Annotated in this window: 54 protein-coding genes and 5 pseudogenes (2 of these 59 cut by a window edge); 25 read left to right on the top strand and 34 right to left on the bottom strand. The window is 57.9% G+C overall.

Annotated elements, in window-relative coordinates; genetic code table 11:
• Positions 1-1,080 carry the 5' portion of a 4-aminobutyrate--2-oxoglutarate transaminase gene (gene gabT, locus OH720_RS11230; RefSeq protein ID WP_272605652.1) on the bottom strand. 213 nt of this gene lie to the left of the window's left edge, so the window shows 1,080 of its 1,293 coding nt (coding positions 1-1,080); the start codon lies at positions 1,078-1,080; its stop codon lies off the left edge, out of view.
• 273 nt (positions 1,081-1,353) lie between these two features.
• Between gabT and OH720_RS11225 the strand changes: the two genes are divergently transcribed.
• Positions 1,354-2,280 carry a 2-hydroxyacid dehydrogenase gene (locus OH720_RS11225; protein WP_008055817.1) on the top strand — a complete coding sequence of 309 codons (927 nt, stop codon included), beginning with the start codon at positions 1,354-1,356 and terminating at the stop codon, positions 2,278-2,280.
• A gap of 336 nt (positions 2,281-2,616) precedes the next feature.
• On the opposite strand, the gene OH720_RS11220 is transcribed toward OH720_RS11225, so the two are convergent.
• The 11 genes from OH720_RS11220 to OH720_RS11170 all read right to left on the bottom strand — a co-directional run bounded on the left by OH720_RS11220 (position 2,617) and on the right by OH720_RS11170 (position 15,717).
• Complete coding sequence (locus OH720_RS11220) at positions 2,617-4,074, bottom strand: NAD-dependent succinate-semialdehyde dehydrogenase (protein ID WP_272605651.1); 1,458 nt, start codon at positions 4,072-4,074, stop codon at positions 2,617-2,619.
• Positions 4,075-4,311: 237 nt separating this feature from the next.
• Positions 4,312-5,469 carry an acetylornithine deacetylase gene (gene argE, locus OH720_RS11215; protein WP_272605650.1) on the bottom strand — a complete coding sequence of 386 codons (1,158 nt, stop codon included), beginning with the start codon at positions 5,467-5,469 and terminating at the stop codon, positions 4,312-4,314.
• Positions 5,466-6,620: an NAD(P)/FAD-dependent oxidoreductase gene (locus OH720_RS11210; RefSeq protein ID WP_272605649.1), complete on the bottom strand. Its 1,155-nt coding sequence runs from the start codon at positions 6,618-6,620 to the stop codon at positions 5,466-5,468. Before OH720_RS11210 ends, argE begins: the two co-directional genes overlap by 4 nt.
• Positions 6,617-8,008, bottom strand: a complete 1,392-nt coding sequence (locus tag OH720_RS11205; protein ID WP_272605648.1) for an FAD/NAD(P)-dependent oxidoreductase — start codon at positions 8,006-8,008, stop codon at positions 6,617-6,619. The genes OH720_RS11210 and OH720_RS11205 overlap by 4 nt, the downstream gene beginning before the upstream one ends.
• Positions 7,990-8,298, bottom strand: coding sequence for a (2Fe-2S)-binding protein (locus tag OH720_RS11200; RefSeq protein ID WP_272605647.1), 309 nt, complete (start codon positions 8,296-8,298; stop codon positions 7,990-7,992). The genes OH720_RS11205 and OH720_RS11200 overlap by 19 nt, the downstream gene beginning before the upstream one ends.
• Positions 8,295-10,136 carry an ABC transporter ATP-binding protein gene (locus OH720_RS11195; RefSeq protein ID WP_272605646.1) on the bottom strand — a complete coding sequence of 614 codons (1,842 nt, stop codon included), beginning with the start codon at positions 10,134-10,136 and terminating at the stop codon, positions 8,295-8,297. Before OH720_RS11195 ends, OH720_RS11200 begins: the two co-directional genes overlap by 4 nt.
• 1 nt (position 10,137) lies before the next feature.
• Positions 10,138-11,013 (bottom strand): ABC transporter permease, encoded by an 876-nt coding sequence (locus OH720_RS11190; RefSeq protein ID WP_008054858.1) that lies wholly within the window; start codon positions 11,011-11,013, stop codon positions 10,138-10,140.
• Positions 11,010-11,966: an ABC transporter permease gene (locus OH720_RS11185; RefSeq protein ID WP_008054857.1), complete on the bottom strand. Its 957-nt coding sequence runs from the start codon at positions 11,964-11,966 to the stop codon at positions 11,010-11,012. The genes OH720_RS11190 and OH720_RS11185 overlap by 4 nt, the downstream gene beginning before the upstream one ends.
• 44 nt (positions 11,967-12,010) lie before the next feature.
• Positions 12,011-13,648 carry an ABC transporter substrate-binding protein gene (locus OH720_RS11180; RefSeq protein ID WP_272605645.1) on the bottom strand — a complete coding sequence of 546 codons (1,638 nt, stop codon included), beginning with the start codon at positions 13,646-13,648 and terminating at the stop codon, positions 12,011-12,013.
• A 94-nt stretch (positions 13,649-13,742) separates the two neighbouring features.
• Positions 13,743-15,017, bottom strand: a complete 1,275-nt coding sequence (locus OH720_RS11175) for an NAD(P)/FAD-dependent oxidoreductase (RefSeq protein ID WP_272605644.1) — start codon at positions 15,015-15,017, stop codon at positions 13,743-13,745.
• Positions 15,018-15,048: 31 nt separating this feature from the next.
• Positions 15,049-15,717 carry a haloacid dehalogenase type II gene (locus OH720_RS11170; RefSeq protein ID WP_272605643.1) on the bottom strand — a complete coding sequence of 223 codons (669 nt, stop codon included), beginning with the start codon at positions 15,715-15,717 and terminating at the stop codon, positions 15,049-15,051.
• A gap of 593 nt (positions 15,718-16,310) precedes the next feature.
• On the opposite strand from OH720_RS11170, the gene OH720_RS11165 reads away from it, so the two are divergent.
• Complete coding sequence (locus tag OH720_RS11165) at positions 16,311-17,165, top strand: GNAT family N-acetyltransferase (RefSeq protein WP_272605642.1); 855 nt, start codon at positions 16,311-16,313, stop codon at positions 17,163-17,165.
• 61 nt (positions 17,166-17,226) lie between these two features.
• Complete coding sequence (locus OH720_RS11160) at positions 17,227-17,934, top strand: cupin domain-containing protein (protein WP_272605641.1); 708 nt, start codon at positions 17,227-17,229, stop codon at positions 17,932-17,934.
• A gap of 46 nt (positions 17,935-17,980) precedes the next feature.
• Here the strand turns inward: OH720_RS11160 and OH720_RS11155 are convergent.
• Positions 17,981-18,076: pseudogene (locus tag OH720_RS11155) on the bottom strand (LysR family transcriptional regulator); the annotation flags it as partial.
• Between the two features lie 532 nt (positions 18,077-18,608).
• Here OH720_RS11155 and OH720_RS11150 point away from each other — a divergent pair.
• Positions 18,609-18,776, top strand: a complete 168-nt coding sequence (locus OH720_RS11150) for a hypothetical protein (RefSeq protein WP_272605640.1) — start codon at positions 18,609-18,611, stop codon at positions 18,774-18,776.
• A 23-nt stretch (positions 18,777-18,799) separates the two neighbouring features.
• Positions 18,800-19,063, top strand: a complete 264-nt coding sequence (locus OH720_RS11145; RefSeq protein WP_272606549.1) for a hypothetical protein — start codon at positions 18,800-18,802, stop codon at positions 19,061-19,063.
• A 136-nt stretch (positions 19,064-19,199) separates the two neighbouring features.
• Here the strand turns inward: OH720_RS11145 and OH720_RS11140 are convergent, their stop codons facing one another.
• The 3 genes from OH720_RS11140 to OH720_RS11130 are packed head-to-tail and all read right to left on the bottom strand — an operon-like array spanning position 19,200 to position 24,915.
• Positions 19,200-20,615: an efflux transporter outer membrane subunit gene (locus OH720_RS11140; protein ID WP_272605639.1), complete on the bottom strand. Its 1,416-nt coding sequence runs from the start codon at positions 20,613-20,615 to the stop codon at positions 19,200-19,202.
• Positions 20,612-23,752, bottom strand: coding sequence for an efflux RND transporter permease subunit (locus OH720_RS11135; RefSeq protein WP_272605638.1), 3,141 nt, complete (start codon positions 23,750-23,752; stop codon positions 20,612-20,614). The genes OH720_RS11140 and OH720_RS11135 overlap by 4 nt, the downstream gene beginning before the upstream one ends.
• Positions 23,753-23,784: 32 nt before the next feature.
• Positions 23,785-24,915: an efflux RND transporter periplasmic adaptor subunit gene (locus OH720_RS11130; RefSeq protein WP_272605637.1), complete on the bottom strand. Its 1,131-nt coding sequence runs from the start codon at positions 24,913-24,915 to the stop codon at positions 23,785-23,787.
• 233 nt (positions 24,916-25,148) lie between these two features.
• On the opposite strand from OH720_RS11130, the gene OH720_RS11125 reads away from it, so the two are divergent.
• Positions 25,149-25,925, top strand: coding sequence for an IclR family transcriptional regulator (locus OH720_RS11125; protein ID WP_272605636.1), 777 nt, complete (start codon positions 25,149-25,151; stop codon positions 25,923-25,925).
• A 61-nt stretch (positions 25,926-25,986) separates the two neighbouring features.
• On the opposite strand, the gene OH720_RS11120 is transcribed toward OH720_RS11125, so the two are convergent.
• Positions 25,987-26,694: a GntR family transcriptional regulator gene (locus OH720_RS11120; RefSeq protein ID WP_272605635.1), complete on the bottom strand. Its 708-nt coding sequence runs from the start codon at positions 26,692-26,694 to the stop codon at positions 25,987-25,989.
• 176 nt (positions 26,695-26,870) lie between these two features.
• Here OH720_RS11120 and OH720_RS11115 point away from each other — a divergent pair, with 176 nt between their 5' ends.
• From OH720_RS11115 to OH720_RS11085, 8 genes and pseudogenes are all read left to right on the top strand, one after another.
• On the top strand, positions 26,871-27,704 hold the full coding sequence (locus OH720_RS11115; protein ID WP_272605634.1) for a fumarylacetoacetate hydrolase family protein: 834 nt from the start codon (positions 26,871-26,873) through the stop codon (positions 27,702-27,704).
• A gap of 80 nt (positions 27,705-27,784) precedes the next feature.
• Positions 27,785-28,705 (top strand): VOC family protein, encoded by a 921-nt coding sequence (locus OH720_RS11110; RefSeq protein ID WP_272605633.1) that lies wholly within the window; start codon positions 27,785-27,787, stop codon positions 28,703-28,705.
• A 112-nt stretch (positions 28,706-28,817) separates the two neighbouring features.
• A complete protein-coding gene (mhpA, locus tag OH720_RS11105) occupies positions 28,818-30,425 on the top strand; it encodes a bifunctional 3-(3-hydroxy-phenyl)propionate/3-hydroxycinnamic acid hydroxylase MhpA (RefSeq protein WP_272605632.1) in 1,608 nt (535 codons plus the stop codon).
• A 67-nt stretch (positions 30,426-30,492) separates the two neighbouring features.
• A complete protein-coding gene (locus tag OH720_RS11100; protein WP_272605631.1) occupies positions 30,493-31,854 on the top strand; it encodes an outer membrane beta-barrel protein in 1,362 nt (453 codons plus the stop codon).
• Positions 31,855-31,908: 54 nt separating this feature from the next.
• Entirely contained in the window at positions 31,909-33,165 is a 1,257-nt protein-coding gene (locus tag OH720_RS11095; protein WP_272605630.1) for an MFS transporter, read from the top strand.
• Positions 33,166-33,364: 199 nt separating this feature from the next.
• Positions 33,365-34,150: pseudogene (locus tag OH720_RS31840) on the top strand (MCP four helix bundle domain-containing protein); the annotation flags it as partial.
• A 39-nt stretch (positions 34,151-34,189) separates the two neighbouring features.
• Positions 34,190-35,053, top strand: a complete 864-nt coding sequence (locus tag OH720_RS31835; RefSeq protein ID WP_442967311.1) for a methyl-accepting chemotaxis protein — start codon at positions 34,190-34,192, stop codon at positions 35,051-35,053.
• Between the two features lie 30 nt (positions 35,054-35,083).
• Positions 35,084-35,857 (top strand): ABC transporter ATP-binding protein, encoded by a 774-nt coding sequence (locus tag OH720_RS11085; RefSeq protein ID WP_272605628.1) that lies wholly within the window; start codon positions 35,084-35,086, stop codon positions 35,855-35,857.
• A gap of 50 nt (positions 35,858-35,907) precedes the next feature.
• Here OH720_RS11085 and OH720_RS11080 read toward each other — a convergent pair whose 3' ends face one another.
• The gene (locus OH720_RS11080) at positions 35,908-36,609 is read right to left on the bottom strand and encodes a TetR/AcrR family transcriptional regulator (RefSeq protein ID WP_272605627.1); all 702 of its coding nucleotides are present in this window, start codon (positions 36,607-36,609) and stop codon (positions 35,908-35,910) included.
• Between the two features lie 159 nt (positions 36,610-36,768).
• On the opposite strand from OH720_RS11080, the gene OH720_RS11075 reads away from it, so the two are divergent.
• Complete coding sequence (locus tag OH720_RS11075; protein WP_272605626.1) at positions 36,769-37,986, top strand: acyl-CoA dehydrogenase family protein; 1,218 nt, start codon at positions 36,769-36,771, stop codon at positions 37,984-37,986.
• Positions 37,987-38,044: 58 nt separating this feature from the next.
• Positions 38,045-38,527 carry a flavin reductase family protein gene (locus OH720_RS11070; protein ID WP_272605625.1) on the top strand — a complete coding sequence of 161 codons (483 nt, stop codon included), beginning with the start codon at positions 38,045-38,047 and terminating at the stop codon, positions 38,525-38,527.
• 25 nt (positions 38,528-38,552) lie between these two features.
• Here the strand turns inward: OH720_RS11070 and OH720_RS11065 are convergent, their stop codons facing one another.
• Positions 38,553-39,455, bottom strand: coding sequence for a LysR substrate-binding domain-containing protein (locus tag OH720_RS11065; protein WP_272605624.1), 903 nt, complete (start codon positions 39,453-39,455; stop codon positions 38,553-38,555).
• 114 nt (positions 39,456-39,569) lie between these two features.
• Here OH720_RS11065 and OH720_RS11060 point away from each other — a divergent pair, with 114 nt between their 5' ends.
• The 3 genes from OH720_RS11060 (at position 39,570) to OH720_RS11050 (ending at position 43,014) form a co-directional block, all read left to right on the top strand.
• Positions 39,570-40,145: a nuclear transport factor 2 family protein gene (locus tag OH720_RS11060; RefSeq protein WP_272605623.1), complete on the top strand. Its 576-nt coding sequence runs from the start codon at positions 39,570-39,572 to the stop codon at positions 40,143-40,145.
• 112 nt (positions 40,146-40,257) lie between these two features.
• On the top strand, positions 40,258-41,592 hold the full coding sequence (locus OH720_RS11055) for an MFS transporter (RefSeq protein ID WP_272605622.1): 1,335 nt from the start codon (positions 40,258-40,260) through the stop codon (positions 41,590-41,592).
• Between the two features lie 60 nt (positions 41,593-41,652).
• Positions 41,653-43,014: an outer membrane beta-barrel protein gene (locus tag OH720_RS11050; protein WP_272605621.1), complete on the top strand. Its 1,362-nt coding sequence runs from the start codon at positions 41,653-41,655 to the stop codon at positions 43,012-43,014.
• Positions 43,015-43,356: 342 nt separating this feature from the next.
• Here OH720_RS11050 and OH720_RS11045 read toward each other — a convergent pair whose 3' ends face one another.
• Positions 43,357-43,836: a hypothetical protein gene (locus OH720_RS11045; protein WP_272605620.1), complete on the bottom strand. Its 480-nt coding sequence runs from the start codon at positions 43,834-43,836 to the stop codon at positions 43,357-43,359.
• 837 nt (positions 43,837-44,673) lie between these two features.
• On the opposite strand from OH720_RS11045, the gene OH720_RS11040 reads away from it, so the two are divergent.
• Positions 44,674-45,069 (top strand): hypothetical protein, encoded by a 396-nt coding sequence (locus tag OH720_RS11040; RefSeq protein ID WP_272605619.1) that lies wholly within the window; start codon positions 44,674-44,676, stop codon positions 45,067-45,069.
• Between the two features lie 19 nt (positions 45,070-45,088).
• Here the strand turns inward: OH720_RS11040 and OH720_RS11035 are convergent, their stop codons facing one another.
• The 7 genes and pseudogenes from OH720_RS11035 to OH720_RS11005 all read right to left on the bottom strand — a co-directional run.
• Positions 45,089-45,514: a cell wall hydrolase gene (locus tag OH720_RS11035; RefSeq protein ID WP_272605618.1), complete on the bottom strand. Its 426-nt coding sequence runs from the start codon at positions 45,512-45,514 to the stop codon at positions 45,089-45,091.
• A 58-nt stretch (positions 45,515-45,572) separates the two neighbouring features.
• Positions 45,573-46,610: an acyltransferase family protein gene (locus OH720_RS11030; protein ID WP_272605617.1), complete on the bottom strand. Its 1,038-nt coding sequence runs from the start codon at positions 46,608-46,610 to the stop codon at positions 45,573-45,575.
• Between the two features lie 102 nt (positions 46,611-46,712).
• On the bottom strand, positions 46,713-46,967 hold the full coding sequence (locus OH720_RS11025; RefSeq protein WP_336299065.1) for a tail fiber assembly protein: 255 nt from the start codon (positions 46,965-46,967) through the stop codon (positions 46,713-46,715).
• A gap of 552 nt (positions 46,968-47,519) precedes the next feature.
• A complete protein-coding gene (locus OH720_RS11020; RefSeq protein WP_272605615.1) occupies positions 47,520-47,852 on the bottom strand; it encodes a hypothetical protein in 333 nt (110 codons plus the stop codon).
• A 313-nt stretch (positions 47,853-48,165) separates the two neighbouring features.
• Positions 48,166-48,825, bottom strand: coding sequence for a hypothetical protein (locus OH720_RS11015; protein ID WP_272605614.1), 660 nt, complete (start codon positions 48,823-48,825; stop codon positions 48,166-48,168).
• Entirely contained in the window at positions 48,822-49,130 is a 309-nt protein-coding gene (locus OH720_RS11010) for a hypothetical protein (RefSeq protein WP_272605613.1), read from the bottom strand. Before OH720_RS11010 ends, OH720_RS11015 begins: the two co-directional genes overlap by 4 nt.
• A gap of 60 nt (positions 49,131-49,190) precedes the next feature.
• Positions 49,191-49,671: pseudogene (locus OH720_RS11005) on the bottom strand (DUF1983 domain-containing protein); the annotation flags it as partial.
• A gap of 7 nt (positions 49,672-49,678) precedes the next feature.
• Between OH720_RS11005 and OH720_RS11000 the strand changes: the two are divergent.
• Positions 49,679-49,849 (top strand): annotated as a pseudogene (locus OH720_RS11000) (integrase); the annotation flags it as partial.
• A 304-nt stretch (positions 49,850-50,153) separates the two neighbouring features.
• Here OH720_RS11000 and OH720_RS10995 read toward each other — a convergent pair.
• Complete coding sequence (locus OH720_RS10995; protein ID WP_272605612.1) at positions 50,154-50,423, bottom strand: hypothetical protein; 270 nt, start codon at positions 50,421-50,423, stop codon at positions 50,154-50,156.
• Positions 50,424-50,931: 508 nt separating this feature from the next.
• On the opposite strand from OH720_RS10995, the pseudogene OH720_RS10990 reads away from it, so the two are divergent.
• The 3 genes and pseudogenes from OH720_RS10990 (at position 50,932) to OH720_RS10980 (ending at position 52,388) form a co-directional block, all read left to right on the top strand.
• A pseudogene (locus OH720_RS10990) lies at positions 50,932-51,143 on the top strand (hypothetical protein).
• Positions 51,144-51,349: 206 nt separating this feature from the next.
• Complete coding sequence (locus tag OH720_RS10985) at positions 51,350-51,958, top strand: hypothetical protein (protein WP_272605611.1); 609 nt, start codon at positions 51,350-51,352, stop codon at positions 51,956-51,958.
• Positions 51,959-52,178: 220 nt separating this feature from the next.
• Positions 52,179-52,388: a hypothetical protein gene (locus tag OH720_RS10980; protein ID WP_272605610.1), complete on the top strand. Its 210-nt coding sequence runs from the start codon at positions 52,179-52,181 to the stop codon at positions 52,386-52,388.
• Between the two features lie 42 nt (positions 52,389-52,430).
• Here the strand turns inward: OH720_RS10980 and OH720_RS10975 are convergent, their stop codons facing one another.
• Both OH720_RS10975 and OH720_RS10970 read right to left on the bottom strand, forming a co-directional pair.
• On the bottom strand, positions 52,431-52,859 hold the full coding sequence (locus tag OH720_RS10975) for a hypothetical protein (RefSeq protein WP_272605609.1): 429 nt from the start codon (positions 52,857-52,859) through the stop codon (positions 52,431-52,433).
• Positions 52,804-53,136, bottom strand: coding sequence for a hypothetical protein (locus OH720_RS10970; RefSeq protein ID WP_272605608.1), 333 nt, complete (start codon positions 53,134-53,136; stop codon positions 52,804-52,806). The genes OH720_RS10975 and OH720_RS10970 overlap by 56 nt, the downstream gene beginning before the upstream one ends.
• Before the next feature lie 346 nt (positions 53,137-53,482).
• Between OH720_RS10970 and OH720_RS10965 the strand changes: the two genes are divergently transcribed.
• Positions 53,483-53,728 carry a hypothetical protein gene (locus OH720_RS10965; protein ID WP_272605607.1) on the top strand — a complete coding sequence of 82 codons (246 nt, stop codon included), beginning with the start codon at positions 53,483-53,485 and terminating at the stop codon, positions 53,726-53,728.
• A 147-nt stretch (positions 53,729-53,875) separates the two neighbouring features.
• Here the strand turns inward: OH720_RS10965 and OH720_RS10960 are convergent, their stop codons facing one another.
• The 4 genes from OH720_RS10960 to OH720_RS10945 form a co-directional block, all read right to left on the bottom strand.
• Entirely contained in the window at positions 53,876-54,532 is a 657-nt protein-coding gene (locus OH720_RS10960) for a hypothetical protein (protein ID WP_272605606.1), read from the bottom strand.
• Positions 54,533-54,644: 112 nt separating this feature from the next.
• Entirely contained in the window at positions 54,645-55,166 is a 522-nt protein-coding gene (locus tag OH720_RS10955) for a lysis system i-spanin subunit Rz (protein ID WP_272605605.1), read from the bottom strand.
• Positions 55,163-55,714, bottom strand: coding sequence for a glycoside hydrolase family 19 protein (locus OH720_RS10950; RefSeq protein ID WP_272605604.1), 552 nt, complete (start codon positions 55,712-55,714; stop codon positions 55,163-55,165). Before OH720_RS10950 ends, OH720_RS10955 begins: the two co-directional genes overlap by 4 nt.
• Positions 55,715-55,787: 73 nt before the next feature.
• Positions 55,788-56,614 carry the 3' portion of a hypothetical protein gene (locus OH720_RS10945; protein ID WP_272605603.1) on the bottom strand. Its footprint extends 697 nt past the window's final position, so the window shows 827 of its 1,524 coding nt (coding positions 698-1,524); its start codon lies beyond the right edge, outside the window — the gene reads right to left on this strand; the stop codon is at positions 55,788-55,790.

Here is a 56,614-nt window from a genome sequence, read left to right as displayed (position 1 = left end):
CGCGAGCATGAAACCGGTGCCGCGCACATCGCCGATTTGTGGGTGACGACACTGCAAGCCAAGCAGTCCTTGGCGTAATTGCTCGCCCAACGCTTCACCGCGCGCCAGCAACTGTTCCTCTTCGTAAGCCTCTATGACCGCCAGTGCCGCCGCGCAGGACAACGCGTTGCCGCCGTAGGTACCGCCCAAGCCACCGGGCAATGGCGCGTCCATGATCTCGGCCTTGCCGACTACACCGGATAACGGCAAGCCACCGGCCAGGCTCTTGGCGACGGTTACCAGGTCTGGCTGGATGCCTGCGTGCTGGAAACCGAACCACTTGCCGGTACGGCCGAACCCGGTCTGGATTTCATCGAGGATCAGCACGATGCCGTGTTTTTCCGTCAGCGCCCGCAGCCCCTGAAGGAACTCCTTCGGCGCCGAGAGGAAACCACCGTCGCCCTGCACCGGTTCGATGATGATCGCCGCGACCCGCTCCGGCGCAACCTGGGTGGCAAGCAGTTCGTCCAGCGCCTTGAGCGCCATTTCGCTGGTGACACCGCGATAAGCGTTTGGATACGGCGTATGGAACACTTCGGGGGCGAACGGCCCGAAGTTCTGTTTGTACGGCTGGCTCATGCCGGTCAGCGTGGTGCCGAGCAGGGTCCGTCCATGAAAACCGCCACGGAAGGCAATCACCGCCGAACGGTTAGTGTGAGCTCGGGCGATTTTCACCGCGTTTTCCACGGCCTCAGCACCGGAAGTGAAGAACGCGGCTTTGTAGGCTTCTTTACCGCCGATCATTTCGCACAGGCGCCGGGCGAGATCCAGGTAAGGCTTATAGGCGACCACCTGGAAGCAGGCATGGGATACTTTTTGCAGTTGCGCCTGAACCGCCGCAACCACCTTAGGGTGGTTGTGGCCGATGTTCAGTACACCGATACCCCCGACAAAATCCAGGTAGCGCCTGCCATCCACATCCCACAATTCGGCACCTTGGGCACGATCAATCACCAAAGGATGAGCGGTCACCAGGCCCCGCGGCACGAACTGATCGCGCTGACGGAGCAAATGAGGGGTTTGGTCGACTTTGCTGTTCATGGCATTTCCCATCGTGAGTCCGGCAGCCCGGAGGTGATTGCAGATGGTGTTCAGATTAAGGCTTGCTCGGAACGAACTACGCCGAACTTGGCCCCTGAGAAATCCGGTTCCACTGTTTTCACCCTGCTAAACGGCAGATTCCTTCAGCCCGCCGAATCTGCTGTAGTCCCACCGATCCGACGTGGCGCAACCCGTTTAACCCAACGCTTTCGACACATCCTGCGCTGGCGTTGCGCGATGATGGGACCACTTTCATCCCTTCAGGAATTGACCATGGCCCTGCTTTACAAAGCTGACCCTGTGCGCGGCGAACAGTGGAAAGCCCTGTTTGCCGAACACGCACCGGATATCGAATGGCGCGCCTGGCCGGATATTGGCGACCCCACAGACATCGAGTACCTGGCCGCGTGGCAGGCACCGGATGATATCGAGGCGTTGCTGCCGAATCTGAAGGTATTGTTCGCATTGTCCGCCGGGGTCGATCAACTGGACCTCGCTCGCTTGCCTGAGAGCCTGCCAGTGGTGCGCCTGCTGGACCCCGGCATCACTCGCGGCATGTGCGAATACGCCAGTTTTGCCGTGCTCAGCCTGCACCGGGACATGCTGCGTTATCGTCAGCAGCAGATGGCCCGGTGCTGGCAGGCGCACCTGCTGCAACCGTCGGCCAGGCGCCGGGTGGGCGTGATGGGCCTCGGCACCCAGGCGCAACAGATTCTCGCCACCTTGCAACCCATGGGGTTCGCGTTGAAAGGCTGGGCACGCAGCGCCCATCGCATAGCGGGTGTGGATTGTTATGCCGGTCGCGAACAGCTGACGGTGTTTCTCAGTCAGTGCGACATTCTGCTGTGTGTGCTACCGCTGACTGAGCAGACCCAGGGCATTCTTGATCGTCAGCTATTTCGACAACTGCCCCACGGCGCGGCGCTGATCAACATGGGACGTGGTGGGCATCTGGTGGAAAGTGACCTGCTGGAGGCACTGGACAGCGGGCAGCTCAGTGGCGCGGTGCTGGATGTACTGCAGGAAGAACCGGCGCCGGCGGATCATCCGTTCTGGAGCCATCCGCAGATTCTGCTGACGCCGCATATTGCGGCAATGACCCAGCCTGAAAGTGCGTTTGGGGTGTTGCTGGAGAATCTCCGACGGTTCGAACGCGGCGAGCCCATGGCCGGTCAGATCGACCGCCACCAGGGTTACTGAATATCCGCACGGCTTTTTGTGGTGCCGCGAATATCGCGAGCACACACGGGACTTGTGGGAGCTGGCTTGCCAGCGATAGCGGTGGATCAGTCAACAAAGAGGCTGAATGTTCCGGCTTCATCGCTGGCAAGCCAGCTCCCACAGCGGTCGCGGTGTGATGTCGGCGATGGCTTTGCCGAGATCCTGAGTCGAGCCCTTCCCGCCCAGATCCGGCGTGATCGGTCCGTCAGCTCACCCATTCGATCGCCTGCAAAAGACTTCTTGCCCATGCCATCGCCGGCAATCGCGCGATCTTGAATACCTTGTCTATCAGTTATGCCTCCCCGTGTCTGTGAATTACAACCCGCCGATGTGGAAGGCTTTGACTTCAAGGTATTCATCCAGGCCGTATTTGCTGCCTTCACGGCCCTGGCCCGATTGCTTGATGCCGCCGAACGGTGCGACTTCCATGGAAATGATCCCGGTGTTGAGGCCAACCATGCCGAACTCCAGCGCCTCGCCGAAACACCAGGAGCGACGCAGATCCTGAGTGAAATAGTAGGCACCCAGACCGTAAGGCGTGGCGTTGGCCAGCGCGAGGGCTTCGGCTTCGTCGGTGAAACGCATCAACGGCGCTACCGGGCCGAAGGTTTCTTCGGTCGCCAGCAGCATGCCGGCGTGGGCCTCGCCGAGAACCGTGGGTTGCACGAACTGGCTGACACCGTCGGGAATACCACCGCACAGCAACTGCGCACCCTGGCTCAGGGCATCGTCGATGTGCCGCGCGACTTTGCTCACGGCGGCCTTGTTGATCAACGGGCCGATGGTCACGTCGGCATCGAGGCCATTGCCAACATTGAGCTTGCCGACCTCCTCGACCAGACGCTGGGCGAAGCGCTCATAGATGCCGTCCTGCACCAGAATCCGGTTGGCACAGACGCAGGTCTGGCCGGCGTTACGAAACTTGCTGAGCATGATCCCGGCAACGGCCTGTTCGAGGTCCGCATCGTCAAAGACAATGAATGGCGCGTTACCGCCCAGCTCCAGGCTCAAGCGCTTGATGTGCTCAGCGCTCTGGCGCATCAGCAAACGCCCCACGGCGGTAGAACCGGTAAAGGAAATCTTGCGCACTGTCGGGTTGCCGGTCAGCTCTTCGCCAATGCCCGCGGGCATGCCGCTTAATACGTTGAATACCCCTGCCGGAATGCCGACGCGCTCGGCCAGTACCGCCAACGCGAGGGCCGACAGCGGCGTCAGGTCCGAAGGTTTGACGATGATCGGGCAACCCGCAGCCAGTGCCGGTGCGCACTTGCGGGTGATCATCGCGTTGGGGAAGTTCCACGGGGTGATCGCTGCACACACGCCGACCGGTTGCTTGAGGGTCAACAGTCGACGGTCACCGGTGGGGGCAGGCATGGTTTCGCCGTAGACCCGTCTGGCTTCTTCGGCGAACCATTTAACGAAGCCGGCGCCATAACGAATTTCGCCCTTGGCTTCATCCAGCGGCTTTCCCTGTTCACAGGTCATGATCAAGGCCAGGTCGTCGAGGTTGTCGATCATGGCCTGATACCAACGCTCCAGCAGCGCCGCGCGCTCTGCTGCCGGACGTGCACGCCAGGCGGGCCAGGCTTTTTCCGCCGCCTCAATGGCACGCCGAGTTTCCGCGCCTTGCATGGCCGGAACGCGAGCGAGCAACTGACCGCTGGCCGGGTCGAAGACGTCCAGCGTCGCACCGTCCTCGGCGCCAATCCACTTCCCGTCTACATAAGCGAGTTCTGCCAAAAGGCTGGGGTCTTTCAAACGATTCTTGAGCATGGTCGAGTCCTGATCCGAGACAGATTCCAGTCTAGGGAGACGTAGCGGATGAGGATGCTGAAAGCGCTTTTCGGACAGTGTCGGATGCTGAAAATGGCGGTGGAACGGCAGATTTATATTTGTCAGATAAACACAAATTTTTGTGGGAGCGAGCCTGCTCGCGATTGGGTTGGTGCAGTCGATGAAGCGGTTGACTGTTCTGACGCTATCGCGAGCAGGCTCGCTCCCACAGGGTTCTCACAGTTTCAGTGAACCGAGCAATCCACCCAGAAACAGCTCCCCGGCCTCCATCTGACTGATCTCGATGAACTCATCCGGCTTGTGCGCCTGTTCAATCGAACCCGGGCCACAGACCACCACCGGAACATCCAGACGCTGCTTGAACAATCCGCCTTCGGTGCCAAACGAAACCTTTGCAGTACCGGTATCCGGCGCCGCGAAGTTTTTCAAAAAGCGCACCGCTTCGACGCTCGGGTGGGTGTCCAGGCCTGGGTAGACGTTGAGGGTTTCGATCTCGATGGCCGCCACGCTGGAGAGCTTTTTAGCCTCGCGCACGATCACTTCGGCGTGTTCCTGCATCTGCGCCAGGATCTGCTCCAGATTATCCGCCGGCAAGTTGCGTACTTCGAAATCCAGGGTGCACAGGTTAGGCACGATGTTCAGCGCACGGCCACCGCCAATCTGCCCGACATGTACGGTGCTATAAGGCACGTCGTAGTCGGCATCCTGGGCGCCCTGCTCGCGCAGTTGCTGCTGGCTCTGGCGTAGCACCCCGATGAAGTCACTCGCCACGTGAATGGCATTGACCGACAGCGGTGCCAGCGAGGAATGCGCCTCCAGGCCCCGGCAGTAAGTCCGATAGGAGCCCTTGCCCTTATGCCCGAGGACGAATTGCATGTTGGTCGGCTCACCGATCAGGCACAAAAACGGTCGCACCGGCGTAAGGTGCAGCACGTCCAGCAAACGCCGCACGCCGACACAACCGATTTCTTCGTCATGGGACAACGCCAGTTGCAGCGGTCGACTCAGAGAGTGGTCGGCCGCATCGAGCATCGCGTCGATGGCCAGTGCGATAAATCCCTTCATGTCGCAACTGCCACGACCGTAAATCCTGCCGTTCTGTACCGTCGCCTCAAATGCAGGAAAGGTCCAGGCTTGCCCCTCGGCCGGTACTACGTCGGTGTGCCCGGACAGCAGAATCCCCGGCAACTCCTTGGGACCGGTGCTGGCGAACAGGTTGGCCTTCTTCCCGGTTTGGTCCTTGACGATCAGCGACTCGATGCCTTTGGTCAGCAGCAGGTCGCGCACGTATTCGATCAGGGCCATGTTCGACTCACAAGAGACGGTGTCGAAGGCCATCAAACGTTTGAGAATATCCAATACACGGGGTTTCATGAGGCCTTGCTCCGTAGTTCGGCAAAATGGGCGAACCGGCGTATGGAGAACGGCTCAATCAACGTGCTGGTGCTGCCGGTGCTGATCAGTTCAGCCATCACGTCGCCGACGCCCGGGCCGAGCTGGAAGCCGTGACCGCAGAATCCGAACGCGTAGAACAAGCCATCGACGGTGCCGCTGGTGCCCATGATCGGCAGGGAGTCAGGCAGATAACTTTCGATACCGCTCCAGACCCGGATGATGTTCAGCTTCTCGGAGCCGGGCAGCAGGCGGCGCATTTGATGGATCTGGTTGAGGATGCTGCGCGGCTCAACGTAGGCCCGGCGATTGAGCATGTCCGGTTTGCTGCGATAACCACCACCGATGACGATATTGCCTCGCGTGATCTGCCGGAAGTAAATCACCTCCTCCGGGATCTTGGTGTACACGCCAATCACCGTCGGCAAGGCGTAAGGCACAGGCTCAGTCACCGCCATTTGCGGGCCGTGGGTGTCCAGCGGCACCGGTTCGCCGAATTGTTCGGACAGTTTCTGCCCCCACGCACCGGCGGTGATCAGCAACTGAGCGGCGCTGAATTGACGACCATCGGTGGTGGTCACGCTGAACTCGCCGCCAACCTTCTGCACCTCGGCCACTTCCGTCTGTTCTTCGATGCGTGCTCCGAGACGCCGCGCCGCCCGGGCAAACGCCGGAGCCGCAAGTCGCGGGTTAGCGTGACCATCGTGGGGTGCATAGGAGCCACCCTTCACGTCCGGCCCAAGGAACGGAAAGCGTTTGTGCAACTCGGCGCCGCGATAGATTTTCAGGTCCAGTTGCGCCGCTTCCGGTGCGGCGGCGTAGGCCTCCAACTCAACAATTTCGTCTTCGCGATAACACACACGCATGTGGCCGCTGGCGATGAACTCCAGGTCATCGTCGATCAGTTCCGGCAAACGTTTCCACAACGCCCAGGAACGGTTGGCCAATTCCAGTTGCCCCAGGTAGCGGCCCTGGCGCCGGACGTTGCCGAAGTTCACACCGCTGGCGTACTGACCGATCTGGTCACGCTCCAGCAGGGTCACCGAGTGTCCACGCCGGCGCAGGAAAAAGGCCGACGCCGCGCCCATGATGCCGCCGCCGATAATCAGGACATCGCTTTTTTGCGGTTTCATGAGGGCTCCTCAATGATGGTCATCGGCAAGGGTTTGACCGGGGCCTGCCCCCGTTGCCGACCGACCTGTTGCACGCTGACGCCAGCGGCGGCGGCAATCACCTCGGCCCCGGCCTGGGAGCAGTAACGGCCTTGGCAGCGGCCCATGCCGACCCGGCTGAACGCTTTGGCCCGGTTAACCTCGCAGGCACCCTTTTCGCTGACGGTACGGCGCAGTTCACCGGCGCTGATCATCTCGCAGCGGCAAATGATGGCGCTGTCGGGCAAGGCCTTGGCTTGTTCGGCAGGCCAGGGAAACGCCTGGGCCAGGCCGAGGCGAAACTGGTCCATCACCGCCAACGCCTGGCGTTGTTCGTCACGCAGGCCTGCGTTCACCGGTTGCTGCAGATCTTCCAGCAATGCCATCGCCACGAGGCGACCGGCATGTTCGGCAGCGTCGGCACCGCGAATCTTCGAGCCGTCACCGGCGGCATACACACCGTTGACCGTGGTCCGACCTTCTTCATCCACCGACAGCCACCATTGGCCAGACGCGTCGTCGAAGCGCATGCGGCAACCGGCCAGATCCGCCAACTGGGTTTCCGGGCGCAAGTGGTAACCGAGGGCCACAGCATCGCACTGCACATTCAACGTCTCGCCACGGGCGGTCAGTACGCGCACGCCGCTGACCCCGCTGGCCGCATCGCCCTGCACTTGCTGCGGTTTAATGCCCAAGTGCACTGGAATCTTCGCCTGATACAGCTGCGCCAGCAGTTTCATCCCGGTGAACAGCACCCCGGGGCGCGCCAGCAATTTTGGCAACGCACCGATACGCTTGCTCAGCGGCGAAGTGTCGAGCACCGCCGCCACATTGGCGCCCGCCTTGAGGTACTGAGTGGCGACCAGATACAGCAACGGACCGCTGCCGATGAACACCACACTGTGACCAATCGAAACCGCCTGGGACTTAAGCGCAATCTGCGCGCCCCCAAGGCTGTAGGTGCCCGCCAACTGCCACCCGTCAATCGGCATCAAGCGGTCGGTGGCTCCGGTGCACAGGATCAGCGCGTCGTAATCCACCGTCGAGTGGTGGCCCTGGCTGACGCAATGCAGTTGCCCTGGCGTCAGGTTCCACACCAAGGTGTTCGGGCGATAGTCGATACGCTCGCGCAAGCGGTCGAAGCTTTCGTGCAGGTTTCGGGCCTTGGTGGCTTCGGTGCCGTACAGTGCGCTGTAGTCCCGGGTGAAGCCCTCCGGTTGACGCCGGTAGATCTGCCCGCCATCGCGGCGATTTTCTTCGATCAAAATAGGCTTGATGCCAGCCGTCAGCAGGGTCTCGGCACAGCGAATACCGGCCGGCCCGGCTCCGACGATGACAACTTTCCTGGAACTCAACCGCGCAGTGGCCATGTCGCCTCCGGTTGTGTGGTGACGATATCCAGCCCTTCACGGACTTCGTTGGAGCACGCCCGCAGGCGTTCGCCACTGCGGGTCCAGACCCAGCAATCCTGGCATGCGCCCATCAGGCAGAAACCAGCACGCCGACCTGAATCAAACTCTGACTGACGCAACACGTTGCCCTGGGTCAGCAACGCCACCATCAGGGTGTCACCTTGCAGCGCCTCGATGGGCGCGCCGTCGACCCTCAAGCTGACGGTCGGTCGACCCTGCTCCGCCAACCTCACAAAACGCCCTTTCATGCGTAGGCTCCCTGAGTCATGGTGATCAGATCCTGCTGGGTTTTCAGCAATTCGGCGCTATCGTGGTGACAGAGGATTTCACTGCCGCCGTCGACGATCCGTCGGTTCGGGGCGACTCGATTACACAGGCCATCAACACGCACCGGACAACGACTGAGGAAAGTGCAGAGTTCCGACACGTTGGCTTTCGGGCCAATTGACGGCAACTCGCCGCAGCTGGTCCCACAGTTTTCCAGCCAGCCCTGGCGCAGTTCCGGCACCGAATGGATCAAAAGATCCGTGTATGGATGGAACGGTGCCTGGGTAAACGACTGGCGGCTGCCCGCCTCGACTTTGCGACCGCTGTACATCACCACAATGTCGTCGCACAGGGCCCGCACGGTGGAAATGTCATGGCTGATGAACAGGTACGAAACCCCCAGTTGCTGACGCAGGTCGCGCAGCAGTTCGAGAATCGCGGCACCGACGACGGTATCCAGCGCCGAGGTCACCTCATCGCAGAGGATCAGATCCGGTTTGGCGGCCAGCGCCCGGGCCAGATTGACCCGTTGTTTTTGCCCGCCGGACAGTTCGTTTGGACGGCGCTCGGCCAAGGTCCGGGGCAAGCGCACCAGATCCAGCAGCTCGCCGATACGCTCACGCAACGCCGCGCCCTTGAGGCCGAAATACATCTTCAGCGGCCGGCTCAGAATGGTGCTGATGCTGTGCATCGGGTTGAGCGCGGTGTCGGCGTTCTGAAAGACCATCTGGATGCGGCGGAACTGGTCGTCAGTGCGCTCGGACAGGCAGCCACCCAGTGGCTGGCCATCGAAGGTCAAGCCACCCAACGCAGGCGTCAACAAGCCCGCCACCACTCGCGCCAGGGTCGATTTGCCCGAGCCCGACTCACCGATCACGCCGATGGCCTGGCCCCGGCGCACAGTCAGGTCGATGTCTTCCAGTACACGGATCGACGGCATGCCTTGTGCGTTCTTGTTGCCGTAGCCGGCGGTCAGGCTCTTGATGGTCAGCAGCGGTTCGTCTTCAGCGACACCGCAGGGAGGACGAATCGTCGTGTCCGGCCGCGCGGCGGCCAGCAGGCTGCGGGTGTATTCGTGGGCCGGGCCTTTGAGCAGCGGCGCGGTCGCGCTCTGTTCGAAAATCTGGCCACCGTTGAGCACGACGACCTGATCGGCCATTTGCGCGACGACTGCCAGGTCGTGGGAGACGTAGACCGCTGTCGCCCCACGCTCCCGAACCACACGTTTGAAGGCACGCAGCACGTCGATCTGGGTGGTCACGTCAAGGGCGGTGGTTGGCTCGTCGAGCACCACCAGCAACGGATCGCTGATTAGTGCCATGGCCGCCATCACCCGTTGCAACTGCCCGCCAGAGACCTGGTGCGGGTAGCGCTGACCGATGTTGTCCGGGTCCGGTAAGGCCAGGTCACGGAACAATTCGACGGCCTTGGCTTCGAGCACGACGCGGGTGCCCAGGCCATGAATCAACGCCCCTTCCACCACTTGATCGATCAGTTTCTTCGCCGGGTTGAACGCCGCCGCCGCGCTTTGCGCGATGTACGACACCCGATTACCGCGCAGCCCCTGCAATTGTTGCTCACTCAGCGCGAGCATGTTGTGCTCGCCGACCTGGACCACGCCGCCAGATAACCGGCAACCACGCCGGGCATAACCCAGCAACGCCAGTGCGATGGTGGTCTTGCCGGAACCGGACTCACCGATCAACGCCAGGACTTCACCTTTTTTCAGGGCGAAGCTCACGCCTTTGACGATTTCCGTTTCACCGCGCTCACCACACGCGACCACGCGCAGGTCTTGGACTCGAATCAATTCACTCATTTCAATGGCCTCCCGTACGGCGACTACGTCGGGACGACAGTCTGTCGATAAACAGATTCACACCGATGGTCAGGGTGCCGATGGCCAGGGCCGGGATCACGATGGCTGGCGCCCCCTGGTTCAAGCCGCCGATGTTTTCCCGCACCAGCGAACCGAGGTCCGCATCGGGCGGTTGCACACCGAGGCCAAGAAAACTCATGCCACTGAGCAGCAACACGATGAAACCAAAGCGCAGGCCCAGGTCAGTCAGCACCGGGTTGAGCATATTGGGCAAGATTTCCACGCAAGCGATGTACAACCGGCGCTCGCCACGTGTGCGAGCGACTTGTACGTACTCCAGGGTTTCGATATTCACTGCCATGCTGCGGGCGATGCGGAACGCGCCGGGGGTGAAACTCAGCACAGCGGTACAGACCAACAAGGTCACGGAAGATCCGAAGGCGGAGACCATGATCAGCGCCAGCATCTTGCTCGGGATCGAGATAAAGGCATCCATCAAGCGACTGATGACTTCGTCCAGCCATTTGGGCGAAACCACCGACAGCAGCGCGCAACCGGTGCCCAAGCCACTGGCCAACACTGCCGCAATCAATGCCAGGCCAACAGTGAAGCGTGCGCCGACGAGAACGCGACTGAGCATGTCGCGCCCCAGGTAGTCGGTGCCAAACGGGTAAAGGGCACTGATGTTGTCAAAGACATTGTCGGAGACCACTTCGCCCACCGGGTGCGGCGCCAGCAACGGCCCGAAGATCGCCACCAGCAACCAGATGACACAGGTTGCAGCCCCGATCAGACCCAGCCAGGCCGGACCATGTGACACCTTGCCAACCGACAGGTCGGGTGTCGCAGGCGTCGATTTAACAATGAGATTGTTCATTGGTTTCTCAGCCTCGGATTGGACAGAATCGCGCACAGGTCGGCAATCAGCACCAACCCCAGGTACGCCGTGCAGAACAGCATGGTGCAGGCCTGCACCAGCGCCATGTCACGGTTGGTAACGGCATCGACCATCAAACTGGCGATGCCGGGATAGTTGAAGATTGTCTCGACGATGACCACCCCACCCAGCAGGTACGACAGGCTCAAGGCGATCGCATTGGCAATCGGCCCGATTGCGTTAGGCAAGGCATGGGTCAGCACGATGCGCATTGGGCTTATGCCTTTGAGCCGGGCCATTTCCACATAAGGGCTGTCGAGTTGATCGATCACCGCCGCCCGAGTCATGCGGGCCATTTGCGCAACGATGACGCAGCACAAAGTCATCACCGGCAAGGCATAAGTGCGCATGAATTGCCAGGGTGAAGTGATGTCGCTGGCATAGGACAGCGCCGACAACCAGCCCAGATTCACCGCAAAAATCAGCACCGCCAGAGTCGCCACCAGAAACTCCGGGACGGCGACCATGGCCAGGGTGAAGAAGCTCAGGAAGCTGTCAATGCGCCCACCGCGCCCCATTGCCGAGCCGATGCCCAGAATCAGCGCCACCGGAACCGATACCAGCGCCGTGGCGGCCGCCAGCATCAGGGTGTTGGGCACTCGGCCGGCCATCAACTCGCCGACCGGCATGGCGTTGGACACCGACTGGCCCATGTCGCCGCTGAGCAGGTTCATCAACCAGTGGAGGTAACGCACCACACCGGGCTGATCGAGCCCCAGTTTCAGGCGCAGTGCCGCCACCTGTTCCGGCGTGGCGAACTGCCCGAGGGATTGTTGCGCTGCGTCCCCGGGAAGCACTGCCGTGATCGCAAACACGACCATCGACACGATCAACAAAGTCACGACCGCGGCGCCCAGACGCCGGCCGATCAACCACAGCGTGTTGCTATTCATCGCCTACCCTCCTGCACTGTCCCTGACGTACTACCTGACCACCATCAAGCGTCCAGCCAGACCTGCTCGGCGAACATGTAGCCCATGAAGCCACCCAGCGGGTTGCTGCCGTAGCCTTTGATGCGCTGGTCGACACCGTCGATGTTGCTGATGAAAACCGGCACGCCGATACCGCTGTGGTCATGCACCAGAGCCTGCATGTCCGCGTACATCTTGCTGCGTTTGGCGTCGTCGGTTTCTGCGCGGGCGAGCATCAGCAGCTGGTCGAACTGATCGTTCTGCCAACCGGATTCGTTCCATGGCGCCTTCGACTGGAAGAACTGCGAGAACATCACGTCGGCGTTCGGCCGCGGGTTGATGTTGCCGAAGCTCAGCGGGTGCTTCATCCAGTGGTTGGACCAGTAGCCGTCGCTCGGCAAGCGGTTGACGTCAAGCTTGAGGCCGGCCTGCTTCGCCGATTGCTGCAGCAGCACCGCGATGTCCACCGAACCGGTGGCCGCTGGTGACGCCACCACCGGCATGCTGATGCTTTCCATACCGGCCTTCTTCAGCAGGAACTTGGCTTTTTCCGGGTCATAGACTCTTTGCGGCAGGTCAGCGTTGTAGTAACGCGAGCCGGGTGCAATCGGGTGATCGTTACCGACGACGGCAAAGCCACGGAACACAGCGGATTTGACCTGTTCGCGGTCCAGCAGGTACTTCATGGCCTGGGTGAATTCCGCACTTTTGCCCGGCATCTGATCCTGGCGGATGATCAAGTCTGTGTAGTTGCCCGATGGTGCATCGACGACCCGGTGCTTGGCGCTGGCCTTGATCCGGTTGGTGGAACGCGGGTTGACCTCGTTGATCATATGCACGTCGCCGGATAGCAACGCGTTGACTCGCGACGGTTCGTCGGCAATCGCGATGAACTCGATCTCGTCGAGATACGGCAGGCCCGGTTTCCAGTAGCCGGTGTTGCGCGCGGCAACCGAACGTACGCCCGGTTTGAATTCCTTGACCTTGAACGGCCCGGTGCCGATGCCCTGATTGAAGTCGGTGGTGCCTTCAGGAACGATCAGCAAGTGCGACACGGCAAGGATCGACGGCAGCTCGGAGTTCGGCGCGCTCAGGCGGATCTGTACCTCGTTGGTGCCCGTAGCCTTGATCTCGGTGAACTGCTCCATCAGCGGCATGATCTTGGAACCGGTCAGAGGGTCCTTGTGTCGCGACAACGAGAACACCACGTCAGCGGCGCTCAGGGTTTTGCCATTGTGGAAGGTCACGTCCTTGCGCAAGGTGATGGTCCACAGCGTGGCATCGGTGTTGTCGATGCGCTCGGCCAGCTCCAGTTGCGGCACCAGATGGCTGTCGAAACGGGTCAGGCCGTTGTAGAACATGAAGTGGCGCGCGTAGTCGGTGGACAGCGCGCCTTTGGCTGGATCGAGGGTGTCAGCGGTGGAGCTGGACATGCCGGCGACACGAATTCGCCCACCCGGCTTGCCTTTGCCGGGGGCAGCCGCTTCGTCGGCGAACAGCTTGCCGGCGGCACCAAACAGGCTACCTGCTCCCGCGGCGGCGACACCCGCCACACCGAGCATTTGCAGCGCGCTGCGGCGTGACATGCCGCGATTGAGGCCTTCGAATACTCGCAGGCTTTCTTGGCCGGAGATCAGTTTGGAGTCGTTATTGTTGTCTGTCATATCGGTTGTACCTGTCGAAAATAAGAAGGCTCGAGTGTCCCGGTTGACCGGAACGTCCTGGGAACGTAGACGACGGTGACGCCACAACATCAACTCAATGCAGATAGTCCTGGAAACGGTAATAGGCGCCCACGAAAGGCAGGAACCACGGTTTGCCGAAATGACCGGGGATCGCCGGCCAGTCGAGTTCGCGCCATGGGTTGGCCTCGACTTTCCCACCCATCACTTCGGCCATGACCTGGCCCATGTGCACAGACATCTGCACCCCATGGCCGCTGTAACCCATGGAGTGATAGACACCGCCGTGCTGGCCGGCCCGGGGCAAACGGTCGGACGTCATGTCCACCAACCCACCCCAGCAATAATCTATTTTCACGTTGGCCAACTGCGGGAACATCTGCGCCATAGCCGCTTGCAGCACTTTGCCGCTCTTGGCGTCGTTGACGCTGTCGGACATGGCAAACCGCGCACGGCCGCCGAACAGCAAGCGGTTGTCCGGCGTCAGGCGGAAGTAGTTGCCGATCATGCGGCTGGTGACATAGGCACGATGTCCTGGCAGCAACTGGTCAATCAGCGATTGGGGAAGCACTTCGGTTGCGATTACGAAACTGCCCACCGGCACGATCCGCCGCCGATACCAGCCCAGACCTCCGTGCTGACAGGCACCGGTAGCCAGCAATACTTGCCCGGCGTGCAGCGAACCCTTGCTGGTGTTGACCTGATAACCGCCGGCCCGGGCTTTCCAGTCCAGCACCGAGGTGCCCTGGTGGATCAGCGCGCCGTGACGCACCGCCGCTTCAGCCAAGCCGACGCCAAAACGCCCGACGTGCATCTGCACGCCGTTGCGTTGCAGCAAACCACCGTGGAACTGCGCCGAATTGACTTCGGCGCGGGTCTGGTCGGCGGACAACAACTCGACATCGGCATCGACTTCCCGGCGAATCAATTCGTACGTCCGTGCCAGGCCTTCGTAGTGCATCGGCTTGGCGGCCAACTTCAGCTTGCCGTTGCGGATCAGATCGCAGGCGATCTGCTCCTGCTGCACCAGCGATACCACACTCTGCACCGCGCTTTCATAGGCCTGATAATAGGCCCGCGCCTTGTCGGCACCGAGGCTGGCACTGAGGCCGGCGTAATCCTGGGCGACGCCGGTGTTGCACTGACCACCGTTGCGGCCCGAGGCCTCACCGATCACCCGCCCGGCTTCCAGCACCACGACACTGGCGCCCTTGAGGGCTAACGCCCGAGCCGCCGCCAACCCGGTGAAACCACCACCGACGATGGCCACGTCGACCTGCCCGGGCAATGCACCGAGCTGTGCACCGGTGAAGGCCGGTGCGGTGTCGAGCCAGTAGGATTCACTGCCCATGTTTAATCCGCCTATGCCAATGAAGATGCCGTTACAGACCGACCAGCGCTGCCAGCCCACCGATGTCAGTGATCTGCTGGTAGCCGTAGAAGTCATTGGCCGGAACTTCGTGACCACGGGCGACGAAGGCCTTGTTCTTGATCTTCATGTCGTGTGCCGGCATCAGGTCGTAACGGAAGCTGGAGGATACATGCAAGATGTCCTCCGGACCGCAGTTAAGGTTGTCGAGCATGTATTCGAACGCAGCCAGCCGCGGCTTGTAGGCCTGGGCCTGTTCGGCGGTGAAGACCTTATGGAATGGCGCGCCAAGCTTGTCGACGTTGGACATGATCTGGCTGTCACTGGCGTTGGAGAAAATCACCAAAGGGATCTTGTCGGCGATTTTCGACAGGCCGGCCGGCACGTCCGGGTGCGGGCCCCAGGTTGGCACGGCGTCGTAATAGAGTTGGCCTTCCTCGCGGTATTCAATCCCCCAGCGCTTGCAAGTGCGCGCCAAGGCAGTCTTGAGAATTTCGTCGTAGGGCATCCAGTCACCCATGACCTGGTCCAGACGATAGGCCGAGAAATCCTTGACGAACTGATCCATTTGCTCCGGTGGAACGCGATCAGCAAACAGCTCGCGCGTCATCGTGCCCATGTGGAAATTGGTCAGCGTACCGTAGCAGTCGAACGTAATGAATTTGGGGCGAAGAAAGCTCATTGAGTGCGTTCCTGAAGTTCGTTGAGGTCATTGGCGCGACAAGCATTTGCCTGGTTTGCGTGGCAGCGATGAAACGCTGCAGCACACCGCCATTACAACACCGTGAAATCAGCAGATGGCGTTAAAAGTCATCTTCGTTCGATACAAATAACCGTTTTAGCCATTCCCCTCAGCAGACTTTGCGGTGCGCTCCAACCTTGGGCAAACCCCTTATTTATGCGCACCTATGGACCTTTATTAGCCTGCGCGGACTGCGTATACCGCCTTTGCCCGCAGAAACTGCGCCGCACGGAAGCTTCCCCATCGGTTCATGCGGTGCTCGCCTGCCTCCCTCTGAACTGAAGCTGTTCATGGCACATTCCACCCTAAGTCGGTGAGTCTCAGGTTTAGCCTTTTATAGGGTTAAAAAGACCCAAGCATTTGCTGCCGACCTCAGGCGGCAATTAAGTAGTAAGTGTGGTCTTGTGGCCTGTGCTTCGCGGAATCTGCCGAATATTCCATCCCCTCTTGTCAGGCTTTCAAACAGATGGGATACAGGCGTCACCACGCCGGAAAACCGGCCGCTCGCGCACACTCTTTATCGGAGACTCGCCATGTCCGCACCGCTTCCCTCTTACGTCTATCGCGCCATGAGCAGCGCCGACCTGCCTGCTGCCCACGCACTGTCCGTACAGTTGAAGTGGCCCCATCGGCTCGACGACTGGGCCATGCTGCAACGGGTCAGCAACGGCTTTGTAGTGCTCGATGGTCAGCGTCTGATCGGTACGGCCTTCGCCTGTCCCCAAGGTGAGTACACCACCATTGGCCTGGTGATCGTCAGCGACGATTACCAAGGCAAGGGCATCGGTCGCAAACTCATGGAACTCGCGCTTGAGGCCTGCCAGTCAAGCACCCCGATGTTGAACGCGACCCTGGCCGGGGCACCACTTTATGCCAGCCAGGGGTTTGTCGAATTCGGCCGAATTCAGCAGCATCAGGGCCAGGCGCAAGCGCCCGTGGCTGCGCCATTGGCAGACGGTGAAGAATGCCGCCCGCTGCGCGAAGTGGATCAGGCGCGGGTGCTGGAACTGGCCAACGCCGGCAGCGGACTGGACCGGCAAGCAGTGCTCAGCGAGCTATTCGCTGTCGTCGAGCATTCGGTGGGCATTGTGCGCGACGGCCAGGCGCATGCTTTCGCCCTAATGCGTCCGTTCGGCCGTGGTCGTTGCATCGGCCCGGTGATCGCCGAAAACCTCGAGCAGGCCCAACACCTGATCGCAGTGCTGCTGGCCCAGGTACCGGACGCCTTTGTGCGCATCGATATTCCGGCCGATTGTGGTCTGGCCGATTGGCTGGAGTCGGCCGGACTCAAAAAGGTCGACACCGTGGCGCAGATGGCCCGCGGCACCCCCCCCAAAGCGGCCAACGGTGTACGGCAGTTTGCACTGGTCACTCAAGCCATCGGCTGAGCATTTGGCTTGCCCCGATTTTCACGACCCTACTCCCTCATTCAAATGGAGTGTCACCCGCATGCCCCAACCTACTGTTTTGCTATTGGCTCGCGCCGATGGCAGCCGCGTCGTCACGCCTTTCAAACAACTGCCATTGAGTGCGGCCGATCCATTCACGGACGGTCGCAAGGTCGCTTGGTCAGGGACTGACGGTGTGTCCGCCGGCATCGTCGACGCAGGTGAAATAGTTGATATCGAGGATTTCCCGCACACCGAAGTGATGGTGGTCCACTCCGGCCACGTGACGCTGAAAACCCAAGAACAGACGCTGGAACTGTCTCTCGGCACCAGTGCGGTAATCGGTCGCGGCACAGCCTTGCGGATCGAAGCTCGGGTTGGCACCCAGTGGGCGTTTTGTGCCATGACCACCGCAGCGCCAACACCCGGCCTGACCCTGCTCGACCCGCTGGCGATCCTGTCGCCTTCAGCAGAACCGGAGCCACAGATACTGATTGGCCCGACACCGCAATGCCGGTCACGTAATACCTTCGAAGATGCCGCAACCAATCTGCGCGTCGGCGTCTGGGATTCGACACCTTACGAACGTCACGGCCGAGGACACAAACTCAATGAGCTGATGCATTTGATCGAAGGCAGCGTGGCTTTACTGGCACCTGACGGATCGAATGTGACCGTTGATACCGGGGACACTGTGTTCGTGCCACAAGGTGCGCCATGCGCATGGAAAAGCACGCGCTATGTGCGCAAAGTCTATGCCGTTAAATAGCCTCGGTTGATCATTGAAGATCATCTTGCAGAGCGGACTGCTGAGGGCCCCGCTGCACGTTCTCGCGAATGATGAAGTCATAGGCCTGACAGATGTCCAGACCACTTTCGGCCAGCGAAACGATTCCGAGGACATCATCCGCAGCGCCTGCACGTGTGGCACCCGGAATTGCCACGCCGCACTTGCTTCGAGCACTCGGCAATCCACAACCACCGCTTCGATTTTGATTCCCTGATTCTGGTTGGCGAAAAAAACAATATTGAATACTGAGCCGGGTGGTGACTTCGACCGGTTCCAGTGGTCGCCGGCCCAGCTCCGGGAGGTTGTCAGCGACGTGCTGCTCGGCCAGAAGGTGACGCCATGATCACCCTCGCCTGGTTCGCCTACGTGTACTGCTACAAGGGGCCGGGGTAAGGCCGAGAATTTCACTTGTTCCTCTGTAGCCATCCAATCAGCAACAACGTGCACCCTGAGACTAAAAAGGCAAAAGCCAAGTAACCGACACTTCGACCCCAAAGTAGTTGGTTCAGGCAAACGCCGAGTCCAACAATCACCATTGGTACCCCGGAAATGAACACCATGTTTCGAAAAACCTTATGCATCACTACCCCCTACTCAAGATCTAATTCATTAAAGCATAAGCCTGCCATTGATCGGCGGGCGAGGATATCGCTATGCCTCTCGAAAACATGCCCGTGATGAAGGGCATCAATATCAAATCGATACCCATGCGCTTGCTCATCCCATACGAAGAGCAGGCACTTCGCAATCACAGCCAATCTCTGCAGCGCCTTGCCAAACGGGGTGGTATGGACTCCACCGAGATTCTCGGGATGGTGTGAGGACTGCGTTGGAGCCGACTCAGGTGAGACCGGACGACGAAGCCGAACTCATCAAGTGGGTTGCCAGCGAAACCTATCCACCTTCTGCCACAACACGCGGCATGGAGCATCCTGTGAAAAAAGAACTGATCAAGATCAGCGATTTTCAGCGCCGGCGCTGGGGCGGAGGCGGCACTCCGCTCTGCCCGCAGGCAATTCGCAACCACATCCGGAACGGAACGGTGCCCGGCGAGCAGATCGGCAAACTCTGGTACGTTGACTGGGCCGCGTTCAGCCGCTCGATTTAGGTGGAATGAAGCCCATCTATGCCATTGCTCAAGCGAGGGAAAGCAAAAAAAGGCCGGCACCGAGATCCGAACCAAAAAAGGCCCATGACAAAAAACGCTCATGGGCCAAGGAGGAAACCGAGTGTTGAATCAGTCGCTATCGTGAGCTGCTTCCCACCTCTTCCCCGCCACCCAGCGCCTTGTACAGTGAAACCAGGTTGTTGATGCGCAACAACTTGGTCAGTACCAGCGTCTGCTGGGCACTGTAGAGGTTGCGCTGGGAATCCAGAGCGTTCAGGTAGGTGTCCACGCCTTCCTGATAACGGCTTTCAGCCAGGCGATAGCTGCGGGCATTGGCCTGGACCAATTGGCTTTCAGCCTTGACCTGGATGTCGAGTGACTCGCGCGCGACCAAGCTATCGGACACCTCCCGAAACGCCACCTGAATAGCCTTCTGGTAATTGGCCACCTCGATCGACGCTTGCACCTTGGCGACATCGAGATTGGCCTGATTGCGTCCGTAGTTGAAAATCGGCAGGTTGATCGACGGCACAAACGTCCAGGCACCCTGCCCGCCTGCAAACAGCTGACCGAGATCGGCGCTGGCGGAACCGGTCGATGCGGTCAGTTGTATGCTCGGAAAGAATGCAGCCCTTGCCGCACCAATGTTGGCATTGGCTGCTTTCAAGGCGTGTTCGGCGGCGAGGATGTCCGGTCGCCAGGTCAACAGATCGGACGGAAGGCCCACCGCCAGGTCGCTCTCCACATTCAAGGCATCAAGCTGGACGGCCGAGAATAAGGGTGCCGACAACGGCTTGCCCACCAGCAGCACCAACGCATTCTTGTCCTGCTCCACGGCCCTGGAGAATTGCGCCTGACTGGCCTCAGCCGTGCGCACCGTACTCTCTGCCTGACTCAAGTCCAGTTCGGTGGCGACGTCCATGCGGTAACTGTTGCGAACCAGCTCATAACTACTCTGCTGGCTCGCCAACGTCTGCCGGGCAATCGCCAACAGTTGCTGGTCAGCCTGTAACTGGTAATACGCCGTCGCGACCTGGGCAATCAGGGCCAGCCTGACACTGCGCTGCGCCTCGATACTGCCCAGGTAGCTTTCCAGGGCCTGCTGTTTGAGGCTGTCGACCCGACCAAAGAAATCCAGTTCATAGGCGGTAAACCCGATGCCGGCATTGTATTGATGGCTGGTGCCGGTCGAACCGCTGGTTGCCACGTCACCAGGCAAGCGCTGGGCCGTGCCGGATCCGGAGCCGTCGATGGAAGGCAGCGTTTGCGAACGGGTGATCCGGTACTGCGCCTGGGCTTTCTCGATGTTCAGCGCCGCCACGCGCACATCGCGGTTATTGTCCAACGCTTGCGTAATCAACTGGCGTAAAGGTTCATCATGGAAAAAGGCCTGCCAGGTCACCCGATCCCCACCGGTTGCCCGCTTTTCGACAGGCGTCGTCCAGGCACTGTCCACCGGCGCCTCGGGCCGCTGATAGTCGGGAATCAGCGAGCAGCCGCCCACACTCATCAGGACCAATGAAAGCGCAGCATTGCGACGAAACGTTTTCATGCTCGCTCTCCTTCAGGCATTTCCACCGGGCCAGGTTTTTTGGGGGCGAACAGCCGGCAGATCACCACGTAAAACATCGGCACGAAAAAGACCGCCAGGAACGTCGCCGTGATCATCCCGCCGATGACGCCAGTGCCGATCGAGTGCTGGCTGCCTGAGCCGGCGCCATTGGAAATAGCCAGGGGCAATACACCGAGCATGAATGCCAGCGACGTCATGATGATTGGCCGCAAGCGCAGGCGCGCAGCCTCCACCGCGGCTTCCACCAGGGGTTTTCCATGCTCTTCGTGCAAGGCCTTGGCGAACTCGACGATGAGAATCGCGTTTTTCGCCGACAACCCCACGGTGGTCAGCAGTCCGACCTGGAAAAACACGTCATTGGACAGCCCCCGCATCAGCGTCGCCAACACAGCGCCGATCACACCCAGGGGCACGACCATGATCACCGATACCGGCACCGACCAACTCTCATAGAGCGCGGCCAGGCACAGGAAAACGATCAATACCGAAATGGCGTACAGCGCCGGCGCCTGCGAACCGGAGAGGCGCTCCTCATAGGAAATACCGGTGAACTGCACACCGAGGCCGTCAGGCAGTTGCTTGACGATCCGTTCCACCGCCTGCATCGCGTCTCCGGAGCTGTAGCCGTTCGCCGGCTCGCCCATGATTTCCACCGCGGGAATACCGTTGTAGCGCTCAAGTTTCGGTGAGCCGTAAGTCCAGTAGCCACTGGCAAACGACGAGAATTTCACCATCTCGCCACGGGCATTGCGCACGTACCACTTCTCGAAATCTTCAGGAGAGATCCTCGAATCGATTTCGCCTTGCACGTACACCTTCTTGACCCGACCTCGATCAATGAAGTCATTCACATAGGCAGAACCCCACGCCGTACTCATGGTGTTGTTGATGTCGCTGATACTGACCTGCAGCGCACGGGCCTTTTCGTTGTCGATGACCACCTGATACTGCGGTTCGTCATTCAATCCGTTGGGCCGCACATTCATCAGCACAGGGTCTCGGGCAGCCAGTTCCAGGAACTGGTTACGCGCCGCCATCAGGGTCTCGTGGCCCAGGCCCGTACGATCCTGGAGGAACATGTCGAAGCCTTTGGCGTTACCCATTTCCAGGATGGCAGGGGGTACGATGGCGATCGCCGTACCGTCCTTGATTTGCGAAATACGCGCCTGCAAACGCTGGGTGAAGGAAAAGATCGAGGTGTCGTTCCCTTCCCGCTCTTCCCAGGGCTTCAAGCCGATGAACAACATGCCGGAGTTCTGCCCGCGCCCCGCAAAGTTGAAGCCGTTGACCGTGTACGCCGACTCCAGGACGTCACCTTCATGCTCCATCAGGTAGCCGCGTATTTCATCGAGCACCGCTTGGGTTCTGCCGGCGCTGGTATTGGGCGGCATCTGCACCTGGACCACCATCGTGCCTTGATCCTCGTCCGGCAGGAACGCCGTTGGAATCTGTGGAAACAGCCAGGCCATGGCACCGACGATCAGCAGGTAAATCACCAGGAACAACCCTTTGCGCCGGGCGATGGTTGCCACACCGTTTTTATAGCGCTCGGCACCGCGATCGAAGCTGCGGTTGAACCAGCCAAAGAAGCCTTTCTTGTGATGGTGATCGGCATCGATGGGCTTGAGAATGGTTGCGCACAAGGCCGGGGTAAACACCAGCGCCACCAGTACCGAGAGCGCCATGGCCGACACAATGGTGACCGAGAACTGCCGATAGATGATGCCGGTCGCGCCGCCGAAGAAGGCCATCGGTACAAACACCGCGCTCAACACCAGCGCAATGCCTACCAGTGCGCCCTGGATCTGCACCATGGATTTGCGTGTGGCCTCCCTGGGTGACAAGCCCTCTTCGGACATCACCCGCTCGACGTTCTCCACCACGACAATGGCGTCGTCCACCAGCAGGCCAATCGCCAACACCATGCCGAACATTGTCAGCGTATTGATGGTGAAGCCAAAGGCCGCGAGGATGCCGAACGTCCCCAGCAATACCACCGGCACAGCCAGGGTCGGAATCAGCGTGGCGCGGATGTTCTGCATGAACAGGTACATCACCAGGAACACCAGCAGGATGCCCTCGAACAGTGTCTTCACGACCTCGTGAATGGACGCGCCCACCACCGGCGAGGTGTCATACGGGAACACCACCTTCAAGCCTTTGGGAAAGTACGGTTCCAGTTCGGCGACGGTTTGCCGCACGCCTTTGACCGTATCCAGCAAGTTGGCACCGGTTGCCAGGCGCAATGCCAGTGCGGCGGCAGGCTTGCCGTTGTAGGTGCCGGAGATCGAGAAGTTTTCGGAGCCGAGACCCACCTGCGCCACGTCTTTGACCCGCACTTGTGAACCATCCGGATTGACCTTGAGCAGGATCTCGCGGAACTCCTCGGCGGTTTTCATTCGCGACTTCCCGAGAATCGTCGCGTTCAGCTGCACCCCTTTATGGGTGGGCAATCCGCCGAGCGAGCCAGAGGAAATCTGCACGTTTTCCGCTTGTACCGCGTCGATGACATCCTGGGACGTCAATTGGTAGCTGTTGAGTTTTTGAGGATCAACCCAAATGCGCATGGCGTACTGGGCACCCAGCATCAGGAAGTCACCGACGCCCTTGGTGCGGGTGATCGGGTCCTTCATGTTGGAGACGATGTAGTTGCCGATGTCGAAGTCATCCATGGATCCGTCTTCGGAATAGAGCCCAACGATCAGCATGAAATTGACCTGATATTTGGCGACCCGCAGCCCTTGCTTCTGCACCTCTTGCGGCAGGAGCGGTGTCGCCAGTTGCAGTTTGTTCTGCACTTGCACCTGGGCAATGTCGGCATTGGTGCCCTGATCGAAGGTCACGATGATGTTGGTGCTGCCATCGCTGTTACTTTCCGAAGATAGATAACGCAGGCCATCCAGGTTGTTGAGTTGCTGCTCGATCACCTGCACCACGGTGTCTTGCACCGTTTGCGCCGATGCACCCGGGTAAGTCACGGTGATGATCACCGCCGGGGCGGCAATGTTCGGGTACTGGTTGACCGGCAGTTTGAGGATCGACAACGCGCCGGCGAGCATGATCACGATAGCGATCACCCAGGCGAAAATCGGCCGGTTGATAAAGAAGTTAGCCATAGGTATTACCTTGAGCGTGAGCGGCGCAAGCGCTACTCGGTGGCGCTGACCACAGCGGAGTTGGCGTCGAGATTTTTTGCGGGGACGGGATTGATCGACATGCCGGGCCTGGCCAGTTGCACGCCCTCGGTGATTACCCGGTCGCCCGCCTTCAGGCCGGATTCGATCAGCCATTTGTTGCCCAGGGTGCGCTGGGTCTTGACCTCCCGCAGCTCGGCCTTGTTTTCAGCACCGATCACCAGCGCAGTAGCCTGGCCTTTGAGGTCGCGGGTGATGCCTTGTTGCGGTACCAGGATCGCTCGCTGGCGCACACCTTCGGTGAGGCGGGCATGGACGAACATGCCCGGCAGCAGAATGCCGTTCGGGTTGGCAAACGCAGCGCGCAAGGTGACAGCTCCGGTGCCCGGGTCGACCGTCACCTCGGAAAACTTCAGCGCACCCGGCAACTCGTAGGCCGAGCCATCTTCGAGCGTGAGCTGGATCTGCACCTGGTCCGGCCCGGCCATGGTCAACTGACCCGACGCCATTTCGCGTCGCAGCTTGAGCATTTCAGTGGAGGCCTGGGTCACGTCGACGTAGATCGGGTCCAGTTGATTGATCGACGCCAGTGCATCGACCTGACCCGTGGTGACCAACGCCCCTTCGGTGATGTTCGAGCGACTGATGCGCCCGCTGATCGGCGCCAGAACGCGGGTGTACTCCAGATTGATCCGGGCCATCTTCAACTCCGCCGCGGCCTGCCTGAAATTGGCGTCGGCATCGTCGTATTGCTGGCGACTGATTGCCTTGCTCTCCACCAAACGCTTGTAGCGTTCAGCCAGGTTACGCGTGGTGTCGAGGTTCGCCTGGGCCTTTTCGACGGCCGCCTGGTAACTGGCGGGGTCGATCTGATAGAGCTGCTGACCTTTGCTGACCTGCGCGCCCTCGTTGAAAAAACGCTTCTGGATGATCCCGCTGACCTGCGGTCGGACCTCGGCCACGCGATAGGCGCTGGTTCGTCCCGGAAGATCACTGCTGAGCAGGACATCTTCATTCTGGAGGGTCACGACCCCGACGTCGGGCACCTTATGGACCACGGTGTCCTGTGGTTCCTGGCAGCCAGCCACGATCAACGCGGCCAGCGGCAGCGCGTAGCCAAGGCGCCGGGAGGGTCTGAAATTCATTTGATACTCCTTTGAAAGCTCGCCCAACGCCTTGCATTGCACGAGGCAGGCAAGGGGATTGGCAGTCGAGAGGGGTTGATCACATAACGAGTGACCCGCAATGCGATGCGATGTATCGTAATGCGATCCACATCGTGGTGCAAGCACCCGCATTGCGGTACACCCCCGTCCAGCCTGTAAACTGCTGCAGGGCTTCAGCCCACAAACCAGGCGCGCCGGTCTCGAGGTAGGAAATGAGTGAGTCGAAAGAAAAAAACGAAATGGACGAAAGTCGCAGCGGCGGGATTCAGGTCATCGCCCGTGCCTGTTCAGTGATGCGCGTGTTGGGTAGCCATCCGCGAGGCTTGAGCCTGGGGGCGATTGCCCAGGAAGTCGGGTTGGCGCGTTCAACCGTGCAACGGATCGTCAGCGCCCTGGAATCCGAGGCCATGGTTGAACCCATTCGTCCCGGCAGCGGATTTCGCCTCGGCCCGGCCCTCGCTCAGCTGATTCACCAGACCCACACCGACATCATCTCGATCGCCCGCAAGTCCCTTGAGGAGTTGTCACAGGAGCTGAACGAGAGCGTCACCCTGTCGTGCATCAGCGGACAGCAGACCAATGTCATTGACCGGGTTATCGCCGAGCGCGAATTGCGCGTGGTGTTCCCCATGGGCCGTTCGATGCCGATGCACGCGACAGCGGACGGCAAAGTGCTGCTCTCGACCTTGAGCGACGAACAGATCCTGGAAGTATTGGGCCAATCCCCGGAAAAACTGACGGACTCGACCCATGGCATCCAATCGCTGCTTAGCGAAATGGTGTCGATACGTGAAAGCGGTTTTGCCACCGATCACCAGGAACACACGGTGGGCATCAGTGCCTGCAGCATCCTGATCCCGACGTTCATGGGCCCCCACGCCGTCGCCGTCGTGGCACCCACCTCACGCTTTCAGATGCGCGCCGAAGAATTCCGCCAGGCACTGGAGGCCTGCCGAGCCTCGATTTCCAGGCTGGCGGGCGAATATTGATGAGAAATGACACATTCCTGCCACCGTCGAGGCGTTGATCTCCCCCTTGCAGGAAAAAACATCAGCCCTGAATCAAGAGTGCGTGCTTGAGCACCGAGTCGGTGGTGGTCTGGTAGTGAGCGGCCAGTAGCTCGCACGCCGTGTCGATGTCCTTGGCCAGGGCGGCATCCATCAGTTGTCGATGCTCATGGGGCACATCGCGCTTGGCGCTGTCGGCGTAGTGCATCGACAGGAAGCGATAGCGCGCGGTTTGATCCCGCAGGGACGCACACAGGCGCAGCAATGTTGGCGAGTTGCAGCTTGAGATAAGCGCCTGATGGAACAGTTCATGAGCGTTTTCCCATTCCGGTTTGAGCAAGCGCTCAGGGCCTTCGACGATGGTCAGGCGGTCAAGCCGGTGATGGGCGGCAAGCACGCGACTCTCCCACTCCACGTCCCCTTGGCGAATGGAGTCAGCCAGGGCTTTGCACTCGATATGCAGCCGTGCGGCCGTGATGTCGGCGATTTCCGCTGCGGAAATCTGCCCGACGCTGAAGCCCTTCTGATCCGCCGCCGAGACGAAACCGCTGCTGGCCAGGCGCGACAAGGCTTCGCGCAGTGGAATCACCCCCACATCGTAGGCCTCGGCCAGCTCCTTGAGACGCAGGCGACTGCCCGGTGCCAGTTGGCCATTGATGATGTCCTGGCGAATCCGGGCTTCGAGTTGCGAGGCCATGGTGCGCTTTTCAGCGGGTTCCGAAGATTGCCAGTTGATCAGGGGGGAATTCACGGTTGACTCCTTTTTACGCGTTGTCTGCTCGAATCATACACAGATCGAGAAATTTCTCATATTTGGAAAAATATATATTTTTTGTTGACGATATATTTTATTGGGCCTAGCTTAGTGACTACGCGGTCGGCTGCCCTTCCACACCGACCCCTTTCAAGCCAACAAGAGAAACCGTCATGCGCTACGTTCGCTTCTTGAATCAAGGTCAACCTGTCCTGGGTGTCGTCACCACCGAAGGTGTGCGTGTACTGGGCGCCGAATCCCTTGAGTCGCTGCTGGCCCGCGGCGTCGACCTGACCACTCACGGCGCCAGTGCCAACGGTGCGCTGGTCGAGATCGCCGAAGACGCTTACCTGCCACTGATGGCGCGCCCGACCAAGATCGTGTGTGTGGGCCTGAACTACGCCGACCACACCAAGGAGTCGCCGTACGCCCAGCCAAGCTACCCGACCCTGTTCCCGCGCTGGAACTCCAGCCTGACCGCCCACAACAAACCGCTGATTCGCCCGCGTGTTTCCGACACCCTCGACTACGAAGGCGAAATGGCCGTAGTCCTCAAAAGCGGTGGTCGTCACATTCGCAAGGAAGATGCACTGCAACACGTCGCCGGCTACGCCTTGTTCAACGAAGGGTCGGTGCGTGACTACCAGTTCATTTCGCCGCAATGGACGGTCGGCAAGAACTTCGATGACACCGGCGCGTTCGGGCCGGTACTGGTGACGGCCGACGAACTGCCAGCTGGCGGCAAGGGCCTGCTGCTGGAAACCCGCGTCAATGGCAAGGTCGTACAATCGGCCAACACCGACGACATGCTGTTCGACGTGGCCACCATCATCTCGACGCTCAGTGAAGCGGTGACCCTGGAAGCCGGTGACGTGATTGTCAGCGGAACCCCGGCCGGCGTCGGTTTCGGCATGAATCCGAAGGTCTACCTGAAGGCTGGCGATATCGTCGAAGTGTCCATCGAGGGCATCGGCAAGCTGGTCAACCCGGTGGTCGACGAAGCCTGACAACACCGTTTGAAATGTGGCGCAGGGCCGCCCCCAGGCCCTGCGTGCAATAACTACAATAATTAAAAATGGAGGCAATCATGAGCGTGTCCCATGGTGTGCATTCAATTGATCATTACGCGCTGAACGTTCCGTCCCTGGACGAAGCCTGCCAATTCTTTGAAAGCTTCGGCCTGGATGTAGAGCATGGCGCGGACCAACTCCTGCTGCGGGCGGCCGATGGGCATGTGTGGGCGAAAATCCTCCCGGCCGCTTCCAAGTCCATGGCGTACCTGAGCTTCAACTGCTACGAACAGGACTTCGCCGCGCTACGCCAGCAGATCGAAGCCGCCGGTGGGCGCTTTGAAGATCGCCCAGGCGCCGGCATCTGGTTCCGCGATCCGGACGGCAATCTGTTGCAGGTCAAGGTCGGCGACAAAACCATGCCCGACCAGAAGACCGCCCACCACAGCAGCGATACACCGGCCAATCGCCGTGGCGCAACGACGCGCGATGGCCTGGCGCAAGTTCGCCCTCGGCGTTTGTCCCACGTGCTGTTGTTCACCCCGGACGTGCTCGGCGCCCTGCATTTCTATGAACAGGCGCTGGGGCTGAAGCTCTCCGACAAGTCGATGGACATCATCGCCTTCAGTCACGCCTCCCACGGCTGCGATCATCATTTGGTAGCGTTCGCCAAGAGCAGTGCCAAGGGCTGGCACCACGCAGCCTGGGAAGTCGACAGCATTGACGAAGTCGGTGCCGGCGCCTCGCAGATGGCCGCGGCTGGCCACACCAAAGGCTGGGGCACGGGTCGTCATTGCCTGGGCTCGAACTACTTCCACTATGTGCAGGACCCATGGGGCTCCTTCTGCGAGTACTCGGCCGATATGGATTACATCAGCGAAGGCAGCGAATGGCCCGCTGGCGACTACCCGCCCGAGAACTCCCTGTACCTGTGGGGCCCGGACGTCCCGGACAACTTCATTTTCAACACTGAAGCGGGCACTCCGGCACCGTCCTGAGTCTGCCTGCCCCTCCAAGACACCTGGAATTCCTGCATGGCGCGAGTCCTCCTGATCGCGCTACGGGCCCGGCCACGTCCGGAAATCATTGAGAAGTACACGAGGCACAGTCATGAATCAGCACACCACAGTCGATGTTGCCATCGCCGGTTACGGTCCTGTAGGCCAGACCCTGGCCATTCTGTTGGGCCAGATGGGTTACACGGTCGCCGTCTTCGAGCGCTGGCCAGCGCTCTACCCGCTCCCGCGCGCCGTTTTCTACGATCATGAAATTCGCCGTGTATTCCTCTCCATGGGGCTGGGTGAAGAGCTTGAAAAAATCTCCCAGCCGTCGGCGCGCTACCAGTGGTTCAACGCCGACTGGAAGGTACTGGTAGAGATCGACTGGTCGGCCGAGTCCATTAGCGATGGCCCCTTCGGCTACCTGTTCAACCAGCCGTCGCTGGAGGCCATCCTCGACCGCAAAGCCAAAAGCATCGGCAACGTGCAGATCCATCAGGGCTGGGAAGCCACTGCGCTCAAGCAGGACGCCACAGGCTGCGACATGGTGCTCAACCGGGTGATTCGTGAAGACGGCAAGTTCTCGCTGGGCGAAGAACAGCAAAGCGTCCGCGCTCGTTATGTCATCGGCGCTGACGGCGCCAACAGCTTCGTACGACAATCGCTGGGCATTGAATGGCAAGACCTGGGTTTCCAGGAAGACTGGCTGGTGGTCGACCTGCAACCCAAGCCCGGCGTGGAACTGGATGTGCCGGACATCGGCCAGTGGTGCAACCCCGAGCGCCCGACCACCATGGTCCCCGGCGGGCCCGGTTATCGGCGCTGGGAGTTCATGCGCCTGCCCCACGAAACCCTCGAAGACCTGCAAGACACCGACAAGGTCTGGTCGCTGCTGTCGCGCTGGGTCACTCCGGACACCGCGGACCTGGTGCGCCACGCGGTCTATCAGTTCCGCTCGCGCATTGCCTCCAACTGGAACAGCGGCCGGGTGATGCTGGCCGGTGACGCCGCCCACGTGATGCCGCCGTTCATGGGCCAGGGCATGTGCTCAGGCATTCGCGATGCGTGGAATCTGTCCTGGCGCCTGGACCTGCTGCTGCGGGGCCTGGCCGACAACAGCCTTCTGGACAGCTACACCCTGGAGCGCAAACCGCAGATTCGCGCGGTGATCGAAGCCTCCATGGCCATGGGCAAAGTGGTCTGCGTGTCTGACCCCGTGAAAGCCGCCGAGCGTGACGCGGCGTATTTGAGCGGCAACGTTGCACCACTGCCGCCGTTCCCCGGTCTGACCGATGGACTTTTGCAAGAGGACGGTCAATTGCGCGGCATTCTCGGGGTACACGGCTCGATTGAAATCGATGGCCAGGTCAGTCGCTACGACGATGTCATCGGACGCGGTTTCCATCTGTTGGTGCGCGGTGACGAAGACCCGTTGGCGCTGCTCGATGCGCAGCAGTTGGGCTTCATCCGCGACTACGGCCTGCAAGTGGTTCGGCTTGCGCCGGTCTCTGACAGTGCCAAGGGCATTTACCGCGACGTCTCCGGCAAATACTTACAGTTCATGGCCGAGGCCGGCCTCAAGGTCCTGCTGGTGCGCCCGGACTACTACTGCTACGGCGGGGTGGCCGAGCTGTCGGCGCTGCCCAAACTGCTCAATTCCCTGCGCCAGCAATTGCAGCAAAACGCCGTCGTCAATGAGGCCAGGGCCTGCCACGTCTGATACCGAGTTCCAGGGGGCACGGACGCCCCCCCTTCAAGACTCTGACAACAAAAACAAGAGACAGACAATGCACAACATCAAGGTGAAAACGCTTGGTGCGGTTCTGGCCGCCTTCGCGACGCTCAATACCCACGCCGCCGATAACACCGAAAAAGGCGAAGGCACGCTGTTTCGCAGCCTGTTCGGTGACACGCTGGAAAAGGATTACGGGATCACGGTCTCGGGATTATTCGACACGGGTTACTCGCGCAACAACCGCTCGACCCACGACGAACGCCAGGACGGCTTGAGCAATCTGCCGCTGGTGGGTTTCGCCGATGAAGGCCTGGAATGGGGCGGCCTGCATCTGTTTGTCGACAAGGCGCTCAAAGGCGACATGGTACCGCGCATCACGCCGCTGCCCGGCCCGCAACCCACTGAAGCCGCCTTTGGTTTTACCTTTGAAATGAACTACGGCCGCAACGCCCAGTTCGCCCGAACCCAAGGCTGGGACATGCATTGGGGGATCAACTCACCCGGTGACGACGACCTGGCCAAGGCCCAGCGCGACAAACAAAAATTCCTTGCCGTGCCGAACATCGCCGCCACCGCCTATCTGCCCTACGGTCCCGGCATCACCGCCATGGCCGGGGTTTTCGGCCCGGCGCTGGGTTATGAAATCCCGCCGAACATCCGCGCCGCGCGCAACCCGTTTGCCAGCAAGACCTACGCCTTTGTCAGCGAACCCGGCACCGTTGGCGGCGTCCAGTTGGGTTCACGCCTGTACAACGGCGAGTCCGGCATTCTCGGCGTGGAACTGGGCGTGGTCCAGGGCTGGAACAACCTGCGCGATAACAACGACAGCAAATCGGTTATCGGTGCGTTGCGTTGGCGTACCGCCGACATGCAGACCTGGATCGACTACGAGTTCATCCTCGGCGATGAGCAGAACGACAGTTTCAGCGACGTGCAGGCACCGACCTCGCGCCTGGTGTCGCCGGATGGACAGTTCAAGCAGCAGCACTCGCTCAACGGCTGGCATCGGTTTGATGCGCACTGGTCGATGGGCGCCGAGGTGGTGTACGGCCACCAGGACGGTGACGGCCAGGCCAGCACCGTCGACATCATCAACGGCCCCGGCTTCGACGGCGCGCACTGGTGGGGTGCCAACGCGGTGCTGACCTATCAGCAAAGGCCCGATCTTTCTTACTCGGTACGGGCGGAGCATTTCGCCGATCCCGACGGTTTCATCCTGCTGCCCGCCTCCACCGCCCGCGGCAACTTCAACGCCGTCACCGCGGGCCTGCGGTACGACCTGAACAAGTACATCTCGCTACGCCCCGAAGTGCGATACGACGTGTTCGATGGCAACGCCGACGATCACCCGTTCGGGGCCGGGCGCGACCGTACACAGCTGACCGGCCTGGTCGAAGCGCTGATTTATTTCTAAGCCCCTGGCAGCCACGCCATGGCTGCCTTCCTCAACTCCATCCGAGTGACAACCATGAACAACAATAAGCACGCGTGGGATGTTCGATACGAGTTCAAAGCGGTGGCCTTGCTGGCCCTGGGTTTCGGCCTGGTGGGCCTGGACCGGTTCATCATCCTGCCGTTGTTTCCAGTGATGATGAAAGACCTCGGTCTGAACTATCAGGACCTGGGCAACGTGACCGCCATCCTGGGGTTGGCCTGGGGTATTTCTTCGATTTTCATGGGACGACTGTCCGACCGTATCGGTCGACGCAAAGTGCTTATTCCGGCAGTGCTGGTATTTTCTCTGCTGGCGGGCCTCTCGGGTCTGGCGACCGGTATCGGCGGATTGCTGCTGATCCGCGCGATCATGGGCATCTCCGAAGGCGCCTTTACCCCGACAGCCCTGGCGGCCACGGCGGAGTCTTCGCACCCTGCCCGGCGCGGCTTGAACATCGGCATCCAGCAGGCCTTTTTCCCGATTCTCGGTCTTGGGCTTGCACCCATTCTCGCCACACAACTCTTGCTGGTGGTGCCGTCGTGGCGCTGGGTTTTTGTGATCGTGTCGTTGCCGGGCTTCCTGCTGGGCCTGGCCATGTACCGGCACCTGCGGGAAACCCGCATCGCTACACCACCAAAAGCCGAAACCCGCTCAGACGCCAGGCACACCGGTTGGCTGGATGCCCTGCGCTTTCGCAACGTGTGGCTGAACATCGTCGGCATGTTTTGCATGCTGACCTGCCTGTTCGTGATCAGCGTGATGATGCCCAACTACCTGATGGACTACCTGCACCTGGACGTGCAGCAGATGGGCTTCGTGATGTCGGCGATCGGCCTGGGTGGTTTTCTCGGGCAGCTGATCATGCCAGCCGTGTCCGATCGCATCGGCCGTAAACCGGTGGTACTCATTTCGTTTGTCGCCACCGGCGTGTTCCTCTGGTTGCTGATGGGTACTGGAGCGGAACCGATGAAATTGTTCGCCTTGCTGTTCCTGACGATCTTTTTCAACTTCAGCATGATCTGCATGACGGTCGGGCCGCTTACCAGTGAATCCGTTCCAGCGGCGCTGACCTCCACAGCGACCGGCCTGGTGGTGGGTATCGGCGAGATTTTCGGGGGTGGCGTCGCGCCCGCCATCGCGGGGTACATCGCCCAGCACCACGGCATCGAAAACACGATGTACCTGGCACTCGGCGCCGTATTGGTCGGATTGCTGGTCGCAACATGCTTGCGCGAAACCGCCCCGGCGAGGGTTTCTGCGCCGGCCGCCGAGGGCATCGACAGCGTGTAAAGCATTCACTCTCCATTCGGGGAGCGACAGGATGTCGGAATGGGCGTGTTGATGAGCAACGACGACACGCCCCGTCATGCACAAGATGCGCATGCCAGTGCCAGGCGCCACGACCGCCCGGCACTGAACCATCCCTCAAGCGTTTCATTGAAATAACGGCGCCGGCCACAAGCTGGCGCCGGTTCGTTTGGTGTTCGACATGACAGTGCCCCCCTGCTCTTTAGGGGTGCCTGCCAGGATCCCTTCTTTGAGGAAAAATCCGTTGTTTTTCAGAAAAATGAAGTTGGCACCGCGCTCGATTTTCGGCTTTGGCCTGGTGGGTTTGGTCGTGCTGCTGCTCGGCCTGTTCGCATTGAGTATGGTCAGGCAGTTGAGCGTGGAGTCCGAGGCGATCAGGGAGGTCTGGGTGCCTGGGCTCATCCGGCTGGCGGCGTTGAACACCACAGAGGATCGAGCCGGAATAATGACCTTTCGCATGGTCGTGCTGAGCGACCCGGTGACCCTGGCTGCCAATCACCGGGCGCTGATGCAGGTACTCGACAGTGTGCGCCAACAACAGGAGGCATTTGCCGCCCGACTTCGGCAACCGGCGGAACGGGAGATTTTTCAGCGATACCTGGACGCGTCAAATGCGTTCCGTCATGAACAGCTTGAAGTCATACGGCTCGCAGCCGAAGGTCAACGCCAGGCAGCCACCGGGATTTTGAACGGCCCCATCGATAAATTCGCCAAGGAACTGGGAGAACGCTCGGGTCAATTGCTGGATTTTTACCTGCAGCACTATCAACAAGGCGCCGCGTTCGAACAACAAACGCGTCAGCGAGTGGTGGCGGGCGTCATCACGGCGATGGCTTTGGCCGCCCTGCTGACGATCGTGCTGGCGACGCTCTACACCCGAAGTATCAACCAACCCCTGCTCGATGCGCTCCATGTCGCGCAGAACATTGCCCGCGGTGACCTGACATCCACCATCAATGACACAGGGAAAGACGAACCGGCCTTGTTGCTTCAGGCGCTTGGGACCATGCAGGCTCACCTTCACGACACGGTAGTGCGCATTATGGATTCTTCCATCCGGCTGGCGCATTCTTCGCAACAGTTTCATCGCGTCATCGCGACCGCGAACAGCGGGCTTGAGGAGCAGAACAAGGAAATCGAACAAGCCGCCACCGCCGTGAATGAAATGACCGCTGCCGTCGATGAAGTGGCGAGAAACGCATCGGCGACAGCGCTGGCGTCACGAACCACGGACACAGCGGCGCAAACCGGAAAAGCCCGGGTCATGGAAACCCTTGAATCGCTATCGGTATTGGCAGAGGGCATTTCGATTACCGCCGATCGTGTCGAAGCGCTTGCCGGCAGCGTGTCCGGCATCAACCGTGTACTGGAAGTGATACGGTCGATTGCCGAGCAGACCAACCTGTTGGCGCTCAATGCAGCCATTGAAGCCGCACGGGCCGGGGAAGCGGGTCGCGGGTTCGCCGTCGTCGCTGAAGAGGTCCGGGCGCTGGCATTGCGGACGCAGCAATCAACGCAGGAAATCGAGCACATGGTCAGTTCCTTGCGTAGCGTGGCGGCACACACGCTGTCCTCCATGCAACAGAGCACCGAACGGGTCCACTCGACCCTGGGTATTGCCCAGGAAGCGGATGCTGCCTTGCAAGAGGTTAGTGTTGCAGTGGAGACCATCAGTCAAATGAACGTGGTCATCGCCAGTGCTTCAGAACAACAGGCTCAAGCCTCCCGAGAGATCGACCGGAGTTTGATCAGCATTCGTGATCTGTCCGTACAAACCTCGGCGGGCGCTGCACAGATACACTTGACCAGCGAAGAACTGTCGCTGTTGGCCGCCGGATTGCGCGGGCACATCGACAGGTTTCGCATCTAGCCCGGGCTTACTTCCTGCAAGGTTTTTCAGATGATTGAACTCCATAAAGTCACCGCGTATCAGCAACAGACCCGAGTGCTCGACCAGTTGTCCTTGAAGATCGGGCCACAGGAGCGCGTTGCCATTCTCGGCCCTAACGGCGCGGGTAAAAGCACCCTGCTCAAGCTGATCAACCGGGAACTTTACCCGGTGGCTCAGGACGGCAGTTATCTGAAGCTGTTCGGCAGCGAGAGCCTGAATCTATGGCAACTGCGGAACAGGATCGGCTTCGTGTCACAGGACCTGCAAGAGGATTACACGCCCTACACCAGCGCGTTGGACGTTGTGGTTTCCGGCTTTTTTGGCGCTATCGGCCGCCATGAACACCTGCAACCGACCGAGCTTCAGCTCGAGCAGGCACGCGCCATGATGGCCAGCCTGGGGATTTCGCAGGATGAATCCTGCATGTTCCAACGCCTGTCCACAGGCCAGAAAAGACGCCTGTTGCTGGCTCGAGCGCTGGTGCATCATCCCGAGGCGCTGATTTTCGATGAGCCGGCCAACGGTCTCGACATGGGTGCCAGCCTGGCCATGCTGACGCTGTTGCGCAGTTTCTGCAGTGAGGGCCGGTCGTTGCTCATCACCACCCACCATGTCGACGAGATCATTCCGGAAATCGAGCGCGTGGTGTTGATCAAGCAGGGGCAGATTGTCGCCGATGGTTCCAAGTCCGAACTATTGACCAGCGCACACCTTTCGGACCTCTACCAGACTCCGTTGCACATCAGCGAGAAAAACGGCTGGTATCGGTGCTGGCACGATTGAGATTCGGGTTTGCCGCCAGAGCGTCAGGTATCGCCAGAGCGAGCCCCCCTTCAGGGGCTCGATGGATGATTCACATCCGATTGAGCTCGCGTTTTCAGATACGCCCTGGAGAAGGCCACTGCTTCATGCGCCAACCTGTTCTCCACGCCGAAACCGCGCAGCACCATCAAAATGACCGCATCGATGTAAGCCTGCGGATCGTCCACTTTGCGTTGGTTCATGCTCCGAACTCCTTCCAGGGTCGCACCGATCAACGCATCGACGCCTGCCTGCATCGATGGCAGGTCAAGTAAGCCGGCATGGCGGCCGGCCTCCAGATCGGCCAACACGTACTTCAGCAAGATCGATTGGTCCTGCACCAGGTCCGCCCGGATGAAAAACGATGCCCAGCGCCGGTCAGTATGTGCGCGAAGCAAAAAGAGACGCATCGCAGTACTGATGCGTTCCAGCGGGTGAGTCAGTACGTCATACACGGGCAGGATATGCAGCGTCATGCCATCAGTCGCTTCCTGGCCTATGGCTGCTACTGCCTCCTCCAGCGAAGAAAAATGTTTGTAGAAAGCTCCCCGGGAAATTTTCGCCTCCCGTGCGACGTCTTCGATGGTGACGGAAACCTTGGTGGGGTCTTCCAGCAAGTCCATGGTCGCCGACAGTATTCGCGCGCGCATCGCGTCCCGCTTGCGCTGGGCAGTCACGCTTCGGTGATCCAGCGGTGCGTCCAGGTCGTTCGTAGATGTTGCCGTGTTTTCCATGTGCGTTATGCCTTTTCGCATCGAATCGCGTCGGCGAATAGATTAATTTATATCTTTACTAAAAAAATATATTTCTATTAATATCGAATTCGTCACCGTGACGAATTCGTCACTATTGTGTCAGAAGCTCATCCAATAATCTCAATAACAGGAAAAGCCATGAACTCCGTCCTCCTCAACGCAACGATCAATGAGCACATCCATGAAAGCGAGTTGATCGCCCGCGCCAGCGGTCTGGTCGAGACTTTGCGTTCGCGTACGCGCGAAGTCGATGAACTGGCGCGCCTGCCCGAAAAAACGGTGGCCGAACTTGATGCCATCGGCGCCTTCGACCTGATGATTCCACGCCAGCATGGCGGTCTGCAAACCAGCATCAGAACCTACATGGAAGTGGTCAGTGAAATAGGCCGTGGTGATGCCTCGGCTGGCTGGGCCTGTTCCCTGATCAATATTTGCAACTGGATGCTCGCAACGTTGTATCCCAAGACAGTCAGTGATCCCATCTTCGCCAGTGGCAGCAAGGTGCGCAGCAGCGGTGTGCTGTCCCCACGCAAAGCGAAGGTCAAGCGTGTGGCGGGCGGTATCCTCATCGAAGAAGGCCTGTGGGGATTCAACAGCGGCGTGTATCACGCACAGTGGGACTTGCTCGGGATTCCAATCGTCAATGAAGCGGGTGAAACCGTGGATCAGGGCCTGGCCCTCATACCGGTTGCAGACATCACACTGCTACACGATTGGGACACTATGGCACTGCGGGGAAGTGGCAGTACCTCGGTGTCAGTAAAAGATCTGTTCGTACCCGATGAGCGCATTGCGTCGGTGTCCAAAGCTATCGCTGGCGAATACGCCTCTACCCACTTGCAAGGTGAAGCGCTTTATCGCGGCGCGTTCATCCCGTTGCTGGCAATCATTCTGGTATTCCCCGCCCTGGGCATTGCCAAGGCAGCCCTGGAAACATTTCTCGCCAAGCTGCCGGGCCGCGGCATCCAGTACACCTGGTACAACCAACAGGACGAGGCTGCAGTCACTCACCTGCAGGTGGGAGAGGCCTCGGCCAAGCTCGATGCCGCGCGCCTGGTCGTGGAGCGTTGCGTGGACGAAATCGACGCCTGCGCTTGTGCTGGATCGGCGATGGACCGGCAAACGCGGGCGCGCATCCGCCGCGACACGGGTTATGCCAGTCAGCTGATCTGGGAAGGTGTCGACTTGCTGGCAACGGCAAGCGGCGGCTCCCTGGCAGGCAGCTCCAATCCATTCAACCGCCTGTGGCGCGACGCCAGAGTGGCCAATCTGCATGGTGTGGTGTGCACCTCCACCAACCTGGAACTGTTTGGTCGGATCCTGTGTGGCAAAGAGGCCAATACACCCCTGGTGTGATTGCACGACTCGCGCGGTCAGGCGCACTGGCCGCTTGGCAAACGAATGGAGAATGACGATGAATGATGCACACAATGACACCGCCAAGTTTCGCCGTGTCATGGGCCGATTTGCCACAGGTGTCACAGTGGTGACCTACGAACGGGAAAATGAGCCTGCGGGTATGACGGCCAATGCCTTCCTCTCAGTGTCGCTGGAGCCACAACTGATTCTGGTCTCGATCAAAAACGAATCACGCTTTTGCAAGCACATCCAGCCGGGTGACTTTTACGGCGTGAACTTTCTCACCGAACAACAGGAGCACATCAGCGGCCACTTCGCAGGCCGCGCCGTGGAGGGGCTGAACGTGACCATGAACAAAGTCCGGGGCGTCCCCATCATCGAGGGCAGCCTGGCACATATTGTTGCGCGGGTTGTCCAGATCCATGCCGCCGGCGATCACCAACTGTACATCGCTGAGGTGGTCGAACTTGTAGAGGCCGAACAGGCGCGACCACTACTATTCTTCTCCGGCCAATACGGAAGGCTGAACGCGGCCTGACAGATCGACAACGCAATCTTGCGCACTAGATAAGCGTCGCAGCCGCCACGCCACCCTGATGCGCAACCCTCAGGAATGCGCGCACCGCACCACCGGTTTCATTGGCACGACTGATCAGCAGCAAGTCGGTATGCGGTTCAACGTCGTCGAATGTTCGATAGATCAGCCCCGGAATGGTGACCTGCATTAACGGTGCTGGCACCATTGCGACCCCCATGCCGGCCGCCACCAGCGCCAGCACGCTCAAGGTGCTGGTGGTGCGCTGGACCTTGGGCTCGCGCCCCAATGCTTTTCGCAACCCCGCCAGCATGTACTCATCGGCGCCGTGTGCTGCGTAAATGATCAACGACTCGCCACCGAGCATGGGCACGCGCAAGGACTTCTGGTTCGCAAGGAGATGGTCCTGGGGCAATGCCAGGACCAGTGGCCACGTGCCGATTCGCTCGAACAACAGATCGCTATCCAGAGCCTGACCGCCATGACTGGGTGCGTAACCCAGGTCCAGCTGGCCATTCTGAATGGCCTCGACCTGCAACTGTGGCGCCAACTCACGCAGGATCACTTCAGCATCCGGGTACGCCGCTCGAAAGGCGCGTACGTCAGCCATCAACCGTCCACTGAACACCGCGTTACCCGCGAACCCAATACGAACAGTCCCCATCTCGCCCCGCAAGGAACGCTGCACCACACGCTGGGCATGCGCGGCCTGATCGAGTGTGCGCTGCGCTTCATCACGCAACAGCACCCCGGCTTCGGTCAGCTCCACGCGACGGCTGGTACGCAGGAACAGCGGGCCACCGAGTTCCTCTTCCAAAGCGCGGATCTGCATGCTCAGCGCAGACTGGACAATGTGCAAACGCTGGGCTGCCCGGCCGAAATGACCTTCCTCTGCAACGGCCAGGAAATACCGCAAATGACGCAGATCCATGGGCATGTAACTCCATCAGATTTAATGATCAATCGTTCATATCAATCTATTTGAAGTTATCTGTCCAGAGGTGGATGCTGAATCGACAACACACCACCTGCCAAGGACATCCCGATGCAGACTTACCTGGAAGACCGTCTTCAAATCACCGATCTGATCACTGGCTGGATTCATCGCGATCTCGGCCAATGGGATCAACTGGCCAACCTGGCTCACCCGGACGGCATCATCGAAGTCACCTGGTTTGAAGGCCCGTTCGCGCAGTTCGTCGAGGGGTCCCGGCGCATGGGCAAGTCTGATTTGCGTACCAAGCACCTGATCGGTACGCCAGTGGTCAGCCTCAACGGCAACAAGGCTGTCGTCGAAACCAATGCCGTGATCGTTGCTGAAAACGTCCATCTGAACCTGGGCTGCAGCGCGCACAACCGCTTCTATGACCTGGTGGAAAAACGCGACGGTGCCTGGAAGCTGGTCAAGCGTCAGAGCATCTATGACATGGGCAGCTTCACTTTCCCTCAAGGCCTGGTTGAGATCGATCACCAAGCCGTGTCGCGCTACCCACGAGAGTACGCACCGCTTGCCTATCTGCTGGAGAAAAGCGGCTTCCCGCTCAATCGGGTTTTCGCCACCCGCGGCAGCGACCTGGAGCAGGACATGCGGGCTGAGGCCAGCGCCTGGCTCGCCGACTAACCACTCTTCTTCGCCCACGCCCTCAAGGGGGATTTCCCAGGCACGGCAACCGCTTTGACCCTGCACTCAGAACACCGCTCTTACCGAAAATAATTACAACAGAGGTATTCCCGTGAACAATCAACTCGACATCTGCGCGATTGTCGAAAGGAGTCGCTTGGGCGCCTTTCAGATTCTTGTGCTCATCCAATGCTTCCTGTGCATGGTCGTCGATGGCTTCGACATTCAAGCCATGGCCTACGCCGCCCCCAGCCTCATCGCCGAATGGGGCATCGCCAAAGCAAACCTGGGCCCGGTGTTCAGCATCAGCATGCTCGGCATGTTGATCGGCTCACTGGCCCTGGGTTCGATTGCCGACCGCGTCGGTCGACGGCCCGTGCTGGTGACCGCATCCCTGGTCATGGCGGTTCTGATGTACTTCACCGCCAAGGCCACCACGGTGGATGGCCTGCTTGCATTGCGCTTTTTCACCGGCATCGCGATGGGTGCAATCGTGCCCAACGTTGCCACGCTCGTGACCGAATACGCCCCCCGGCACAACCGCGTGATGTTGTTGACGCTGGTCTCGTCGGGGATGGTTGTCGGCGGGCTGGTCGGCGGCGCCATTGCTGCAGCGCTCATTCCGCTGTATGGCTGGCAGGCGGTGTTTTACCTGGGTGCCATCGCCCCGTTGTGCCTGGGTTTGCTGATGCTTTTCGCACTGCCCGAATCACTGCAGTGGTGCGTGCTGCGCTCGCGCCAACTCGACCGCGTCCGGGCCATCCTCGCCCGCATTGAGCCGGGCCTTGAGATTGGCGAACAGACGACCCTGGTGATCGGTGAACCGCGCAAAAAAGGCCTTTCGCTCGCTCACCTGTTTGCCGATGGCAGGCTGGTCGGCACCTTGTTGCTGTGGCTGATCAACTTCATGAACATGCTCTGCGTTTACTTTCTCGCGTCCTGGACACCGGTGCTGATGAGTGGCGCGGGCCATTCACCCTCGCAAGCGGTATTGGCCGGCACAGCCATGTGGCTTGGTGGTTTGGCGGGCGGTTGGCTGCTTGGCTGGTTTGTCGACCGACGCGGCTTCGGCGCCGTGCTGGTCCCCACTTTCATCGTCTCCGCCGTGGCCATCATGCTGTTCAGCCACTTCTACACCTCGATCAATCTGGCCTACTTGAGCATTGCCGTTGCCGGCTTCGGCATCCTGGGTGGTCAAGCCGCACTGAATGCCATGACCGCCACCTTTTATCCAACGGCGCTGCGCGCCACCGGCACGGGATGGACCTTGGGACTCGGCCGATTGGGGGGCATCTGCGGCCCTTTTATCGGCGCCCTGCTCCTGTCCCTGCAGTGGTCGACCAGTGATCTGCTGGTGGCCGCCGCCGTTCCCGCCAGCATCACGGCCATCGGCATCATTGGCTTCTGGCGCATGAATCGAACCACCGCTGTGCCCGTTACCCAATAAGTACCCACAAAAAAGCGGCCAGTGGATGGCCGCCTCCCCAATAAGAACAAGAGAAACCCCATGAAGAACATCAACGTCAAATCGTTTGGTGCGGTTCTGCTCGCCCTCGCAACGGGACATTGCCTGGCCGGTCAACCCTCCGACGTCGGCGAAGGCACTGTGTTTCGCAGCGTTTTCGGTGACTCCCTGGAGCGCGACTACGGCATCAAGGTATCCGGATTACTGGATGCCGGTTATTCACTCAACAACAACTCATCCCACAAGGATCGCGAGTCCGGACAGACCAACACGCCAGTGGCCGGGTTCGGCGATGAAGGCTTTGAGCTTGCCACGCTGCACCTGTTTGCCGACAAAGCATTGAAGGCCAACTTCGTCCCCCGTGTCACTCCATTGCCAGGCCCTGCCCCCACCGAGGCGTCGTTTGGCTTCACGCTCGAAGCCGCCTACGGACGCAATGCCCAACAAGCCCGCACTTACGGCTGGGACATGCACTGGGGCATCAACTCTCCAGGCGACGACGACCCGGACAAGGCCCGACGCGACAAACAGAACTTCCTCGCCGTACCCAACATCGCCGCCACGGCCTACTTGCCGTATGCCGGCGGCTTTACCGCCATTGCCGGCATTTTCGGCCCAGCCCTTGGCTACGAAATCCCGCCCAACGTGCGTGCCGCACGCAACCCGTTTGCCAGCCGTTCATACGCCTTTATGACCGAGTCAGGCGCGGTGTCCGGCTTCCTGCTGGGCAAACGCCTGGTCAACAACTCCAGCCTGTTGTTCGGGGCCGAGTTAGGCGTGATCCAGGGTCAGGGCAACCTGCGCGACAACAACAACAGCAAGGCGTTGCTCGGTGCACTGCGTTGGCGTACGCCAGACATGAACACCTGGATCGACTATGAGTTTCTGGTCGGTAACTCACAAAACGACAGTCGCAGCGACATACAAACGCCCCGCGGTCGCCTGATCTCCCATGATGGCCAGTTCAAACAGCAACACTCGCTCAACGGCTGGCACAGGTTCAATGAGCGGTGGTCGATGGGCGGTGAAATGGTCTATGGCCGTCAATCGGGTGACGGCAAGCCGTCGACCGTGGACATCGTCACCGGACCCGGGTTTGATGGCGCACATTGGTGGGGAGCTAACCTTGTGTTGACTTACCAGCAACGCAAGGACTTGTCGTTTTCCGTACGTGCCGAGCATTTTGATGACCCGGACGGCTACGTCCTGTTCCCCTCTTCCACCGCCCGCGGCGCGTTCAACGCGCTGACCACGGGACTGCGTTACGACTTCAACAAATACCTGTCACTGCGCCCGGAACTGCGCTACGACTGGTTCAATGGCCGTGACGATGCGCATCCCTTCGGCCAGGGTGATGCGCGAAACCAACTGACCGGGACTGTGGAAGCGTTAGTTTATTTCTGAGCTTGCCAATCGGCGCTCTGAGCGGCTTGCGAGCAAAAATGCCAAGCGACGTCGGCGGTGGGACCCTAATCGGGATGTCTACAGGCGTCTTGGAATCTGGCTCATGGAAATGGACTCTTCAACGTGCAATTGGACGTACAAATGTGGACCTGGCCTGTACTTCGTGGAGGACAGCAATCGACTGTGGATTCAACCGATCGTTGCCGAATGGCCGCGAAAAAACGATGAGCCATAAAAAATCCAGTCACCGCTAAGTGACTGGATTTCTTAAAGAATAAATGGTCGGGACGGAGTGATTCGAACACTCGACCCCTAGCACCCCATGTTGGGGAGTGTAGAGTGCTAAGCTATTGTTTTATAAAGAATAGAACCTCTTTTAAGGGTGGCAAAAAATCCGCTTTTTTGTGGTTTTGCAAACGGAAACACACGGCCTCCAGAGGAGGTTTTGCGCACAACCATCCCGGTGTGCTGCCGACTGTTTTCACTCTGCCTTAAGCTCGAGTCAATTGCACCGCATGGGTCCGCTTGATGCGCATCATTTCTCTGAATCTGGACCAAATTGAGATCGCACGCATCTGCTAGCCATCCAAGTGGGCGTCCAATCTTCCCTTGGATATTAGGCTCTAGAAGTTCAAGGATATTGTGTGCCTGCTCTACTGTAAGACCATGCATCAAAGACACAACACCCCACGCCCGAGCACGTTGACTGCCAGCCTGGTAAGGAGCGGCATTAGCGACTAGCACATGTATGACGCACTTTGCATGATCCTTGAGTGTGAGACTTACTTTCCCGTCTTTACGCACTGCCAGCGAGATTTTCAATTTAACCTCCATTGTGCTCGGATTTTCAGGTTCAATTGCTAGTCAAGATATTTGACTACCGCAAACTTTGAGCTGGCGCGGTCGCCATGTCGATTTGACTCACCACTCCAGATGACTGCGTCACCGCCGGCCTCCTTGGCTTTTAGAGCGACCGCTTCCTTCAAGCCGTTCATGTTTATCGGATTGACTATGCGATCATCGTTGATAACGCCAAGCATTTTGTATTTTCGAGGCGGCTCACCGCTCGTCCAAAAATCGACGCCATCGATGGTCTGCTTTGCACCGCCCTGCCCTTCAAATGTTGCATTTTTTGCCTCGTACGGCTGATAGGTTGTATTCGCATAAATGGAGCACCAGAGAGCAATGCTGAGACGAGTATCGCTGCGGGAAATAGCTTCATCATAAGAAGGCCTTTAGGCAGGTAGCTTCGGATTTCTCCCCTCCATTATGGCTAATAATTGTTTGAGAGTTTTGAGTTAGCTCATTTATGCCACGCGCTACCATCCCAAGCTCTGCATGGGCTATTTTTCTGTCCGACAATAGGCACCGACGAAATCACCCAGAAAGAAAGGTGAGTTAAGAAGCCACCATGTCAAGGTGACCCTGAGAGCCACGCAAGCTATTGATTAAAGGAAAAACAGGATTTTACAGGCAGATGCAAAACCGGCAGATCACCCTATAAGATTCAATAACTTAGCGTTGTATATTCCTACAGTAGTTCCCCTTCCGTGGCGTCCTGCCGACCGAAATCCAATCCAAAACTCTACTGCTCGTCGCCACCCCCTCGCCCAACCGTCTCGTCTCGATTACTGTATATCCAAACAGTACAGATAAGGCATGATCGTGGATCCCCTCGAAATTGAAGACACCAGCGACTGGCTTGGCTGCCCCACCGAGCTTGAGACCTGCCGTTACTTACTGCGCATGACCGAGAACAAGGTGCAGGAACTGACCCTACAACTGCGCAAATCCCGCGAAGACATCTTCGGCCTGGTGCAAATGCATGCCGATGTCACCAAAGAATGCGGGGCGCTGCGTGCCAAACTGTTGAAGGCCAAGGCCGACCTCGCAGATTCAAACCGCAGAGCCACCGATATTGAGACGAAAAGAAACTGGGAACTAATGGCCAACAGCAGGCACATCAGCGAGCTCACTCTCAGGATCCGCGAACTAACCGGCGAGAAACCTTTCGATAGCCCTTTCCCCCACCAGCGAGACACCTCCGGCACTTGAGCTTGATACCCCGTGGAAGTTACGGCACATCCTTGAAGAAGACGTGACCGCCAAGCTTCAATGTCTGCTTGGCCTTCGCGGCCCAGGCCGGCGCCTTCTTCATGGCGATGGCGTAATAGTGCGTGGCGCCGCCGGTTGGATCTGGCACCTTGCTGACGACCACCTGGTCAGCAGCAATCCGCGCTTGGACAAGCTCCCGGAACGGGATCGCCTTGACGCCACTCAGGTAGGCGAAGTTCGGGTCGCTCTTATTCCAGCAACTGAACTGGTACGGCTTCTGGCACACGCCTGCATAGCCCTCCCCCCACCACGACCGATCCTTGCCGTCGTTCACGCGGTTGCGGATGGTCCAGGCTACGGCGACCTGCCCGGCCAGTGATTCGCCGCGGGCCTCGCCCCACAACGTGCGCGCGAGGATGTCGCGGTCTCTTTCGGTCACAGTCATTACTTTCATCCAGGCCAAAAAAAACCCGCCGGAGCGGGTTTAAAAATAATAGGTTTGTTTAAGCTGTTACAGCGACCTGTTTAAACCGAAGCTGAATTGAATGCCTAAATCTCTCAATTGGCGCTTCCACTATATAATGCAATATCGCACCAACCACTATTGCGCAAAGTACGGCAATAATCATCCACGAAAAACTGTTAGGGTGCGCCAAAGCAAACGTCACATAGAAATACCAATGAACAAGATAAATAGAAAAACTCCACGCCCCAATCTTCTTCATCACAACAGACTTCATGACTTTACCAAGGCAACCATTACCATCTGCCAGGACTACAACAAATAGCCCCCAGAAAAAACTGAGATAAACAAACTTATTTAGAAGCCAATTATCCATCGGCATATCAAGTAGGATATTTCTCATAATCGGGCTAGATAAAATCATGAGAATCAAAACACAGGCTGCAACCAACGTGGCCACACTGTCCGTGACATACCTTCTATAAAAATCCATAGATACCGCAAAATAACAGCCAATCGTAAAGCTTGACAAATACCAGTGCGTCGATATTCCGTTTGGCACTGAATTCCAGTACGGCCAGAAATATTGCTGCCCAACTACTAAAACAACCGCACAAAGGGCAGCACCGAGATCCCCACCGAAACGTTTAGCAGATATCAATAAAAACGCAAATATTGGCAAGAAAGCATAAAATTTAAATTCAACCGGGATTGTCCACAAGTGCGCAAATCCCTGCTTAAACAATATGGCATTCTGTAAATCTTGAGCCGTGCCAATATTCGCAGTGCCAAGCCAATAGTACAAAAAAGCCACTATAGTAAAGATAGGAACAATCCTCAAAAACCTACCCAATGCATACGTGAATAGTGAGTACCGTGAGAACCCGCTAGATTCAAACTTGCTCGTCAACAGAAAAGCACTCAGGACAAAGAACAACCACACCCCGATTTTTCCTGCACCTGCCAACGCCTTAAATGTATCGGCGAAAAAAAAAGCTGAGGCGTGAACCAAAAGCACAATCAGGCATGCAAACCCTCTTATGCCATCAGCGCCTTGATAATGATTGGTCTTTGACATGCGAGCCCTCTCCTCCAGAAGGGGCGTATTTAAACACCATAGGGGATGCGAGCAAAGCCTAAATCTGTCTAGAAAAGATTATTTTTCCTTAGGTATAGCCCTTTAGGGTTCAGGGGGTGTAGGCCAGTCAGGGGTGGCAGGCCAGCCGAACTGATCCAGGGTATTAACCAGTGCAATTCTGTAACGTTTCCACAGCATCAATTTCCTCGTTTCTTCTTCTGAAATCTCACCGATATCGAAAGAATGTTGCAACGTCTGAATTATCTGGGATGCACCTGCAATTCTTTCAAAAAGTTCCGAGTTGGAAATTTTATTTATTTCAGCGCTCAATGCTAGTTCCAAAGCCCAACTCGGCATAAATTCAAACTACTGCTCTCCAGCTTGTAGCGCCATATCACCAGCAATGGCGCGATAGCCTCCGGCCGCAGTGACAGCGTACCCTGCAACAGAATTTTTCATTTGAGTCTCCATCACGTTATATTAGTGAAAGCTATCGCTCAAACTGACACCCACCTATGCCGATATAAAAACCGCCGGATGTTGGAGTAACATTCCATGCATAGTTAAGTTTTTGCGTTGCGGAGCTTGGTACATACATAACAAATTTTGTGCTAGGTTGAAAGGTAACCAGACCTGCTGCCATTCCATCCATGGCAATGGAGGCAACTTGAGCTGGAGATGGGCTGGTATTCGTTCCTGCCAGATATACTCTTCGAGAAGTCACCGGAACCACATTGCTACAGTCTACAGTCGTACGCACCGTAGAAACACCGGCCGAAAAAACGAGAAAGCCGGCGCCTGTTCAGTCAACCATGTATACGACATCAAGTGTATTACTAGTAATAAAAGGCCAATGCCCACCAGTAGCGTTAGCACGAAAACTACCCAGCAAACGTCTGCCGACATCACCTAGCTTAGTTCGGGCTGCCCCCATATAGGCGAGGAAGGCCAAGTTGAAACTAGCTCAACAGCTGGAGTACCTGCATTGCTATACAGGTAAAGATGATACCACGTGCCTGCTGTAGTACCACTAATAGGCAAGCTAAGACCAGATGGGACTACAATAATTCCATATCCAGGAATATAGGCAGCACCGGATGTAACAACAATATTGTTTCCAGCCTCGCAAGAAGGAATGAGACCCGTTATGAAGCTTTCTGCTACCCCACCCTTTATTGCCGGCAAAATATAATAGTTGCCGGTTGTTCCCAGCGCAGCCATTTTTGGGCCGTAGGTGTTCACCCAATCCCGCACCTGATCAGCCACGCTTTTTTTTTGGTAACCCTGAACTGGCGTTACCGCGTAAGCCGCACCAGCGACTGTCGGCCCCAAATACGGGGGGGGGGGATGATCGAGATCAGCGTATCGCTTGCGACGTTCCCAAGCTCGTATTGGCGACCATCTGGGCCGATGAAGGCATCACCGATCCGAGTGTTTGCTGCAAAAGCGGTATTTACACCGGTCACGGTGCTCGAATTTTGGGTGACAGAAACCGTTCCCAATCTGTGCCAGGGCATTGAGTATCTCCAAGAAGATATGTTCGAAGCGAAAGAAGTCAGGCCAGTAATTTGGCGCAGAGGAATGGGCGGTGACCTTGGTCAGTCCAGGCTGTGAAAGCGAGGCTGTACATCATGATGCGGCCGTTGGCGTAATCGACGCCCAATGCGCACCCGCCACCAGCTCCATCGTTATGGCAGTTCATGGTGAACGGGTTCAAGGAGACGTACTCGACTGAACCGAGCACCTTGTTAATTCCCCAGAAATACCTACGGCCCACCCCAAGCTGTTCGGTCCCGAGATACGTCCAGTTGCCTGCTGCGAAGGTCACAACGACCGCCGGCGCGCCACTGTCGTAAACAAGCGCAGCGTTCTGGTCCCACAGCCGTATCCCATAGGCTGCCGTGCCCATGGACGCCCAAGCGGCCACGAAGTACTGGCCGCTCAACGTTGCGTTGACGCTGGATGCCTTCATGGTGAACCCGGTCCAGTTTCCCGGAGCGCCGGTAAACCACACCGATATTGGAACCTGAATCGCCCCCTGATCAGGGCGAACGAACACTAGCGGCGGGTCCTGGCTTGTGATGGCTCTGGCAACCCCCCCCGATGCATTGGTAGTTCCCGAATACGACCCCTTGGTGAGCATGCAAAGCCTGGGAGCCTCGGCGTCGATCTGAATGAATGAGCCGTCGTTAATGCTCTGAAATCCAAAACTCATGTTGCGAACCTCACCGCGTAGCCCTTGGCGACAATCCTTGTCTGGAGCGTCGATGCGCTGGCTGACGGGTTTTTAGGTTTGACGATCACCTGCCCTATTGCTGTGATGACGTACGGATAGGATTTGGTGTTCCCGCTACTGTCAGTTTCCGCCGACTGCACGTCTTGTGCTCGTGTCGGCATGATCATGAACACGCAGTTGGCCGGATTGAAGCCCGGTATGTTCAGTGTGTAGCTGGGCGTGGCTCCACTGAAGTCGATCACGCCCTGCCAGAACACCTGGTAGGTGAAGCTGTTGGTGTCCATGGATAGGCCACCGCTTGCATCAAAAACACGCAGACCAAATGACGCCATGGTTCACCCCAGCTAGCCGAGCCGGACACGCAACACGTTGTTGGCGTCGTAAACAGAGACGTTCAGCGAGTTGATCACCAGCCGCCCTTGGCCGGGGACGATGCCGTTGATTTCAAGCGTTCCGTCCTTGTTGAGAATCCAGCCTTGCTGGCCGGCGATGTAGTTGGTCGAGCTGATGTTAGCTGCCGATCTTGGCGTTGGTGATGGTGCCGTCCGCGATAAACGCCGAGTTCATGAACACCTGCCCACCCTGTACCGCAAACGGAACCGAGATGGCACCGCCGGCAATGGTGTTGACGATGGCGAAGCGATCGGCACTCACCAGGAACTGGCTTTGCAGACCGGCACCGGTGTTCTCGATGCCCAGGCCGATTCCGGCTGCGACGTACTGCCCCCCTGAGGTGATCTGCATCTTCACCGACCACATGGTCGACAACTTGCCACTGGTGTCTGCGTACGCAGTGGCCGTCTGCTGGATGCCCGCACTGTTCTGCTGAATCCACGAAGTGCGAGCGCTGTCGCTGCACCTGTACAAGAAAGCCGGAAAGGACGGACAGAAGATCGCTGGCCACGCGAGCGAAGTCATGACCAAAAACTACCAGCGCGACCACGAGGAAGTCATCTGGTCCGAGGCAATTCCGGACCTAAATATCAGCGAAATCGCCGGATAGTTTTGCGCCAGTTTTGCGCGGGTTTTGCGCAGACACAAAAAATCCGATCTAATTGATCGGCTTAAGTGTCTGATTTTACTCAGGAATAATGGTCGGGACGGAGTGATTCGAACACTCGACCCCTAGCACCCCATGCACGCAGGAACCATGCAAAGCCCTTTGTAATGGCCGTTTTAACTGGCGCTCGCTGCAACCGAATGCCTACAAGAGCTTATAGGTGCGTGAGGAAGTCACGCAAAAGTCACGCACGCTTTGTTCCCCTCCCCGGCGTCCTGCCGAGCGCTTACAGCTCAAAATTATGAATTTATTGCTTAGAGTTGCGGCCCTGCTCGCTGAGTATCTGCAGCAGTGCCAAGACAATTCGTGGAGCCCCGCGACATCCATCCCAGCCTTCATGCTCGTGCACCGACAGCATGGCCTCAAGCGCTCGGTATGCTGGACCATCCCCATCGTATAGCGTCTCGCTGATGGCATCGAGGTCAATGACGAGCTGCTTCGTCCCTTCCTCGCGACGCTCGTAGAAGCGGTCAGCAGCCTCTGTCCAGTAGGGGTCTTCAGACCAATGGCGTGTCATATTCGAACTCATGGCAAAAAAGATTGGAGGTAACTCTACCCGTTGGCATAATAATTTTCGCTGTCGTAATCCCATTACGGCAACGGGTCGGTTTCAGCCCCTCGCAAAGCCGGTATAGCTTCTGCCCTCCTTCGGCGTCCTGCCGACCGAAAGCAATCCGCCCATCGCAGTAGGGAGTCACCGATTCAACGCTGGTATTCTCGCCGCCACGTTCGCCAGGCATTAAGGGATGCGGGCGAAAATAGAAGCCCCGGAGCCGCGGACCTTCCGGGCTTTGCGTTTCTTTGCAGGAACATAATTACACCGCGATTCTATAGGGGTGAGGCAAAGTACGCAGGGCCAATGAATCCGGGCACTTCCTTACTTTGGAGTACCCGGTTTACACCCCGATTACACGGTCAGTGGTACAAAACTTGGTACAAGCTTCATTCCCTCCCTAGGCGTCCCGCCTACCGTTCGTCACTTCCTAATACTGCTGCTACGCTGACCTCTTCACGGAGGATTCGCCATGCCCAACTCGAACCTGCTCCCTTCTCTGCCATTCAAGATCAACGAAAACCAGCTCGCTTTGGAGGCCGCCATTAGAAACTTACGCTCTGGGTTGAGCAGCGGGGTACGACCGCCGAAGTCGGTAGGAAAGTACGTGGCGCCCTTGAAACGATCGACAAGAACGAAGAGCTCATCAAGATGACGCTTGCGGTGCTTATGACGCCGGAGTGACTGCGGTAGGTACCACGCTGAATTGGTTAGGTAATCCTGGAAACTATTTTAGGATTACGCTGCCAATCGCTCCCTAACGACAGCCGACCTAATGCTCCCCTGCTAAGCTGAAATCTTCACAGAGGATTCGCAATTTCAAATGCTACGCCTAAATGCGTAGCAGGATTTTCCCACGCCAAACTTTGGTATTAACAGGACGCTGCCGTATGACGTCGATATTTGAGAAGATCAAGGATGTGATTAGTAGTAATCGTTATATCTCGATGCGAGTGCATGGAACGTCTGCCCATGTACAAACCGAGCCTCCCCCTGACCAACCCGATAAAAAAATAGTGAAGGTGGAGCGTGTGCCGCAGGGCACATTGATAACCGCCAATTTTCCGGCAAGCATGACAATACATTTTTCCATTCCTACCCCTCTTATTATCGAGCGGACCAGATCATTGTTCAGCTTTGCCCAAATCACCACTCTGCGTACTAGCACGCCTGTATTTGAAGGTACGTCAATCAGTGCCGTACGTATCCAGCTTTACTTAAAAACATGCAACGGTATCTTCGGAGAACTCAAGATCATGGATGGCGACAAGGTGATATTGAATGAAAACATGGTCAATCTCAACACTCTAATCCCAACTAACGACGAATATAATGAAGAGCCGCTCTCCCAGGCAAGTTTCACCATCGACATAAATAAGCGAATTTACAATGCCCTGGGCGTGTCATTTGATGCTAACTTTTCGCACGCGGCGTTTAACTCTGATAACACTGAAATATTGCTAATTGGGGCCAAGGTTATATTTAATTTAAAAGGCTGACAGAAAAGTAAACAATAATCATCCGGCAACTACATCACGATACTGTATTGATAGGGGATTTCTGAAGGCTGCAGCTAACATTTACAGGGGGAGCAAGCCTCCGCCCATCTTTCTCCACAGCCCCAAGACCCAAGTCTTTGGCGTTCTGCCGACGGCTCATTTTCTCCCGTCCCCCAAATATTTCTGCTGCTAAACTGACCTCCCACATAGAAGGCTCGCGATGCCAAGTTCAGACCTGATCCCTTCCCTGGTCTACAAGATCAACGAAAACCACCTCGCCCTAGAAGCCGCCATTATGGAGCTTACGCTTTGGGTCGAGCAGCGCGGAGCGTCCGAGGTCGGTGGAAATGTGCGCGGCGCCCTGCAAACGATCGATAGAAACGAAGAATTCATCAAGATGACGCTCGCGGTCATGATGACGCCGGAGTGAAAGAAAATGGTCCGTCCTCGGACTGCAGGCCTGATGAATTTCTCACTCGGTCAATGGATCATCCCCATCACTGGAAGCTTTTTTGAACCGGTCAGCCACCTCTTTTCGCTTTGTGAACTTTTCGACCAACTGAAGGATAAGGGTTTCAATATCCACTGGTGTTCCAGAAGGTCCAGCTTCGGCGTCAAGCAGCCACTCTTGAACATCATCTATCAACCCCGGACCATACTTAGTCTGCGTATTCAAATTTGAATATCCACGCATATAGTCGATGGCGCTCGCTACACCTGCTAGCACCCCTCTAGTTTGACCGGCTAAATATTCGCTAGCACGAGCATTTTGAAGCTCCCGCTTATGTTTTTCAGCAGCGCTGACGGTTTGATCAGAATACTTTACAAGTTCTTTTTCAAGCCTCTTAACACCAAGTGTTTTTTTCAGATCTAAACTTTTTCTTCCAGTACTCCTCCGCAAGCGCGATCCGGCCAGCATAAACTGGGGAAAACTGATACGTGGCAAGACTAGCCTGACCAGGCACATCGGAATCGAACTCTTCAAATACATATGAAATTTTTGCTCCCGCACCGAATAGTACTTTCTGAAAGTGCGCTATCGTGACGCCCTTCGGGAACCTAGGATAAGGTTGTAGCTCTAGAAAGTGGCTAATTTGATCTGGCGTCAACTCGCTCACATCAGCAACAATCGAGTAATATTTAAACAGCCGCCCTTCAACTTTTTGAATATCGTTCACGTTAGTGCTCCAGCGCTTAAGTAACTATATGTAATCAGCTAAAGAAGTCGCATGCAACACTTGAAAACTATATTTTTCAGTGTCAATATTTACTTTAAACAATCATTAATTTATATTCCTTTGTCTTGCGCGCCTCTTAAAAGTCACTCACGCAATTAGGTAAGTTTTTTCCCTACTCGGCATATCCCCTCGAGTCTCCAATTCCAGCATCCCCCCTCGACCCGAAGAATTCGCCCAGACCTCTCCGGCATTTATCCACCCGAAAATCACTCCCCGCCGCTTCAGCCTCGCGAAATTCACGCGCTTCGATTGCTGTATATACAAACAGTAATCGTAAGACCCAATCATGGACCCGTACGAAATCGAAGACACCAGCGATTGGCTCGGCTGCCCGACGCCACTTGAAACCTGCCGACATCAGCTGCGCATGCTCGAGAATGAAATTGAGGAACTCACCCTTCAGTTGCGCCAGGCACGGCAAAACTTCTTCAAGCTGGTTGAGATGCACGCCGAAGCCATCCAGCAGCGGGATGACGCGATGAGGAATCTGCGGGAAAGGTCCGGGGAATCAGCGACCCTTCGCAAGCTATGATTCGACCTGGACATCTCCGCGAGATTTCATCAGCGTGAGGCTGAGCGACTACGCCAAATATTGGATGGCCTGACAGCTCAGCCAAAAACGATTATTTGAGCACGGGTGCAATTGCGCGCACGTAGGCTTGGTACGCCGCCAGCGCAATCAGTTCTTGGTCGCCGATGATGGCGGCAGGCCGTCTTTTAAAGACTCATCCACAACTTTTCCGCATTTCATTTTGTCGTTTTTAGACTGTTTTATAGGGGCTTGGTCACCTGAGCTTTTGGGTAGATCAGATAGCTCCGATGAGGCGCTATCTGGGTACACCCAAGCATGAATACTCCAAGACTTATCTAAAGAAGCACGCATAGTATGCGCAACCCTGAGTGATGCTTGTTCAAGATAACTTTTAGGGCACTTATCCTTAATCGCCTCGCTCATGTTTACCATCGCAGATTCGACACTTTCATTCTCGACAAGGGCGAGCTCTCCCCAAAACAACTCCCAGAATCGCGCTTGGTCCTTTGATGTATCAGCCAGGTTTTTAGTCGCGATCCTTGCTACGACTTGAGTGGTTTCAATGTAGAGATCGAGTTGTCTCTGAAGAAAAGGTCTCGTTGATTCGATCTGGCGGATTTTTTCGGATTTATCGAATTCGTCTTTTCGGCTCTTTTCGGATCTATTATATTCCTCGGCCCGCTGATCTCGATCATGCCCTTCCTTTACTTGCCACTGCAAAACCCCAAAAACAAAGCCCCCCACGGCTACTACTACCGTGATAATTTTCACCCAGTTATCCACAAAACCTTTGCTCGGGCGCATGGCAAGATCAACTCTTAAGCTTTGAAGAAATATAGTTGAACCAGCGCAATATGCCTCTCCAAACCAGTTTTCTTGCCCCGGACGAAACCTTCTAGGTTCGAATTTCCCTTGTCTAATGTGCCATGCATACGTTCCGCACATACTCCTGCAAAATCCTCAAGGCTGCCTGGTCGGCGATGATCCCGGCGCGGATATCGAAAACAGCGAATCCAGAACCTGCAGAGAGTTCGACGGTTCCTGCATCGCCCAGGCTGGCGGTGCTGGCGGTGCTGGCGGTGCTGGCGGAACTGGACACGTCCCCGCCACTGGCACGACAACTTCCCGCGATGCGCAGCCGGCGAGCAGAGTCAGCAGCAGCGCGACGCAGCGTTTCATTTTCGGCGAGTGCATTGGTCTTTTCCTTCTGGGCTTTCTGGTCTAGGTCGGCAAGTGCCTGTTCGGCGCGCTGCTGCTTCTCCAGCGCTTGGCGGGCCTGAGCGAAGCCTGCATTGGAGATTTTGACGAGGTCTGACTGCCGGCTCGCCTCATTGTTCGCGATGATCTGGCTGTAGCTATTGGCCTGCCACATCCAGGCTCCAGCGGCGCCGATCAGCAGTGCAGCTATGTAAGGAAGGAGTCGCAGCCAGATGCTCATGCCAGCACCTTCAGCGCGGTGGTGTAGAACGCTTGGCGTTCGGCCAGGCCGTTCACCCCGCCGTTGATACGCTTGGTCACGCCAACGAAATCGCCAGCATCGGCCAGGGCGTTCAAGTTTCGGGAGTTCCAGAACCACGCCGCCGACTTCGCCGCCCACTCAGCCTGCTCCAGCAGTTCGGGGGTCCGAAGCAAACGGTCATCGCCGAACAGCGACTTGCTGCACGCCAGGTAGTTGTCGTGCCCGGTGATCTGGATCAGCCCCCTACCCCGGTACTTTTGGCCGTCACCATCAGCCTCGGGCGTGTTGCCCAGCCGCTTGGCCAGCGGGCCTGTGTCGTACTTACTCAGGTACTGGTCACCGCCGAGCTCGCGCACGTAGCGGAACTGGCCGGACTCATGCCCCACTTGGGCGATGAACGCCGCCATGCGCAACCGGGTGTTGATCTGGTATCTGTCCATGGCCAGGTTCAGCGCAGACGCAAAAACGCCGGCTTGCTTGCCGGCGCTCGGAAGGATCTGCAGCAACTGCTGTGGGGTGATGGGCATGCTTTTCTCCAGGTGAAAAAAAGCCCGCTCAGTGGCGGGCCATCCCTATATCGGGAGGTTTTGGTGAAAAGGCTCAGCTGTAGCCGACATTTATTGTCTTGGGGCGTGCACGACGACCTAGCCATGTATATGCCAACAAAAACGCAACAAGACCGAGTATGCCAATCTCGTACACTCCAACCGACATCCAAGGGCCTTGCCTACCAAAGTAGAATTGCCATTCAGCACTCTGGGCTTTTAAACCAAAATCCAAAGCTGTAACTACTGATTTATTTAGCCAGGGAAGTGGTGCAAGAGAAGCAATAGAAGTTACCAAACCAAGTACCCTCTGGGATCTACTAGTATCCATCAACGCATACATAACTACTGCTACAGGTAAAACTCCAATCCATTGCCTACTCTCTGAGCCAAAAATCAGGAATGGCAAAAAGCACGAAAACAATATAACTAAAGTTTTATGTGCAAACCACCTCAAATCAAATGACCATCTGAGGCATGAATAGGCAGCTAATACAACCACAACACCAAGGCATAAAAAATGTGCAGCCCACGGTTTGAAAGGCGCGGCCATAGACTGCATAAGAAGATTGCTCAAAAATGGCGGCCCCTGAAATCCCGACCCAAAGTCAATAAAGTTGAACATACAGCAAAAGCTTATTACCACTACTGACATCGACACGGCAAAGCCTTTAACGCTTACTGACTGCCAAGTTCGCAAATCAAAAACTATCCTGACGGCAATCCAAGATAATAAAACCAGCGATAGCGCCTGCACGAAGCCGGAAACAAATAACAGATCAAGTATACCAGTCTCGCCGTCGCCACGAGCTCCATGAGCGATAATATCAGCCTTGGAAAGGCCAGAAACAAGAGATAAGAACAAATAAATGGCAGCGCAAG

Origin of the sequence: Pseudomonas sp. WJP1 (assembly GCF_028471945.1) — a bacterium.
Lineage (GTDB): Bacteria > Pseudomonadota > Gammaproteobacteria > Pseudomonadales > Pseudomonadaceae > Aquipseudomonas.
This window is presented reverse-complemented; position numbering and strand designations above follow the sequence as displayed.

What these genes read in the sequence shown, in the direction of transcription:
- OH720_RS11035 (WP_272605618.1), bottom strand. Translation starts at nt 45,514, where the DNA reads ATGACTGTGACCGAAAGAGACCGCGACATCCTCGCGCGCACGTTGTGG.
- OH720_RS11135 (WP_272605638.1), bottom strand. Translation starts at nt 23,752, where the DNA reads ATGGCTAACTTCTTTATCAACCGGCCGATTTTCGCCTGGGTGATCGCT.
- OH720_RS11170 (WP_272605643.1), bottom strand. Translation starts at nt 15,717, where the DNA reads ATGAGCTTTCTTCGCCCCAAATTCATTACGTTCGACTGCTACGGTACG.
- OH720_RS11225 (WP_008055817.1), top strand. Translation starts at nt 1,354, where the DNA reads ATGGCCCTGCTTTACAAAGCTGACCCTGTGCGCGGCGAACAGTGGAAA.
- OH720_RS11200 (WP_272605647.1), bottom strand. Translation starts at nt 8,298, where the DNA reads ATGAAAGGGCGTTTTGTGAGGTTGGCGGAGCAGGGTCGACCGACCGTC.
- OH720_RS31835 (WP_442967311.1), top strand. Translation starts at nt 34,190, where the DNA reads ATGCAGGCTCACCTTCACGACACGGTAGTGCGCATTATGGATTCTTCC.
- OH720_RS11150 (WP_272605640.1), top strand. Translation starts at nt 18,609, where the DNA reads ATGCCTCTCGAAAACATGCCCGTGATGAAGGGCATCAATATCAAATCG.
- OH720_RS10980 (WP_272605610.1), top strand. Translation starts at nt 52,179, where the DNA reads ATGCCAAGTTCAGACCTGATCCCTTCCCTGGTCTACAAGATCAACGAA.
- OH720_RS11085 (WP_272605628.1), top strand. Translation starts at nt 35,084, where the DNA reads ATGATTGAACTCCATAAAGTCACCGCGTATCAGCAACAGACCCGAGTG.
- OH720_RS11015 (WP_272605614.1), bottom strand. Translation starts at nt 48,825, where the DNA reads ATGAGTTTTGGATTTCAGAGCATTAACGACGGCTCATTCATTCAGATC.
- OH720_RS11190 (WP_008054858.1), bottom strand. Translation starts at nt 11,013, where the DNA reads ATGAACAATCTCATTGTTAAATCGACGCCTGCGACACCCGACCTGTCG.
- OH720_RS10985 (WP_272605611.1), top strand. Translation starts at nt 51,350, where the DNA reads ATGACGTCGATATTTGAGAAGATCAAGGATGTGATTAGTAGTAATCGT.
- OH720_RS11110 (WP_272605633.1), top strand. Translation starts at nt 27,785, where the DNA reads ATGAGCGTGTCCCATGGTGTGCATTCAATTGATCATTACGCGCTGAAC.
- OH720_RS11100 (WP_272605631.1), top strand. Translation starts at nt 30,493, where the DNA reads ATGCACAACATCAAGGTGAAAACGCTTGGTGCGGTTCTGGCCGCCTTC.
- OH720_RS11125 (WP_272605636.1), top strand. Translation starts at nt 25,149, where the DNA reads ATGAGTGAGTCGAAAGAAAAAAACGAAATGGACGAAAGTCGCAGCGGC.
- OH720_RS11195 (WP_272605646.1), bottom strand. Translation starts at nt 10,136, where the DNA reads ATGAGTGAATTGATTCGAGTCCAAGACCTGCGCGTGGTCGCGTGTGGT.
- OH720_RS11080 (WP_272605627.1), bottom strand. Translation starts at nt 36,609, where the DNA reads ATGGAAAACACGGCAACATCTACGAACGACCTGGACGCACCGCTGGAT.
- OH720_RS11010 (WP_272605613.1), bottom strand. Translation starts at nt 49,130, where the DNA reads ATGGACACCAACAGCTTCACCTACCAGGTGTTCTGGCAGGGCGTGATC.
- OH720_RS10960 (WP_272605606.1), bottom strand. Translation starts at nt 54,532, where the DNA reads ATGCGCCCGAGCAAAGGTTTTGTGGATAACTGGGTGAAAATTATCACG.
- argE (WP_272605650.1), bottom strand. Translation starts at nt 5,469, where the DNA reads ATGAAACCCCGTGTATTGGATATTCTCAAACGTTTGATGGCCTTCGAC.
- OH720_RS11060 (WP_272605623.1), top strand. Translation starts at nt 39,570, where the DNA reads ATGCAGACTTACCTGGAAGACCGTCTTCAAATCACCGATCTGATCACT.
- mhpA (WP_272605632.1), top strand. Translation starts at nt 28,818, where the DNA reads ATGAATCAGCACACCACAGTCGATGTTGCCATCGCCGGTTACGGTCCT.
- OH720_RS11140 (WP_272605639.1), bottom strand. Translation starts at nt 20,615, where the DNA reads ATGAAAACGTTTCGTCGCAATGCTGCGCTTTCATTGGTCCTGATGAGT.
- OH720_RS11075 (WP_272605626.1), top strand. Translation starts at nt 36,769, where the DNA reads ATGAACTCCGTCCTCCTCAACGCAACGATCAATGAGCACATCCATGAA.
- OH720_RS11050 (WP_272605621.1), top strand. Translation starts at nt 41,653, where the DNA reads ATGAAGAACATCAACGTCAAATCGTTTGGTGCGGTTCTGCTCGCCCTC.
- OH720_RS10995 (WP_272605612.1), bottom strand. Translation starts at nt 50,423, where the DNA reads ATGACACGCCATTGGTCTGAAGACCCCTACTGGACAGAGGCTGCTGAC.
- OH720_RS11030 (WP_272605617.1), bottom strand. Translation starts at nt 46,610, where the DNA reads ATGTCAAAGACCAATCATTATCAAGGCGCTGATGGCATAAGAGGGTTT.
- OH720_RS11180 (WP_272605645.1), bottom strand. Translation starts at nt 13,648, where the DNA reads ATGACAGACAACAATAACGACTCCAAACTGATCTCCGGCCAAGAAAGC.
- OH720_RS11185 (WP_008054857.1), bottom strand. Translation starts at nt 11,966, where the DNA reads ATGAATAGCAACACGCTGTGGTTGATCGGCCGGCGTCTGGGCGCCGCG.
- OH720_RS11205 (WP_272605648.1), bottom strand. Translation starts at nt 8,008, where the DNA reads ATGGCCACTGCGCGGTTGAGTTCCAGGAAAGTTGTCATCGTCGGAGCC.
- OH720_RS11115 (WP_272605634.1), top strand. Translation starts at nt 26,871, where the DNA reads ATGCGCTACGTTCGCTTCTTGAATCAAGGTCAACCTGTCCTGGGTGTC.
- OH720_RS11165 (WP_272605642.1), top strand. Translation starts at nt 16,311, where the DNA reads ATGTCCGCACCGCTTCCCTCTTACGTCTATCGCGCCATGAGCAGCGCC.
- OH720_RS11175 (WP_272605644.1), bottom strand. Translation starts at nt 15,017, where the DNA reads ATGGGCAGTGAATCCTACTGGCTCGACACCGCACCGGCCTTCACCGGT.
- OH720_RS11220 (WP_272605651.1), bottom strand. Translation starts at nt 4,074, where the DNA reads ATGCTCAAGAATCGTTTGAAAGACCCCAGCCTTTTGGCAGAACTCGCT.
- OH720_RS11040 (WP_272605619.1), top strand. Translation starts at nt 44,674, where the DNA reads ATGATCGTGGATCCCCTCGAAATTGAAGACACCAGCGACTGGCTTGGC.
- OH720_RS10955 (WP_272605605.1), bottom strand. Translation starts at nt 55,166, where the DNA reads ATGAGCATCTGGCTGCGACTCCTTCCTTACATAGCTGCACTGCTGATC.
- OH720_RS11065 (WP_272605624.1), bottom strand. Translation starts at nt 39,455, where the DNA reads ATGGATCTGCGTCATTTGCGGTATTTCCTGGCCGTTGCAGAGGAAGGT.
- OH720_RS11160 (WP_272605641.1), top strand. Translation starts at nt 17,227, where the DNA reads ATGCCCCAACCTACTGTTTTGCTATTGGCTCGCGCCGATGGCAGCCGC.
- OH720_RS11210 (WP_272605649.1), bottom strand. Translation starts at nt 6,620, where the DNA reads ATGAAACCGCAAAAAAGCGATGTCCTGATTATCGGCGGCGGCATCATG.
- OH720_RS11095 (WP_272605630.1), top strand. Translation starts at nt 31,909, where the DNA reads ATGAACAACAATAAGCACGCGTGGGATGTTCGATACGAGTTCAAAGCG.
- OH720_RS11025 (WP_336299065.1), bottom strand. Translation starts at nt 46,967, where the DNA reads ATGCCGAGTTGGGCTTTGGAACTAGCATTGAGCGCTGAAATAAATAAA.
- OH720_RS11070 (WP_272605625.1), top strand. Translation starts at nt 38,045, where the DNA reads ATGAATGATGCACACAATGACACCGCCAAGTTTCGCCGTGTCATGGGC.
- OH720_RS11130 (WP_272605637.1), bottom strand. Translation starts at nt 24,915, where the DNA reads ATGAATTTCAGACCCTCCCGGCGCCTTGGCTACGCGCTGCCGCTGGCC.
- OH720_RS10950 (WP_272605604.1), bottom strand. Translation starts at nt 55,714, where the DNA reads ATGCCCATCACCCCACAGCAGTTGCTGCAGATCCTTCCGAGCGCCGGC.
- OH720_RS10965 (WP_272605607.1), top strand. Translation starts at nt 53,483, where the DNA reads ATGGACCCGTACGAAATCGAAGACACCAGCGATTGGCTCGGCTGCCCG.